The organism is Bacillus sp. FSL L8-0193 (genome assembly GCF_037976065.1).
Lineage (GTDB): Bacteria > Bacillota > Bacilli > Bacillales > Bacillaceae > Bacillus > Bacillus paralicheniformis.
Genome location: NZ_CP150261.1, coordinates 2,772,307 through 2,829,977 on the forward strand (window position 1 = coordinate 2,772,307; position 57,671 = coordinate 2,829,977).

Annotated in this window: 57 protein-coding genes and 8 pseudogenes (2 of these 65 only partly in view); 23 read left to right on the forward strand and 42 right to left on the reverse strand. The window is 42.4% G+C overall.

Features of this window, described 5'->3' with window-relative positions; all coding sequences use genetic code 11:
- On the forward strand, positions 1–47 hold the final stretch of the coding sequence (locus MHH76_RS13845) for an NAD(P)H-dependent oxidoreductase (protein ID WP_025811130.1). It extends 475 nt beyond the left edge of the window; only the last 47 of its 522 coding nucleotides appear in the window; the start codon falls outside the window, past its left edge; it ends in the stop codon at positions 45–47.
- 109 nt (positions 48–156) lie between these two features.
- Here MHH76_RS13845 and holA read toward each other — a convergent pair whose 3' ends face one another.
- The gene (gene holA, locus MHH76_RS13850) at positions 157–1,182 is read right to left on the reverse strand and encodes a DNA polymerase III subunit delta (protein WP_023855252.1); all 1,026 of its coding nucleotides are present in this window, start codon (positions 1,180–1,182) and stop codon (positions 157–159) included.
- A gap of 229 nt (positions 1,183–1,411) precedes the next feature.
- Here holA and MHH76_RS13855 point away from each other — a divergent pair, with 229 nt between their 5' ends.
- Entirely contained in the window at positions 1,412–1,543 is a 132-nt protein-coding gene (locus tag MHH76_RS13855; protein WP_003183686.1) for a YqzM family protein, read from the forward strand.
- A gap of 24 nt (positions 1,544–1,567) precedes the next feature.
- Here the strand turns inward: MHH76_RS13855 and MHH76_RS13860 are convergent, their stop codons facing one another.
- From MHH76_RS13860 to MHH76_RS13875, 4 genes are all read right to left on the reverse strand, one after another.
- A complete protein-coding gene (locus tag MHH76_RS13860; protein ID WP_025811129.1) occupies positions 1,568–3,955 on the reverse strand; it encodes a DNA internalization-related competence protein ComEC/Rec2 in 2,388 nt (795 codons plus the stop codon).
- 4 nt (positions 3,956–3,959) lie between these two features.
- Positions 3,960–4,529 carry a ComE operon protein 2 gene (locus tag MHH76_RS13865; RefSeq protein WP_020452273.1) on the reverse strand — a complete coding sequence of 190 codons (570 nt, stop codon included), beginning with the start codon at positions 4,527–4,529 and terminating at the stop codon, positions 3,960–3,962.
- A 68-nt stretch (positions 4,530–4,597) separates the two neighbouring features.
- On the reverse strand, positions 4,598–4,900 hold the full coding sequence (locus MHH76_RS13870; RefSeq protein WP_339224598.1) for a helix-hairpin-helix domain-containing protein: 303 nt from the start codon (positions 4,898–4,900) through the stop codon (positions 4,598–4,600).
- On the reverse strand, positions 4,854–5,225 hold the full coding sequence (locus MHH76_RS13875; RefSeq protein WP_339223369.1) for an SLBB domain-containing protein: 372 nt from the start codon (positions 5,223–5,225) through the stop codon (positions 4,854–4,856). The genes MHH76_RS13870 and MHH76_RS13875 overlap by 47 nt, the downstream gene beginning before the upstream one ends.
- Positions 5,226–5,307: 82 nt before the next feature.
- Here MHH76_RS13875 and comER point away from each other — a divergent pair, with 82 nt between their 5' ends.
- Positions 5,308–6,129 (forward strand): late competence protein ComER, encoded by an 822-nt coding sequence (gene comER, locus MHH76_RS13880; RefSeq protein ID WP_043054399.1) that lies wholly within the window; start codon positions 5,308–5,310, stop codon positions 6,127–6,129.
- Between the two features lie 70 nt (positions 6,130–6,199).
- Here comER and MHH76_RS13885 read toward each other — a convergent pair whose 3' ends face one another.
- Genes MHH76_RS13885 through MHH76_RS13920 form a run of 8 tightly spaced genes read right to left on the reverse strand, consistent with a single transcriptional unit; the run spans position 6,200 to position 11,225 of the window.
- Entirely contained in the window at positions 6,200–6,955 is a 756-nt protein-coding gene (locus MHH76_RS13885) for a class I SAM-dependent methyltransferase (protein ID WP_023855255.1), read from the reverse strand.
- Positions 6,952–7,308: a ribosome silencing factor gene (rsfS, locus tag MHH76_RS13890; protein ID WP_023855256.1), complete on the reverse strand. Its 357-nt coding sequence runs from the start codon at positions 7,306–7,308 to the stop codon at positions 6,952–6,954. Before rsfS ends, MHH76_RS13885 begins: the two co-directional genes overlap by 4 nt.
- A gap of 13 nt (positions 7,309–7,321) precedes the next feature.
- Positions 7,322–7,885 carry a bis(5'-nucleosyl)-tetraphosphatase (symmetrical) YqeK gene (gene yqeK, locus MHH76_RS13895; protein ID WP_025811126.1) on the reverse strand — a complete coding sequence of 188 codons (564 nt, stop codon included), beginning with the start codon at positions 7,883–7,885 and terminating at the stop codon, positions 7,322–7,324.
- Entirely contained in the window at positions 7,875–8,444 is a 570-nt protein-coding gene (locus MHH76_RS13900; protein WP_025811125.1) for a nicotinate-nucleotide adenylyltransferase, read from the reverse strand. Before MHH76_RS13900 ends, yqeK begins: the two co-directional genes overlap by 11 nt.
- 18 nt (positions 8,445–8,462) lie before the next feature.
- On the reverse strand, positions 8,463–8,753 hold the full coding sequence (gene yhbY / locus MHH76_RS13905; RefSeq protein WP_003183704.1) for a ribosome assembly RNA-binding protein YhbY: 291 nt from the start codon (positions 8,751–8,753) through the stop codon (positions 8,463–8,465).
- The gene (aroE, locus tag MHH76_RS13910) at positions 8,747–9,583 is read right to left on the reverse strand and encodes a shikimate dehydrogenase (RefSeq protein ID WP_020452280.1); all 837 of its coding nucleotides are present in this window, start codon (positions 9,581–9,583) and stop codon (positions 8,747–8,749) included. The genes yhbY and aroE overlap by 7 nt, the downstream gene beginning before the upstream one ends.
- 19 nt (positions 9,584–9,602) lie before the next feature.
- On the reverse strand, positions 9,603–10,703 hold the full coding sequence (yqeH, locus tag MHH76_RS13915) for a ribosome biogenesis GTPase YqeH (protein WP_025811124.1): 1,101 nt from the start codon (positions 10,701–10,703) through the stop codon (positions 9,603–9,605).
- Positions 10,704–10,706: 3 nt separating this feature from the next.
- Positions 10,707–11,225, reverse strand: coding sequence for a YqeG family HAD IIIA-type phosphatase (locus MHH76_RS13920; protein ID WP_020452282.1), 519 nt, complete (start codon positions 11,223–11,225; stop codon positions 10,707–10,709).
- A 368-nt stretch (positions 11,226–11,593) separates the two neighbouring features.
- Here MHH76_RS13920 and MHH76_RS13925 point away from each other — a divergent pair, with 368 nt between their 5' ends.
- Positions 11,594–11,734: a sporulation histidine kinase inhibitor Sda gene (locus MHH76_RS13925; RefSeq protein WP_003183713.1), complete on the forward strand. Its 141-nt coding sequence runs from the start codon at positions 11,594–11,596 to the stop codon at positions 11,732–11,734.
- A gap of 114 nt (positions 11,735–11,848) precedes the next feature.
- Here MHH76_RS13925 and MHH76_RS13930 read toward each other — a convergent pair whose 3' ends face one another.
- From MHH76_RS13930 to MHH76_RS13945, 4 genes are all read right to left on the reverse strand, one after another.
- Positions 11,849–12,004: a hypothetical protein gene (locus MHH76_RS13930; RefSeq protein ID WP_023855260.1), complete on the reverse strand. Its 156-nt coding sequence runs from the start codon at positions 12,002–12,004 to the stop codon at positions 11,849–11,851.
- A gap of 77 nt (positions 12,005–12,081) precedes the next feature.
- The gene (locus MHH76_RS13935) at positions 12,082–12,795 is read right to left on the reverse strand and encodes an SGNH/GDSL hydrolase family protein (protein ID WP_224067377.1); all 714 of its coding nucleotides are present in this window, start codon (positions 12,793–12,795) and stop codon (positions 12,082–12,084) included.
- A 162-nt stretch (positions 12,796–12,957) separates the two neighbouring features.
- Positions 12,958–13,719 carry a GNAT family N-acetyltransferase gene (locus MHH76_RS13940; RefSeq protein WP_043054400.1) on the reverse strand — a complete coding sequence of 254 codons (762 nt, stop codon included), beginning with the start codon at positions 13,717–13,719 and terminating at the stop codon, positions 12,958–12,960.
- Positions 13,720–13,746: 27 nt separating this feature from the next.
- Entirely contained in the window at positions 13,747–14,118 is a 372-nt protein-coding gene (locus MHH76_RS13945; RefSeq protein ID WP_025811122.1) for a DUF2294 domain-containing protein, read from the reverse strand.
- Positions 14,119–14,425: 307 nt separating this feature from the next.
- Between MHH76_RS13945 and fdhF the strand changes: the two genes are divergently transcribed.
- Both fdhF and MHH76_RS13955 read left to right on the forward strand, forming a co-directional pair.
- Positions 14,426–17,365 (forward strand): formate dehydrogenase subunit alpha, encoded by a 2,940-nt coding sequence (gene fdhF / locus MHH76_RS13950; protein ID WP_043054401.1) that lies wholly within the window; start codon positions 14,426–14,428, stop codon positions 17,363–17,365.
- Positions 17,366–17,386: 21 nt separating this feature from the next.
- Complete coding sequence (locus tag MHH76_RS13955; protein WP_025811120.1) at positions 17,387–17,866, forward strand: DUF1641 domain-containing protein; 480 nt, start codon at positions 17,387–17,389, stop codon at positions 17,864–17,866.
- A gap of 76 nt (positions 17,867–17,942) precedes the next feature.
- Here the strand turns inward: MHH76_RS13955 and MHH76_RS13960 are convergent, their stop codons facing one another.
- Complete coding sequence (locus MHH76_RS13960; RefSeq protein WP_023855265.1) at positions 17,943–18,122, reverse strand: hypothetical protein; 180 nt, start codon at positions 18,120–18,122, stop codon at positions 17,943–17,945.
- A gap of 272 nt (positions 18,123–18,394) precedes the next feature.
- Here MHH76_RS13960 and sigK point away from each other — a divergent pair, with 272 nt between their 5' ends.
- From sigK to MHH76_RS13975, 3 genes are all read left to right on the forward strand, one after another.
- Positions 18,395–19,120, forward strand: coding sequence for an RNA polymerase sporulation sigma factor SigK (sigK, locus tag MHH76_RS13965; protein WP_023855266.1), 726 nt, complete (start codon positions 18,395–18,397; stop codon positions 19,118–19,120).
- Positions 19,121–19,793: 673 nt separating this feature from the next.
- Entirely contained in the window at positions 19,794–20,273 is a 480-nt protein-coding gene (locus MHH76_RS13970) for a hypothetical protein (protein ID WP_023855267.1), read from the forward strand.
- A 568-nt stretch (positions 20,274–20,841) separates the two neighbouring features.
- A complete protein-coding gene (locus MHH76_RS13975; protein ID WP_025811118.1) occupies positions 20,842–21,399 on the forward strand; it encodes a hypothetical protein in 558 nt (185 codons plus the stop codon).
- A 332-nt stretch (positions 21,400–21,731) separates the two neighbouring features.
- Here the strand turns inward: MHH76_RS13975 and MHH76_RS13980 are convergent.
- Positions 21,732–21,839 (reverse strand): annotated as a pseudogene (locus MHH76_RS13980) (YolD-like family protein); the annotation flags it as partial.
- A 506-nt stretch (positions 21,840–22,345) separates the two neighbouring features.
- Between MHH76_RS13980 and MHH76_RS13985 the strand changes: the two are divergent.
- Positions 22,346–22,652, forward strand: a pseudogene (locus MHH76_RS13985) (sigma factor-like helix-turn-helix DNA-binding protein); the annotation flags it as partial.
- Positions 22,653–23,520: 868 nt separating this feature from the next.
- Here the strand turns inward: MHH76_RS13985 and psiE are convergent.
- From psiE to yrkP, 3 genes are read right to left on the reverse strand one after another with little or no spacing between them, the layout of a single operon-like run.
- On the reverse strand, positions 23,521–23,937 hold the full coding sequence (gene psiE / locus MHH76_RS13990) for a phosphate-starvation-inducible protein PsiE (RefSeq protein ID WP_023855272.1): 417 nt from the start codon (positions 23,935–23,937) through the stop codon (positions 23,521–23,523).
- A gap of 45 nt (positions 23,938–23,982) precedes the next feature.
- The gene (gene yrkQ, locus MHH76_RS13995) at positions 23,983–25,281 is read right to left on the reverse strand and encodes a two-component system sensor histidine kinase YrkQ (RefSeq protein WP_023855273.1); all 1,299 of its coding nucleotides are present in this window, start codon (positions 25,279–25,281) and stop codon (positions 23,983–23,985) included.
- Positions 25,268–25,963 carry a two-component response regulator YrkP gene (gene yrkP, locus MHH76_RS14000; RefSeq protein ID WP_023855274.1) on the reverse strand — a complete coding sequence of 232 codons (696 nt, stop codon included), beginning with the start codon at positions 25,961–25,963 and terminating at the stop codon, positions 25,268–25,270. The genes yrkQ and yrkP overlap by 14 nt, the downstream gene beginning before the upstream one ends.
- 264 nt (positions 25,964–26,227) lie before the next feature.
- On the opposite strand from yrkP, the gene MHH76_RS14005 reads away from it, so the two are divergent.
- The 5 genes and pseudogenes from MHH76_RS14005 to MHH76_RS14025 form a co-directional block, all read left to right on the forward strand.
- Positions 26,228–27,445: a DUF418 domain-containing protein gene (locus MHH76_RS14005; RefSeq protein ID WP_025811116.1), complete on the forward strand. Its 1,218-nt coding sequence runs from the start codon at positions 26,228–26,230 to the stop codon at positions 27,443–27,445.
- Positions 27,364–27,602: pseudogene (locus tag MHH76_RS14010) on the forward strand (hypothetical protein). The gene MHH76_RS14005 and the pseudogene MHH76_RS14010 overlap by 82 nt, the downstream one beginning before the upstream one ends.
- Positions 27,603–27,946: 344 nt before the next feature.
- A complete protein-coding gene (locus MHH76_RS14015; RefSeq protein ID WP_025811115.1) occupies positions 27,947–28,504 on the forward strand; it encodes a GNAT family N-acetyltransferase in 558 nt (185 codons plus the stop codon).
- A gap of 491 nt (positions 28,505–28,995) precedes the next feature.
- Positions 28,996–29,240: pseudogene (locus MHH76_RS14020) on the forward strand (ImmA/IrrE family metallo-endopeptidase); the annotation flags it as partial.
- Between the two features lie 50 nt (positions 29,241–29,290).
- A pseudogene (locus MHH76_RS14025) lies at positions 29,291–29,664 on the forward strand (sigma factor-like helix-turn-helix DNA-binding protein); the annotation flags it as partial.
- A gap of 80 nt (positions 29,665–29,744) precedes the next feature.
- Here MHH76_RS14025 and MHH76_RS14030 read toward each other — a convergent pair.
- The 7 genes and pseudogenes from MHH76_RS14030 to MHH76_RS14060 form a co-directional block, all read right to left on the reverse strand.
- Positions 29,745–30,986: a serine-tRNA(Ala) deacylase AlaX gene (locus tag MHH76_RS14030; RefSeq protein WP_025811113.1), complete on the reverse strand. Its 1,242-nt coding sequence runs from the start codon at positions 30,984–30,986 to the stop codon at positions 29,745–29,747.
- A gap of 23 nt (positions 30,987–31,009) precedes the next feature.
- Positions 31,010–32,116, reverse strand: coding sequence for a D-TA family PLP-dependent enzyme (locus tag MHH76_RS14035; RefSeq protein ID WP_025811112.1), 1,107 nt, complete (start codon positions 32,114–32,116; stop codon positions 31,010–31,012).
- Positions 32,113–32,502 carry a RidA family protein gene (locus tag MHH76_RS14040; protein WP_025811111.1) on the reverse strand — a complete coding sequence of 130 codons (390 nt, stop codon included), beginning with the start codon at positions 32,500–32,502 and terminating at the stop codon, positions 32,113–32,115. The genes MHH76_RS14035 and MHH76_RS14040 overlap by 4 nt, the downstream gene beginning before the upstream one ends.
- A gap of 24 nt (positions 32,503–32,526) precedes the next feature.
- On the reverse strand, positions 32,527–33,501 hold the full coding sequence (locus tag MHH76_RS14045; RefSeq protein WP_025811110.1) for an asparaginase: 975 nt from the start codon (positions 33,499–33,501) through the stop codon (positions 32,527–32,529).
- Between the two features lie 45 nt (positions 33,502–33,546).
- Positions 33,547–34,650, reverse strand: a pseudogene (locus tag MHH76_RS14050) (threonine synthase).
- 74 nt (positions 34,651–34,724) lie between these two features.
- Positions 34,725–35,099: a RidA family protein gene (locus MHH76_RS14055; RefSeq protein ID WP_025811108.1), complete on the reverse strand. Its 375-nt coding sequence runs from the start codon at positions 35,097–35,099 to the stop codon at positions 34,725–34,727.
- Between the two features lie 5 nt (positions 35,100–35,104).
- Positions 35,105–35,770, reverse strand: coding sequence for a PAS domain-containing protein (locus MHH76_RS14060; RefSeq protein ID WP_025811107.1), 666 nt, complete (start codon positions 35,768–35,770; stop codon positions 35,105–35,107).
- A gap of 280 nt (positions 35,771–36,050) precedes the next feature.
- Between MHH76_RS14060 and MHH76_RS14065 the strand changes: the two are divergent.
- A pseudogene (locus MHH76_RS14065) lies at positions 36,051–36,254 on the forward strand (sigma factor-like helix-turn-helix DNA-binding protein); the annotation flags it as partial.
- Between the two features lie 122 nt (positions 36,255–36,376).
- Here the strand turns inward: MHH76_RS14065 and MHH76_RS14070 are convergent.
- Together MHH76_RS14070 and MHH76_RS14075 are read right to left on the reverse strand one after the other, a co-directional pair.
- The gene (locus MHH76_RS14070; protein ID WP_020452300.1) at positions 36,377–36,946 is read right to left on the reverse strand and encodes a flavin reductase family protein; all 570 of its coding nucleotides are present in this window, start codon (positions 36,944–36,946) and stop codon (positions 36,377–36,379) included.
- Positions 36,947–37,186: 240 nt separating this feature from the next.
- Positions 37,187–38,032, reverse strand: a complete 846-nt coding sequence (locus tag MHH76_RS14075; protein WP_023855285.1) for a MerR family DNA-binding transcriptional regulator — start codon at positions 38,030–38,032, stop codon at positions 37,187–37,189.
- 357 nt (positions 38,033–38,389) lie between these two features.
- On the opposite strand from MHH76_RS14075, the pseudogene MHH76_RS14080 reads away from it, so the two are divergent.
- Positions 38,390–38,572: pseudogene (locus tag MHH76_RS14080) on the forward strand (hypothetical protein); the annotation flags it as partial.
- Positions 38,573–38,688: 116 nt separating this feature from the next.
- On the opposite strand, the gene MHH76_RS14085 reads toward MHH76_RS14080, so the two are convergent.
- Positions 38,689–39,015, reverse strand: coding sequence for a LysR family transcriptional regulator substrate-binding protein (locus tag MHH76_RS14085; RefSeq protein WP_152846873.1), 327 nt, complete (start codon positions 39,013–39,015; stop codon positions 38,689–38,691).
- Positions 38,979–39,551 carry a LysR family transcriptional regulator gene (locus MHH76_RS14090; protein WP_306419667.1) on the reverse strand — a complete coding sequence of 191 codons (573 nt, stop codon included), beginning with the start codon at positions 39,549–39,551 and terminating at the stop codon, positions 38,979–38,981. Before MHH76_RS14090 ends, MHH76_RS14085 begins: the two co-directional genes overlap by 37 nt.
- Positions 39,552–39,679: 128 nt before the next feature.
- On the opposite strand from MHH76_RS14090, the gene MHH76_RS14095 reads away from it, so the two are divergent.
- Complete coding sequence (locus tag MHH76_RS14095) at positions 39,680–40,297, forward strand: RraA family protein (RefSeq protein WP_020452302.1); 618 nt, start codon at positions 39,680–39,682, stop codon at positions 40,295–40,297.
- Positions 40,298–40,346: 49 nt separating this feature from the next.
- Here MHH76_RS14095 and prpF read toward each other — a convergent pair whose 3' ends face one another.
- Positions 40,347–41,501 carry a 2-methylaconitate cis-trans isomerase PrpF gene (prpF, locus tag MHH76_RS14100; RefSeq protein ID WP_043054402.1) on the reverse strand — a complete coding sequence of 385 codons (1,155 nt, stop codon included), beginning with the start codon at positions 41,499–41,501 and terminating at the stop codon, positions 40,347–40,349.
- 384 nt (positions 41,502–41,885) lie between these two features.
- Here prpF and MHH76_RS14105 point away from each other — a divergent pair, with 384 nt between their 5' ends.
- Positions 41,886–42,305, forward strand: coding sequence for a hemerythrin domain-containing protein (locus MHH76_RS14105; RefSeq protein WP_020452304.1), 420 nt, complete (start codon positions 41,886–41,888; stop codon positions 42,303–42,305).
- 85 nt (positions 42,306–42,390) lie between these two features.
- Here MHH76_RS14105 and narI read toward each other — a convergent pair whose 3' ends face one another.
- From narI to MHH76_RS14130, 5 genes are read right to left on the reverse strand one after another with little or no spacing between them, the layout of a single operon-like run.
- The gene (gene narI, locus MHH76_RS14110; protein ID WP_020452305.1) at positions 42,391–43,092 is read right to left on the reverse strand and encodes a respiratory nitrate reductase subunit gamma; all 702 of its coding nucleotides are present in this window, start codon (positions 43,090–43,092) and stop codon (positions 42,391–42,393) included.
- A gap of 20 nt (positions 43,093–43,112) precedes the next feature.
- Complete coding sequence (gene narJ / locus MHH76_RS14115) at positions 43,113–43,676, reverse strand: nitrate reductase molybdenum cofactor assembly chaperone (RefSeq protein WP_020452306.1); 564 nt, start codon at positions 43,674–43,676, stop codon at positions 43,113–43,115.
- The gene (gene narH, locus MHH76_RS14120) at positions 43,648–45,198 is read right to left on the reverse strand and encodes a nitrate reductase subunit beta (protein ID WP_020452307.1); all 1,551 of its coding nucleotides are present in this window, start codon (positions 45,196–45,198) and stop codon (positions 43,648–43,650) included. The genes narJ and narH overlap by 29 nt, the downstream gene beginning before the upstream one ends.
- On the reverse strand, positions 45,188–48,871 hold the full coding sequence (locus tag MHH76_RS14125; protein WP_020452308.1) for a nitrate reductase subunit alpha: 3,684 nt from the start codon (positions 48,869–48,871) through the stop codon (positions 45,188–45,190). The genes narH and MHH76_RS14125 overlap by 11 nt, the downstream gene beginning before the upstream one ends.
- A gap of 52 nt (positions 48,872–48,923) precedes the next feature.
- A complete protein-coding gene (locus tag MHH76_RS14130; protein ID WP_326337395.1) occupies positions 48,924–50,420 on the reverse strand; it encodes an MFS transporter in 1,497 nt (498 codons plus the stop codon).
- 309 nt (positions 50,421–50,729) lie between these two features.
- On the opposite strand from MHH76_RS14130, the gene hmpA reads away from it, so the two are divergent.
- Positions 50,730–51,950: an NO-inducible flavohemoprotein gene (hmpA, locus tag MHH76_RS14135; RefSeq protein WP_020452310.1), complete on the forward strand. Its 1,221-nt coding sequence runs from the start codon at positions 50,730–50,732 to the stop codon at positions 51,948–51,950.
- Between the two features lie 702 nt (positions 51,951–52,652).
- On the opposite strand, the gene MHH76_RS14140 is transcribed toward hmpA, so the two are convergent.
- On the reverse strand, positions 52,653–53,246 hold the full coding sequence (locus MHH76_RS14140) for a TetR/AcrR family transcriptional regulator (RefSeq protein WP_020452312.1): 594 nt from the start codon (positions 53,244–53,246) through the stop codon (positions 52,653–52,655).
- Positions 53,247–53,334: 88 nt separating this feature from the next.
- Between MHH76_RS14140 and MHH76_RS14145 the strand changes: the two genes are divergently transcribed.
- The 3 genes from MHH76_RS14145 to MHH76_RS14155 are packed head-to-tail and all read left to right on the forward strand — an operon-like array spanning position 53,335 to position 55,604.
- The gene (locus tag MHH76_RS14145; protein WP_020452313.1) at positions 53,335–54,045 is read left to right on the forward strand and encodes a GAP family protein; all 711 of its coding nucleotides are present in this window, start codon (positions 53,335–53,337) and stop codon (positions 54,043–54,045) included.
- Between the two features lie 31 nt (positions 54,046–54,076).
- Positions 54,077–54,289 (forward strand): hypothetical protein, encoded by a 213-nt coding sequence (locus MHH76_RS14150; protein WP_040037657.1) that lies wholly within the window; start codon positions 54,077–54,079, stop codon positions 54,287–54,289.
- On the forward strand, positions 54,282–55,604 hold the full coding sequence (locus MHH76_RS14155; RefSeq protein WP_020452314.1) for an ISL3 family transposase: 1,323 nt from the start codon (positions 54,282–54,284) through the stop codon (positions 55,602–55,604). The genes MHH76_RS14150 and MHH76_RS14155 overlap by 8 nt, the downstream gene beginning before the upstream one ends.
- A gap of 72 nt (positions 55,605–55,676) precedes the next feature.
- Here MHH76_RS14155 and MHH76_RS14160 read toward each other — a convergent pair whose 3' ends face one another.
- Both MHH76_RS14160 and MHH76_RS14165 read right to left on the reverse strand, forming a co-directional pair.
- Positions 55,677–56,135: a hypothetical protein gene (locus MHH76_RS14160; protein WP_023855289.1), complete on the reverse strand. Its 459-nt coding sequence runs from the start codon at positions 56,133–56,135 to the stop codon at positions 55,677–55,679.
- Positions 56,136–56,476: 341 nt separating this feature from the next.
- On the reverse strand, positions 56,477–57,671 hold the 3' portion of the coding sequence (locus MHH76_RS14165) for an MBL fold metallo-hydrolase (RefSeq protein ID WP_020452316.1). Its footprint extends 236 nt past the window's final position; 1,195 of the gene's 1,431 nt are visible here — the last part of the coding sequence; the start codon falls outside the window, past its right edge; it ends in the stop codon at positions 56,477–56,479.

The window sequence follows — 57,671 nt, forward strand, 5'->3', positions numbered from 1 at the left end:
AAGCGAAGCGATATGCAAAGCATGTTTTATCACCTAAGGAAGGATGAAGCTTGCCGATTATGAGGGGAAACGGAAAAAGAAATAAGAACAACTGAAAAGGCTGTCGAGAAAATCTCGACAGCCTAACGGCTCTCTTAAAATTAGAGAGCCGTTTTTTCAATCGGACTGCAAAAGCTTGAGCAAAAACAGCTCAAGCAGGAGCTGCTTGTCTTTTTTGCCTGTCTTCATTTCATAATCCATAACGGCGAGATGCTCGATGATGCTTTTCAGCTCTTCTTCAGAAAACAGCCTCGCCTGGTCGATCGCGAGCTTCACCCTGAACGGGTGAACTTTGAGGTTTGAGGCGATTTGCTTTTGCCCGTACCCCTGCTGCGAAAAGTATTTCGTCTGCATCAAAAGCCTGAACTGGTTTGCGATCAGCGCCATCATTTTGATCGGTTCTTCATTTTGCTTTAACAGATCATAGAAAATCTGCAGCGCTTCTGTACGCTTCCGGTTCACAACCTTGTTGATCAATTCAAAAATATTCTGCTCGAGACCTCTGGCAACGAGCTTTTTGACGTCCTCAAGTGTGATCGAATCCCGATCACCAATATATGTACTAAGCTTTTTCACCTCTTGGGCAATGGCCGACAGGCTGGCATTACACAGGATGACAAGCTCCTCCGCCGCTTCTCGTTCTATGAGCTTCCCCTCTGATTTTGCAAGCCCAGTGATAAAATCAGCCGTTTCCCGGCCGTTCAGTTCTTTTGCTTCAACCATATGGGCGTGTTTTTTCAAGAGCTTGGTCAGCTTTTTCCTCTCATCAAGCTTTTCATAAGGAGCGAGCAGCACAAAAACGGAATAAGGCGCCGGCTGCGCAATATAATCCTCCAGGCTCCCGAGGTTATGCTCCGTTTTATCTTTCTTTTTTTCAGCTGTTAAAAAAGACGGGTTTTTCGCAACAACAAGACGCTTATCCCCCATAAACGGAAAAGTTTCAGCATCTTCAACAGCAAGGTCCAATGCCTCTTCTTCCAGATCAAATACGGAAAGGTTGAAATCCTTCGTCTCTTCGTCAACAACGGCTTGTCTGATCCTTTGAACCGTCTCCTGCAGAAGATACGTCTCTTTCCCGTATAAACAATAAACAGGATGAATATCGCCTTTTTTTAAGCTTTTCCAAATATCAAATACCGTCATCTGCACTTTCCCCTCTTTCATCCTTCCTTTCTATCCTAAAGCGTGTTTTGCAATTAGTAAAGAGAGAAGCGGAGTCACCCGCTCTCTCATTTATAATAAACGCCTTCCATAAACCCCCGGGTCAGTTTATAGAAGACGATGTTCATAAATTTTAGAAAACGGTTGCATGAAGCTCCTAGATTTTTGCAAAGAATTGAATTATACTGGATATCAATAGGAGGGGTAAATTGTGAATGAATTTGAAAAAGACGTGCAAAGCAAACGTAACGATCTTGTAGATTCAGGTGTCGGTTTTATCGTGTCTTTTGGCTTTTTCGCTACAATGTTTATTATCGCTACTGTTATACATCTGGCCGCTTAATCAAGCCAAGTCATGGACACCGCTTTACTCTCCGTCAGGAAAGCGGCTTTTTGACGGCTGCTGTTTTTCAGCAGTCTTTTTTTCTTGCGAGGAATGTACTTTATCATATGGGGGATGAAGTAAAAACGTTCCGTTTCCGCCTCGAAATAGGTACTGAATCGAACCGTGCTGATCCGTTCTGAATACTTTCACATGGTGGCGGTTTAAGATATCCAGCACTTCCCCGTGGGGATGGCCGTAGCGGTTGTGCTCTCCCGCCGAAATGATGGCTGCTTTCGGCTCAATTTGCTTAATCAGATCTTCCCCCGTAGAACCTTTGCTTCCATGGTGACCGACTTTCAGAATATCCGCTTTAAGATTCGGATACACTTTCATCATCTCATTTTCACCTTCCTTCTCCAAATCGCCCGTTAACAGCCACGAAAATTCGCCAGCTTTCAGCCACAACACGAGGGAACCGTTGTTTTTGCTGTTTTTGTCCGCCTCTTTCGGTGAAAGAACATAAAATTCAAGATTGCCAATATGAAGGATGTCACCTCTTTTGGCTACATGTACCTTGACGCCTTCTTTCAAGGCAAGGCGAAGCAGCTTTTCATCAGACGGTTCGGCTGCGAAGCCTTTCGGCACGATCAATTGCTTGACTTTATGTTTTTGGATCAGCACTTGAGCTTCACCAATATGATCCTGATCAGCATGAGTCAAAATTAAAGCATCGAGCTTCTTGACTCCTTTGGATGCCAGAAATGGCATTAATACGCTCTCTCCCAGGGAAAAATCCTTTTTCCGCTTTCTCCACTGCTCTTTCCGGAAGGATACGGTTCCTCCCGTATCAATGAAGACGGTGCCATTCTGACCGGGAGCGCTGACATACATGCTGTCACCTTGGCCGATATCAAGCATTGTGACCTCTCCTTCTCCTGCAAACTGAGGAAGACATACGTGAATAGCAAACACAGCGGCAAGGAAGCCGGACGAAATCATGACCGCACGAAACGACATCTCTTTTTCAAGAAACAGCAAAAACAGAAAAATAGCTGCGAAGTAGAAAAACAACAAAATATCCGGCGGTTTAACCGCAGAAAAAACGAAAATATCCGCGGCAGACACCGATTTAACAGCCTGATGGCTCCACACAAGCAGATGGTCCAGCACACAGGCTGCCGCCTCCCCGAGAGGACGAAAACATATGAAAGCCAACAGACTTCCGAAAGACAGCGGCATGATGATAAAAATATAGAGAGGTATGAAAAGCAGATTCATCACTGTGCTGAGAAATGAAAACTCTTGAAAATGGATGAGCAGGATCGGAAGGGAGGCGAGCTGAGCCAAAAATGACCCCAATAGCAGTTGAGAGATTCGGCTTTTCGGCTTGATCAATATTTCTTTTGAAAGAATGAAAACGAAGGATACGGCAAAAGAAAGCTGAAATCCGGCTTGAAATAGCAGATAAGGATGATACAACAGCAGTCCGAGGCATGCGATGCTGATCACATCGGCGCTTTTGAAGTTCTCATTGGACAGTGATGCCAGCAGATAGATTTCAGACATGAGAATCGCCCTCACTACCGACGGGGCGCCTCCGGTCAAAACTGCCGCAACGGGTAGCCCGAAAACGAGCAGCCATTTGGCGCATTCTCTCGTCAAACCGAAGCGAATAAATACGTGGAACAGAGCGGCCGACAACAGACCGACATGAAGCCCGGAAATCGCTAAAAGGTGAATGATCCCGAGACGCTGATAGCCGTCCAGCACATCTTGTTCAATGAGAAACCGGTCCCCGAAAGTAAGCGCTCTTACAATACCGGCAGCCGGATTAGCCATATTTTCTTCTGTAAAATCAAGGCCCGCTTTTCGGATGTTCAATAGAAATGGCATAAGACCGCCGCCCGGCTTGCAGTTTTCAATGGACTGAACCGCAAATATCCAGTGAATCCCTTTTTGATACAAGGATTCTTTTTGATCAAAAGTTCCAGGAACCGTCTCTTTTTTCGGCGCTCTTAATTCACCTTGCATGACACAGAGGCTTCCCGGCTGAAGAGCGGAGAGCGCCCGTTTTTCTTGCGGAGACCGGATCGTATAGCCCGCTTTCAAAGCTTCCCCCTTATCTGTTTCGGCTGTGAATGAAAGCCGGTTTCCGTCTATTATGGGGATATCCCGAACAGAAGCAAACGTGTGAAATTTGCCTTCATGATAAATCGTTGTATTGAAATGGTCAATCATGTAAAAAGAGGTGAAATATAAAATACAAATCGCTGCACATATGATGAAAAGGAGTATTTGTTTCTTGAAGAAACAGAGGATAAAGAACAGAAAAAAACCGACGGCGAGGAAGAGATAAAGAGAAGAGTGAGCGGAGGCGATTCCAACTGCCGCTGAAATCGCTCCGCACGGGAAGATGCGATGTCTGTCCATTGGATTACACGTAGCTTGTAAACAGTTTGTTAGCCTCTGCGTGTATTTTCCTGATTTCCTCTTCCTCAAGGCCTTTATCAGCCAGCTGTTTGATCAGATCGGCCACAAACGATAACTTTTCCTGGTTTTTTAAGTCGATAATCATCTCATCGAGCTCTACCTGCTCCACTTTAACAGAAGCCTGATCGAAAAGTTCAACCGCGTAAGGATGGTTTTTGTAATCCTTCGCATAGTATATCGTTTTAATACCTGCCTGAATGATCGATTTACAGCATTGAATGCACGGAAAATGCGTGACATATATTTCAGCGCCTTCGGTCGGAACGCCGAATTTTGCACACTGAAGAATCGCGTTCATCTCGGCGTGAATCGTTCTGATGCAATGCCCGTCCACCATATAGCAGCCTTCATCCGCACAGTGAACACCTCCGGCGATCGATCCGTTGTAGCCTCCTGCGATAATCCGTTTATCCCTGACAATCGTCGCCCCTACAGCAAGCCTTGTACACGTGCTGCGAAGCGCCAGCAAATGGCTTTGCGCCATAAAATATTGATCCCAAGAAATCCGTTCCACTTGTTTTCCCTCCAAAAATACGATGTCGACTTCCCTAAGTTTACATATGTTTATCCGCAAACGTCAATTTACTTTACCGTGATGGAAGATTTTATTCTTTCAAAAGACTTTTCTCCAATTCCCGAAACGTTTGTTATGTCTTCAATCGTCTGAAACATTCCGTTCTCCTCGCGGTATTCGACTACCGCTTCCGCTTTTGAAGGACCGATCCCGGGAATCGTCTGAAGCTCCGCAGAGGAAGCCGTATTGATATTGACGATATCACTTGAGCTGCCGTCTGCTCTTGAGTCCGCTTCCGAAAGAGAGCCAGCGGCCTCTTCCCCTTCAAGGAATGTAAAGAACCATACCGTCCCGCAAAACGGCTGCCAGATTAATCTGCTTTTGGTCCGCTTTTTTCTCGGTGCCGCCTGCTTTTTTCAATGCATCGTGCACCCTGTCTCCCTCCTTCATTTGATAGACGCCCGGATTTTTCACAGCGCCTTTCAAATCGATGATAACCTCCTCTTCCCCCGCGTTTTTTTTCCGCTTCACCTCCTCTTTCTTGTCAAAAGTCTGTGCAGAAGCCTCTTCAGGAATGGAGAAGCCGGATGAAGTTTCACGCTTTCCGCTTAACAGCATGAAGGCAGCGCTGATGATCAAGACGAGTGCCACACCTCCCGCCGCATGCCATTTATATTGTTTTAGCCAATCTGTCAAACTGCTCACCTGCTTTCATACATATTTTGAATGAAGCCTTCATATCGTTTAAAAGATACAGGTTCAAAGGAGGGGAGAACGATTGAATATCGGCTTTATCGGGACAGGAAATATGGGGACCATTTTAATTGAGGCGTTGATTGAATCCAGAGCGGTCATTCCCTCATCTTTAACAATTACTAACCGAACGATCGACAAAGCGTTAAACATAAAAAAACGATTCCCAGACATTCAGGTTGCAGAACGGCCGGAAGAAGTGATCACGGAAAGTGATGCCGTGTTTATCTGTGTAAAGCCGCTGGATATTTATCCTTTGCTAAAGCGGCTCTCACCCGTCTTCACCCGCGATCAGATTGTGGTCACCATTACGAGTCCGGTGCAGGTCGAACAGCTGGAAGCCATCGTCTCCTGCCAGGCGGCAAGGGTGATCCCGAGCATTACGAACAGAGCGTTGTCTGGCGTGTCATTATTGACTTTCGGAGAAAGCTGCACAGCTGAGGCAAAAAAAAAATTGACGGCTTTAGTGAGCAAGATCTCAATCCCTCTTGAAATCGAAAGCGGGATTACGAGGGTCGCCTCAGACATTGTCAGCTGCGGCCCCGCCTTTGTCAGTTATTTGGTTCAGGAGTTTATTCAGGCCGCTGTAGAAGAAACCTCCGTCTCAAAAGAAGACGCGATTTTAATGACGACAGAAATGCTGGTTGGTTTGGGAAGGCTGCTCGAAACAGGGCATTACACATTGCCCGCCCTGCAGGAAAAGGTGTGCGTTAAAGGCGGTGTAACCGGTGAGGGAATTAAGGCGCTGGAAAGCGGCGTTCAGGATATGTTCCGCCAGATGTTCCGGAACACCCATTTGAAGTATGAAGAAGATATCGCTCTAGTCAAGAAGCAATTTTCCGTTTGATTCATTGTTTCACGAACGCGCTGAGATTTTCAACAAAGGAAAAATACATTATGAAAAACCATCGTTACGATTAAACGATGGTTTTTGTTTTTTTCGCTGTATAAAAATGACGTTCCGACTCTGCGCCAGGCTCCAATTTTGAAAAATCGGCAGTCACGCACTGCACCTCAAATCCGGCTTGCCGCAATAAGCTGATATACTTTTCCGTCTGGAAAGTCCGCTGTTCATGCGATTCATCAAACCTTTCGTATACGCCTCCGCTTTCTACGAAGAAGGTCAAATCGTGAACAGCTGAATGAGGCTCATCCCCCGCATAGCTTTGCCAAATGACGCTGACTTCTTCATCCTGATCGGCATACGTACTTCCCGGAAAAATGACATCCATTTTGTAAATGGAATGAACATCAAACAGAAGAAGCCCGCCTTCTTTTAATAGAGAAAAAACGTTTTTAAAAGTATTGAAAACGTCTTTTTCGCTCTTTAGATAATTCAGCGAGTCACAGCAGATCACAACCGCGTCAAACTCTTGCCCATGCCCGGCAAGCTCGCGCATATCCTGCTGAAAGAACTGAATATCGAGCTGCCGAACGGCTGCTTTGTACTGAGCCTGTGCAAGCATATCTTCGCTAATATCGATTCCTGTGACATCGTAGCCTTTTTCAGCCAAGCGGACCGATATTTCACCCGTTCCGCACGCCAGATCAAGTATCCGTATACGTTCTTTCTGCTGTGCACCGATCGTTTTTTCAATCCAGCTGACCCACTCATCGTAAGGAGCGTGAGACATCAGCTTGTCATAAATACCGGAAAATCCTTTATAAATCATTCATTAACTCCGAATGAAAGGTCTTCAGTCGGCGCGTCTCCCCACAGCTTTTCAAGGTTGTAATAGCCTCGTTCCTCTTTGTGGAAAACGTGGACAACGACATCGCCCAAATCGATCAAAACCCATCTGGCTTCGTCAAAGCCCTCCATTTTCTTCACATTGATTCCATTTTCTTCAGCTTGATCCTTAATTTCCCGGGCAATGGCCTGAACCTGTTTGTCAGAATTCCCGTGGCAAATCAGAAAATAATCAGCCACAAGGGAAATCCCCTGCATATTCAAGGCGATCATATCTTCCGCCCGTTTATCATCGCAGGCCTCTGCGGCAATTTTTAAAATTGAAGCTTGATCCATTCAGTAATTCCTCCTAGTGTCTATCGTTTACTAAAGCATTATATGTGGCGACCGTTTCCGGATAAACGGCCTGATTTTTTGAAATTAAAAATGTCATCGTATTTTTCAACGCCTCGATAAGCGCCAAATCCAAATCTTCTTCAGCGAGAGTCCGAACCTCTTCAACCCCTGGAAAACGGCGGCCCGGCTCGATATAATCCGCTACATAAATCACTTTCTCAAGAAGCGTCATATTCGGCCTCCCAGATGTATGGAATCGAATGGCTGACAGGATGTCTTCATCCGTAATTCCAACCTCTGTTTTGACAAGCGCGGCTCCTGCCGGCGCATGCCAAAGTTCATGATGAAAATCGAGCACTTCAAGCGGCCCGCCCCCGTTGAGGATGATTTGTTTCATTTCCTCTTTCGGGCGAAATTTGGCATAGTCATGAAATATCGCGGCGATTTCGGCTTTTTTCACATCTGCGCCAAACCGTTCGGCAAGTTTGACAGCCGTCTCCATTACGCCGACCGTATGGATGTAGCGCTGTTCTGTCAGCTGTTCTTGCACGCAGGCTAAGGCTTCCTCACGTTTCATATAGATGATTCTCCTTCACATAGACCTTCACTTCGTCAGGGATTAAATAATCTGTCGGCTGCTGATTTTTAATGCGGTCCCTAAGTAAAGATGATGATACTTCAAAAATAGGCACATCGACAAAAACGAGCGGATACGGCGTCTCAATTTGAAAGCCGGGCCGTTTCACCCCGACAAATTGAATCATGTTGACAAGCTTGTCAATGTTTGACCATTTCGGGAGGTATTCCACCATATCCGCGCCGATAATAAAGTAAAACTTATCGTTTGGATATCGGTCTTTCAGCAGGCGAACGGTATCAAATGTATAAGAAGGGCCTTCCCTTTCGAGTTCGATCGTCTCCAATTTAAATTGCTCTTTCCCCGATATGGCGAGCTTCAGCATTTCCGCCCTGTGCATACTTAGCGAAAACGAGTTTTTTTGTTTATGCGGCGGAATTTGGTTGGGCATGAACCAAATTTCATCAAGATCCAGTTTATACAGGACTTCATTTGCCATTAATAAATGCCCGTTGTGCGGAGGATCAAATGTCCCTCCAAAAATCCCGATTTTCCTCATGATTACCACCTTTAAGCGTTAAGGAAGCTCAATTTTTTTATTTTCTTTCGACTCCTTATACAGCACGATAATGTTTCCGATCGTCTGCACCAGTTCGGCGCGTGCTCCGCCCGCCAGCGCTTCGGCTACTTCCTCTTTAGGCTGCTCGCAGTTTTGCAGCACGCTCACCTTGATTAATTCCCTGGCTTCAAGCGCTTCACTGATTTGTTTGACCATGTTTTCGTTGACTCCGCCTTTACCGACTTGAAAAATCGGTGACAGATGATGCGCTTCCCGGCGCAAATAGCGTTTTTGTTTTCCTGTTAGCATGATTTTCCTCCTAGTTGCTGCAACACAATTGATTTCATTTTTTCCATATTAGGCTCATGTCCGGTCCACAGCTCAAAAGCAAGGGCTGCCTGGCCGATGAACATGCCGACTCCGTCCAATGTTTTCAAGCCTTTTGCTTCAGCCTCCTGCAGCAGGGCCGTTTTCAGCGGATTGTAGATAATATCGCATACAAGGCACGTTTCTTTCGCATTCGCCAATGAAAGCGGGGCAGCTTCGATGTTCGGGTGCATCCCGACCGACGTCGTTTGAATCACGATATCATATGCTGACAAGTCTGCTTCTGCTTCCTGCAACGACAAAGCACGTGCCTCTCCTTCAAAACGCTTAGTGAATGCTAGTGCCTTTTCAGGTGTACGATTCGCCACGTCCAGCTGCTTCGGCATCTCAGCTGCCAGAGTGGTAAATATCGCCCTCGCCGCACCGCCTGCCCCAATCAACAGTATCGAGAGCTCAGAAAGCGGACGATCAAGGGATGGCTTCAGCGATTTAAGAAATCCTGCTCCATCTGTATTATATCCGACCAGCCCTTCTTTTTCTCTTCTGACAGTGTTGACCGCCCCGAGAGCTTCGGCGCTTTCATCAATGCGGTCGAGATGCTTCATGATCGATACTTTATGGGGGACCGTCACATTAAACCCTTGAATACCAAGGGCCCGCATACCTTTCACAGCATCTTCAAGATCTTCGTTTTCCACGCGAAAAGCGTGATAATGTCCTTCTAAAGAAAGATCCTCCAAAGCCGCATTATGGATGTCCGGAGACATGGAATGAGCCACCGGATTGCCAATCAGTCCGTACATCGGTTTCATAACTCTCTCCCCTTAGCACTTATATTAGAGATCTGCGTAAAAACACGTGAACGCCTTTAGGCGCGTGGGCAACAATTTTTTGGTTCGCCTCTTGGACAGTTACCCAGCCGAGGCCCGAGAACACAACGTCCGTTTTCGGCTCTTTAATCGTAAACGTATGTTTAACAAGCTCCGGAAACGAGTCAAGATCTTCTTTTGCAGGGGGAGCAAGCATTTCCCCAGCGTGCTTTTCATACAGCTGATCCGCGTTTTCAAGCTTTGTTCTGTGGATGTTGAGTTCATTCGGCATATAGCATACAAACGAAGATCTGCCTCCGCTTGCATAATCAAACCGCGACAATCCGCCGAAAAACAGCGTCTGTTCTTCGTTCAGCTGAAAGGTGCGGGGCTTTAGCTCCTTCTTCGGCGTTAATATTTTCAGATCGCGTTTCGCGACATAGTGCGCCATTTGATGATGGTTGATGATTCCCGGCGTATCATACATCGCCGATCCGTCATCCAGAGGAATTTCAATCGCGTCAAGCGTTGTCCCCGGATATTGAGATGTCGTAATAATGTCGCCCTCTCCGGAAACCTCTTTAATAATCCGATTGATAAACGTTGATTTTCCTACGTTCGTACACCCGACGACATATACGTCTTTGCCCTGTCTGTAATATTCGATCGCGTCGATCGCATCTTTCATCCCCTGCCCTCGCCCGGCGCTGACGAGCAGCACATCAACAGGCCTTAAGCCGAGCTCTTTCGCTTCGCGCTTCATCCAGTTTACAAGGCGCTCGCGCTTGACTGATTTAGGGAGAATGTCTGCTTTGTTTCCTATTAATAAGATCGGATTGCCTCCGACAAAGCGGTTTAAGCCGTTGATCCAGCTTCCGTTGAAATCAAAGATGTCGACGATTTTCACGATAAGCGAATCCGTTTCCCCGATGCCGTGCAGGATTTTCAAAAAGTCATCGTCCGTCAGTGAAACATCCTGAATTTCGTTATAATTTTTCAATCTGAAGCAGCGCTGGCAGATGACATTATCTTTTAACAGCGATGCTTCAGGCGCGTAGCCCAGTTTATTTTTATCTTCGGTTTGAATGGCGACTCCGCATCCGATACAAACTACCTTTTCCATTCTTTAATCCTCCCACTGAATATGGCCTTTCCGTTTTAAAGCGCTGAGAATCCTGCGTTCCACCTGGCGGTTGAAACGCGTAAAAAAGCCGTCGGAAGCAGCCACAGGCACGACAAGAATGGTATGAAACCCATTGCGGTTCCCTCCCAGCACATCTGTCATGAGCTGATCTCCTATGACAACGACGTCTTCTTTTTTAAGACCCATATTTTTGACGGCTTTTCTGAAAGCTCTGCCCATCGGCTTTTTCGCTTTGTAAATAAACGGGATATTAAGCGGTTCAGAAAATATTTTGACGCGTTTTTCATTATTATTTGAGACAATTGTCACTTTAATGCCGTGCTCTTTCATCTCTTCAAACCACTCGATGAGACGCGGTGTAGCACTAGGCCTGTCCCATTCTACAAGCGTGTTGTCCAAATCCGTAATAATCCCTTTTACATTGCGCTCTTTTAGTTTTTCAGGGGTAATATGAAAAATATTTTTTACAAATTCATCCGGCAAAAAGAACTTTTTTAACACAAAGCCGCACCCTTTCCTTTCAATTACTGCTTCTTTTTTCAATGTGTCGAATCAAATCTAAAAGTGTCTTAAAAAATCGGCTGTCCGAAAAGTTTTCGACATATAATAGGATTCTTCAACAGGTGTGGATAAAATTACACACAGTATCCACTCATATTTCATCGACCTTTTATTAAATTATAAACATGATACCCACAAGTTATCCACTTTTTGGTGTGGATAACAGAACGATTGTTCTCGCCCAATATTCATGATAGATTATAGGTACTTCAAACAAAGATCATATAACTTAACATTTTATGCTTATTCCAAACAGGTTATTCCAATTTTTATGAGGAGGTGTCTTCCCCATTAAATGGGTACCGAGTATGAAAAAGCTGTCTGATGAACTTTTAATAGAATCATACATTAAAGCAAATGAGATGAATTTGAACCGCGAATTCATCGAGCTGATTGAAACCGAAATCAAAAGAAGGTCGCTCGGTCATCTGCTTTCCGTCTCTTCATAGCTCAAGCACTCCCGAGCGCTCTTGCCGCTTTTTTTCACTTAGGTTGATATTATATCACTTGAATAATACGCTTACTACTGTTTTTCATGAAAAAACACCTCTCTAAAAGAGGTGCTATTTGAAGAATCCGTGAGGACTAAGCCAGTAGAACCCGCCGATGACGAGCAGGACGACTAAAAGGACGACAACGAACGCATATCCGTATGCGGCGCCTGCATATCCGGGATAAGCCGGGTAAGAACACGGACCAGCGGGAAAAGGATATCCCATCGCATCATTCCTCCTTTAGACTGTTATAGTAACAGCCTATGAAGAAAAAGGAGAAATGGCTAGGCCTTTTACTTAAATCAAGAAGTTTTTATAACTTTACTTTCATTAATTCCTTCAAAAATAATTCGCGCGCCTTTTGGGGTTAAGTGATTTCCCGATGGGTCGATAAACCCCGAATGGATCAGCTTCTCATCTGTAGCTCCGCCTGCTTTTTTCACGATGTTTTTCCAGTTGTCGATCAGCGGCACATCAAGTTCACGCGCCGTTTCCCTTGTGACATCATTATAGGAATCGTGCCATTTGCGCGCTCCTCCGTATTTTTCAAACGAAGCAGCCCGGTATCTTGCATAATAAAAGATGTTGTCCCCGCTTCCTTCGACGATCGGCAGGCACGTCATTAATATCGGCTCTATTCCGCGGCGGCGGCTTTCTTTAACAAAATAATAGAGGTTTTCTTTAAACCTTTTTTTGGATACGCGCGGCAGCCCTTTCGCAAGAATTGCTGCATCATTTGTTCCGAACATGATAAAAAGATATGCCGGCTGCTCATCCAGCACATCCTTCCTGAACCGAAGCCTGGCGTCTTCTGTCGTTTCTCCGCCTATTCCCGCATTATTTATTTTGTACTGCCCTTGAAGGGAAGTCTGAAGTAAATTGACCCATTTTTCCGCTTTTGGATAATCGCGAAATTGCCAATTTGAGCCGCGTGTATTGCTGTCTCCAAATGCTACGACTTTTCTGGGATCGTCCTCTCCGCAGCCTGCAAGCAGAAGCAGAAAGATGAGGACCATCACCAAGCTTTTTTTCATTCGTTCCACCTCCAAAAGCCAATACTACGATCATATAGGAGAGAAGCTGCACTTTCAATGGGAGAAATCTCTGCCATCCTGCAAGCGTATAGTCCTTACTATGCATTTAACCTGTCCCCCCTGTTTAAAAACATTCGTATTGGTTCACGGTTTTCCGACAAACAATGTATATGTTTTGACAGGTCGAAAGCCTAATTTTTCAGCGAGGCGAATCGATGCAACGTTTTGCCGGTCGCAATCCCAGCGCGGTTTCAAGCGGTTCTCTATTGCATACGCGATAAAAGCGCCGGCGCAGCGGGCTGCAAACCCACGTCCCCTGTAATCCAGGTGTGTTACGATATCAACTTCGGCAAAGCGTTCCGAACAAAAAATGGTGACACATTCACTGGCGATCACACCTTCATGCGACACTTTAAATCCGAAACCGTTCTTCAAAAAACGGCCTGGCCCTCCCCAATACTCAATCGCGTATTTTCCCGTGAAATTCGCGCTTTTTTGAAAGTCATCTTCAGAAAATCTTTCAACACCGGCAAATGCGGCACTGCGAACATATTCCTCTTTTCCAAGGAAAAATGACACGCGCTCCATTTGCTGCAGAGGATCGCCAAGCCCCCCAATTAAAAAGGCGTCCCACTCCTCAGAAGCCGAAAACACGGTAAAGCGCGCTCCGTTCCTCTGTTCATTCAAATAGTGAAGCCATTCGCTCCTTCCGCTGTCGGGGATATCTCCAGCGACATAATAAATCCCGGCAGCTGTTCGAAAAAGAACAGTGGCCGGTGTGAAGAAATCATCGACATAAACGTTTCCTTCGATAAGTCCTTCGGCTATCGCATGCGCGAATGTCGGACTTTCGTCTGTTAACAAAACCTTTGCTTTTCGTTTTTCACTCGATTTCAGTTCAATCATCATAACTCCTCCTCGAACTTGAGACCGTCAAGCCCCGCTGGCTGATTCGGTGCCGTATTCAATATTGCGGTCAAAGATAAAAACAGACACCGCAATATCCTCCTGAATTTTGATGTCTGTAAAAAGGTGCTCGAGCTTCGCTCCGATGAGCTGCTCCATTCCTTCCGGCACGTGATTGGAGTAGTGTTTCTGAATCAGGGTCGTCCTTGCGGCATGGACCATTTCCCTTCCCTCCGACGTGCTTGCGATAAATTGCTCGCTCGCCGTCAAATTGCCGTAAAGCGTCGAAACTGCCATATTGTCGACAAAGACCGTGTGAATCCGTTCAGGCCCCTTGCCAAACAGCTCTTTTCGAAGCTTGCGGATCATATCGTTGAATTCGTGGATTTTTTTAGACATCATGCTTACCCCTTCCGTTTAAACCTTCCATCTGTCTCGATGTCCCCTTAGACATTTCACTTGGTTAAAATTTTCCTATTCTATTGAATTATAATCAATATCACTTTATAATAAAAGCCGGGCTGATGGATTTGTAATACCGTCGTGTTATGAATCTATCGAATTCTGACAATATAGGATTGGTCTGTTAGTAAGCTTTGCTAGTAAACTATTCCGCCATGTATGTTTATACCGCTTTCCACGCCAGGATTCGGTATATATGTACATGGCTTTTTTGATTTTGAAAAGATGATGGAGGGGAATAAAGATGGACGGAAAGCCAATCAGTGTCCGGATAGACGGCAAAGAAATTAAAGCAGCGGCCGGGGCAACCGTTTTAGACATATTGAACAAAAACGGGTTTGAACACCCGCAAATATGCCATGTTCCAGAGACGGATCCTATTCAAACGTGTGATACCTGTATTGTGGAAGCAGACGGAAAATTAAAGCGGGCATGCTCCCTGCGGGCAGAAGACGGAATGACGGTCAGCCTGTCTGGAGAACGGGTCAAAGCAGCACAAAAAGAAGCAATGGACCGCCTGCTCGAAAACCATTTGCTTTATTGTACGGTATGCGACAACAACAACGGCAACTGTACGCTACATAATACGGCAGAAATGATGGGAATCGAAGAGCAGAAATACCCTTACACGCCAAAAGAAGACCCGTCTTGCGCAGTCGATATGTCGCATCCCTTTTACCGCTATGATCCGAATCAGTGCATCGCATGCGGACAATGTGTTGAAGTCTGCCAAAACCTGCAGGTCAATGAGACGCTCTCAATTGACTGGGAGCGTGACCGTCCGCGGGTGATCTGGGATGAAGGCGTTTCAATCAACGAGTCATCATGCGTCAGCTGCGGGCAGTGTGTCACGGTTTGTCCGTGCAATGCGTTAATGGAAAAATCGATGCTTGGAAAAGCCGGGTTCATGACAGGCATCAAACCGGATGTCATGGAGCCGATGATCGACCTTGTCAAAGATGTAGAGCCGGGATACAGCAGCATCTTTGCCGTTTCAGAAGTCGAGGCGGCGATGCGTTCACAGCGGATCAAAAAGACAAAGACCGTCTGTACATTTTGCGGTGTCGGCTGTTCATATGAAGTATGGACAAAAGGCCGTGACATCTTAAAAATTCAGCCGGTGTCAGAAGCTCCCGTCAACGCCATTTCGACGTGTGTGAAAGGGAAATTCGGATGGGATTTCGTAAATGCGGAAGAGCGTTTGACCAAACCGCTGATCCGCAAAAATGACGAATTTGTCGAATCAACTTGGGAAGAAGCGCTTGACTACGTCGCCCGCAAATTAGGCTCAATTCGGGAGCAGAGCGGAAAAGACGCCGTCGGGTTTATTTCGTCTTCAAAAATTACGAATGAAGAAAACTACTTGATGCAAAAGCTGGCGCGGCAAGTATTTGGCACGAACAATGTCGACAACTGCTCGCGGTACTGCCAGTCTCCGGCAACGGACGGATTGTTCCGCACAGTCGGCATGGGCGGCGATGCTGGCACCATTCAAGACATCGCGAAAGCAGGCCTCGTCATCATCGTCGGCGCCAACCCGGCCGAAGGCCACCCGGTACTGGCAACCCGTGTGAAGCGCGCCCATAAGCTTCACGGACAAAAGCTGATCGTCGCTGACCTTCGCAAAAACGAAATGGCCGAACGCTCGGATCTGTTTATCAGACCGCGGCAAGGAACTGATCAAGTATGGCTGATGGCCGTGACCAAGTATATGATTGACCAAGGCTGGCACGATCAAGCGTTTATCAATGAAAACGTCAATTTCTTTGAAGAATATAAGCAATCGCTTGAGACATACACCCTTGAATATGCAGAAAAAATCACAGGCATCAATCAACAGACGCTGATCCAAATCGCTGAGATGATCCGCGACGCCGACGGTACGTGCGTCCTCTGGGGAATGGGAGTCACCCAAAACACAGGCGGTTCCGACACGTCCGCCGCGATTTCAAACCTGCTTTTAGCTACCGGTAATTACCGCCGCCCGGGCGCTGGGGCGTACCCGCTCCGCGGCCATAACAATGTCCAGGGCGCATGCGACATGGGGACGCTTCCCGGCTGGCTTCCGGGATATCAGCACATTACAGATGACAAAGCGCGGAAAAAGTTCGAAAAAGCTTACGGCACAACAATCAACGAGAAACCCGGACTTGACAACATCGAAATGCTTCACGCCGTTGAAGAAGGCAAAATGAAAGCTATGTATATCGTCGGAGAAGATATGGCTTTAGTCGATTCAAACGCAAACCGGGTCCATGACATTTTATCAAGCCTTGATTTCCTTGTGGTTCAGGATATGTTCCTTTCGAAAACAGCCCAATACGCCGACGTTGTTCTCCCTGCGTCAGCTTCGCTTGAAAAAGAAGGAACTTTTACAAACACGGAAAGACGCGTACAGCGATTGTATCAGGCCCTTTCGCCGCTCGGAGACGCAAAGCCGGACTGGGTCATCATTCAAGACATCGCAAACCGGCTTGGAGTTGACTGGCATTACAGCCACCCGGGAGATATTTTTTCAGAAATGGCAAGCCTGTCACCGCTGTTCGCAAAGGCCGATTATGACGCAATTGAAGGATGGAACAGCTTCCTGTGGGGCAGCCTGACCGGAGAAAGCACGCCTCTTTTATATGAAGACGGCTTTAACTTCCCTGACCGGAAAGCGCGCTTTGCCCTCGCAGACTGGACAGAGCCGGCCGAATTCCCTGAAGAATACGACCTTCACATTAACAACGGCCGAATGCTGGAGCATTTTCACGAAGGAAATATGACGAACAAATCGGCAGGCATCCAGGCGAAAGTGCCGGACGTCTTTGTTGAAGTCTCGCCTGAGCTTGCCAAAGATAGGGGCATCTGCGACGGATCGCAGGTCAGACTGATCTCGCCGTTTGGCGCCGTAAAATTAACCGCGCTTGTGACAGACCGGGTTAGAGCGAACGAGTTGTATTTGCCGATGAACTCGACAGATAAAGAATCTGCAATCAATTTCTTGACCGGCCCCGCAGTAGATGCGCGTACCAATACACCTGCTTACAAGCAGACAAAGGTGCGTATGGAAGTGCTCGGCGGATGCGCAGAACCGCCGCTTCCGAAAACAAATCCGCGCAATAAGAAACGCCATCCGCAAAACGGAGCTGAAGTCGAGCGGAAATGGAAGCGACCGGGATACGTTCATTTAACAGACTAAATCAAAAGGAGGTCATCACACATGGCAGCTCCCATCACCGCCATCCGCAAAGAAGACAAATCTGAGGAGCAAATGAAGCTTGAAAAATTAGAAGAACTCAAAACCCTTTTGGCTGAACAGGAAGCCGCCGTTTCAAAAACGATGAAGCTTCTCGGCGAACTGAACGGCCTCGGGGTCCTTGATGCCGCAGACAGCATGATCGGCGCAAAGGAAGATATCGCCAAAATCGTCCTCGGCCAGCTGTCTAAAGAGCCGGCCAAAAACCTGATGAATACAGCCATTGCGGCAGGCGGCGCTCTCTCCAAAGCCGAACCGGAAGTCATGGGGAAACTGGTAGAAAGCATCGTCGCCGGCACAAAACAAGGAGAAGACTTTTTAAAAAGCGATAAAAAAACCGGGGTCCTCGATCTGCTGAAAGCCATGAACGACCCTGACATCAACCGAGCCGTCGGCTTCGGTCTGCAATTTTTAAAAGGCATGGGAAAAGCATTGAAAGACTGACAAATAAGAAAACCGGCTCACCACTTTGAGTCGGTTTTTCCTATTGGCGATAGAAGCACCGTCGCTTTCTACCGCCTCATTTGCTGTGTGTTTCATCTTTTTTATTCAGCGATTCTTTTAAAATATTAAAAACTGCCACTGCAATAACGACAGTCATTAACCCTGTCGTCAGCAGATTTGGGAAGGTTTCCTGAACCCCGATCATGACCACGCTCAGCACAATCAACGAAAGTATGAACAGACGTTTGTTTTTCATCTGCTGCACCGGACTAACTGATTGATAGCGTTTACCCTATGGTGAACCGTCCGGCACCCTCACCTCCTTGCCTTTATTATCCCGCTATTGTTAACTTTTGTAAACGATTAAAAAATGGAAGCGGTTGCGAAAACAAGCGGCTGCATGCCGAACAGAACGCCGAAATATTTGGCAGTCCGGCAATTTTGCCGCGTACAGACACAGACATCCCCCCTCCCACATACATTTACATATAGGCTTCTGCCTACATACATTATGTGGAGGTGCCGATAATGACAGGTGTTTTTGCAGCGCTCGGTTATGTCATCAAGGAACTCGTTTTTTTAGTATCATATGTGAAAAACAATGCCTTTCCACAGCCGCTGTCAAGCAGTGACGAAAAAAAGTACTTGGAGCTGATGGCCCAGGGGGATGAACACGCGAGAAACATGCTGATCGAGCATAACCTCCGGCTGGTCGCCCACATCGTCAAAAAATTCGAAAACACAGGCGAAGATGCAGAAGACCTGATTTCCATTGGAACGATCGGGCTGATCAAAGCGATCGAAAGCTATTCAGCCGGAAAAGGAACAAAGCTCGCCACTTATGCGGCACGGTGTATAGAAAACGAGATTCTCATGCATTTGCGCGCATTGAAAAAAACGAAAAAAGACGTCTCCCTCCATGACCCGATCGGCCAGGACAAAGAAGGCAACGAAATCAGCCTCATCGATGTCCTCAAATCGGAAAACGAAGACGTCATCGACACCATCCAGCTCAACATGGAGCTTGAAAAAGTCAAAAAATACATCGACATTCTGGACGGACGGGAAAAGGAAGTCATCGTCGGCAGATTTGGCCTTGATTTGAAGAAAGAAAAAACGCAGCGCGAAATCGCGAAGGAGCTTGGGATTTCGCGGAGCTATGTGTCGCGGATTGAAAAGCGCGCGCTGATGAAGATGTTTCATGAGTTTTATCGGGCGGAGAAGGAGAAGCGGAAGCGTGCGAAGGGAAAATAAAATATAAGAAGGCCAGGAAGTAGATAACCCTGGTCTTTTTTTGCTTATTTAAATCGCAAACTACTTTGAAAGGGCAGAATCTGTACCAATTGCTAGTTACCTACAACACTAGAAGTATAAATCTATAGCTACAGCCTCCACTGTGTCGAATATAGGGGGAACTTAATAAGGTTCCTCCTCCTTTTTTAAGAGTAAAAGTATTATAGCACCTCTCTCCCAAAATAATAGGCTTTAACATTGCTAAAGGTCAATTGAGTTTGGTTTTAGAAAACTTATTTGGCCTTTATGAAATTAGTCATCACTAAGCCTTTAACCTGCACTGATTGAGTCCTGGTAAAGTTCATTAGAAAGTCTTATTTTGATTAAAAATAGATTATTAAACAAAAGGCGAAAGGGAAGGTAGAGATGGAAGGGGATAATATTTATTAGTACATTATTCTCCTCTTATAAAGAGTCTCATATGACAGATAAGCTATACACAATTATATTTTTTGAACTTTTTAATAATGTAAATTATGTAAATAAATATTATTCCTTTTTCCTATTTACCCATATTTTTACTACTGATAGAATAATCACAAGGAGGTGGGAATTCATACCAAAGCAAACAATTACAGGTTGTAACCTAAATACATAGTCACTGGTTTGCTACTAATTATATGTAGAGGAGGAAATGATTATCAATAGACTAGCTAAAGGATTCATAGTAATAGCTTCTTTAGCCCTTGGCTCTACTTCCTTTGTCCAGTCATCTCAAGCTAAGGAAAATGATGAGATTGATACTAATGCCACTGGAACATCCGTACCCATTGTTTATACTGTAGATAGTCTGTTCACACCAAAGGTTGAATTACAAAATAAAAACTCTGCTACAAAGCCTGTTAAAGATGCTATCCGGGCAGTTCTAAAGAATAAAGCAAAGCTTTTTCAACTTGTAGAAAGGCTTGCAGGAAAGAAAGTAAGAAATGAACTTGAAGAAAGGTTTACAAAGTATATAGAACCCGTACTAAAAGACCTTTTAGATGAGTATTATGCCTTTGGGTGGTCTGATGTCCAAAATAAGCTATATAATTCGCTTAAAAAATCAGGACTTTCTAACATAAATGCCAAAGTTTTAGCATATTGGACAACCATTGCAATTAAATCGTTTTAAAATTATTCATAATATAATAGGAGATAAATATATAGGAAAAATAAAAAGAGAATAGCTTCAGTGGTTCTAAGCGCCACGCTTCTTACATCTTTCTTAGGCACATCAGGTGCATTAGCATCTGAAAAAACAGCGTCAGCTACTCCTGTTGCTATGAAAGTGACTGTTCATAAAGGGGTACAAAACGCTATCAAGTCACAGAATGTACCTGTTAAAACAGTAGCTACTGCTAATGGGAATTTTCAAACTCAAGGCGTAGTGTCATGGTCTTAAAAAGCCTTTAAATTAGCTCTCCGCTTAGGAGGTTGGGTTTTATCGCAAATGCTTAGACCTTTGTCTCCAAAGACCGCCGCATGGGTTAGAAAAAACTCTGCTAAAGTAGCTAAGTTGATGGATAAAGGCGAAAAATGGACAGAGAATCAGTTTTATAATGGACTGAGAGGTATTGGCTGTCCGCCTGATGTGGCAAGAGCATTGGCAAAATTCATTATTACGCTGATTTAACGAATAAAAAATTTAAGAAAGTGCTGTTAGTTCCCCACTAATGGCACTTTTCTAATGGAGGTCAAAGATGACAATCTTTACAGCAATAACTCTAGCTATACTTTCATGTTTGGTTATTTCCTGTGTTTTGTTTTTACTTTTGATTAGAAAGGGGGTTATAGATAATCCCCCAAACACCTTGGCGTTCCTATCTTTTATCCTCCTCATAGGCTTTTGTTTATTCTTTGCCATGGCAGTTCCTAGCCTAATTATTTATTTTGTTTCTTTAGGTGTTAATCATTTCTTAGGCGACTATGTAAATTATAGCTCTAGGTCTGATTTATACATATTTTCTTTATTAGTAAGCTCATTAGCACTTGTTTACATGCTTATACTTATGGCAGTTATAAAAGGACTCTCAATATTTGTTAGAATTCCTAAGTGGGTAACTTATATATTTGAGTTTGCTGTTGCGTGGATAGCCGTTTATTTCTCCATAGAGTATGTTACAAATAGCCATCTAAGTAATGTATCCATATTTCAAGGTGGAGAGTTACTTTTATCCTTTTTTATTACATTTCTGTTCTTAGGGTGTGACATTCTTTTTTCTAACCTAGATGAGATATCAAGGGAAAAGTTAGGATAGGCACAGTAAAAAATACTGTGTCTATATAAATATTTAGAGAAGGAGAGATCAGAATTTTTCAGTGGGGAGAAGAAAATGGGATAAGTAGTGCATTGCATGTGGGGCTACGTGTAGACACTTCCCCTCTTGCACAAGGAAAGGCTGCAGGTGTGTAGAAAAAGCTCTTTGGTGCATCATCTACAACATCAAAAGAGCTGGGAGCAATTTAGATAGAGTAATGGACATTATCATTCAGCAGAAGAATGTAAGTGGATATAGACGAAGGAGTATCAGTGACCGTATAAACTACACGACTCCATTTTAGAAAGGTCATTAAAAATGATATGACAACCAACCAGCTTTTTCACTTTATCAAGACTTTCATGATATTCTTTGAGCAATTCAACGTGTTCCGGTAACATCATTGACACCCATTTGATACTTCCTCTGTCCCGCAGCATACACAATTTTCCTTTCTAACTTTAATCTCAATCTTGCGGTTCCGGCGTTTGTATAAAAAACTTCGTGTAGAAGTGCTGACGAGCCGTACCGTTCTCTGAAACCGTCCATAACGTACCCAAGTATTCGCTTTTTTCTTGATCAGGGCGAAATAGATTGAGCTTGATTAAATTGTCTCCTGAATATTGGAAAGAGAAACTGAAATTTCTTTGTTTTCACATCTCGGCATGCCCAAAAACTCGTGTCAAGACAGAGTTTTGCCAGCAGCGTATTCGGTTCAATTCCAACAGTTCATGGCAAACCAAATTATCTTTTCATGTCATCTTTAATTTTCATTGCAATTGTTTGTGCGTCTCCCCACATATTTTCAAGACCGTTACTTTCATACGTGTGAATAGCATCATGGGGGACATACCAAATACGTATGTATGTTTCTTTTTTAAATAACGTTAAACTTAAAAATTCTTTATTACTTTAATACAACAAAAACGGATAACCTCTAGGAGTCAACGAAATCAGCCTCATCAATGTCCTCAAATCGGAAAACGAAGACGTCATCGACACCATCCAGCTCAGGCACAGAGTTTGAAAAAGTCAAAAAATACATCGACATTCTGAACGGACAGGAAAAGGAAGTCATCGTCGGCCGCTTCGGTCTTGATTTGAAGAAGGAAAAAACGCAGCGCGAGATCGCGAAGGAGCTTGGGATCTCGCGGAGCTATGTGTCCCGGATTGAGAAGCGCGCGCTGATGAAGATGTTTCATGAGTTTTATTGGGCGGAGAAGGAGAAGCGGAAGAAAGCGAAGGGGAAATAATTTAGCAAAGGCCGGATTGGACATTCCGGCTTTTCTCTATTTTCACTAAAGTTTCTTTTAAAAGAAATAGATGAAAGAGTTATGAAAATCGTTTTTGCACATTAATAAGCTCTATGAGAAAGACAATCTGGATCATAGCAGATAACTTGATTATGAGTTCTTTAATCGCATCGTCCCTGCTTTCTTTATACAGGCCTCGATCTGGGTGTGGTTGCTCGATCCATACCCTTATATACATTGCCATCACTCTGGATCTACTTCCTGTCAAGTTTTATTAAATAATGAGAGGAATCGTTCATGCATTTGTCAGCTTGCGGCCCCTCGATGAGCATCACCTTCATAAATGCATCACACCTTGGGTAATGCTATGTAATAACTGTTTGTCCTAATGGGTGATTTTCAGTATGAAAACAAATAAAAAACCGATGGCTTGAACCATCGATCTGTATTCTATATTACTGGGCCCTCAATATAGTAAATCTATCTCATTGGTTATGAAAGTTTATTTTCATTACATTTCTATACGTTTATATCAATTATGGTTAAAAAATGGCGAGAAAAAACAATAAACGTCCATCCTAACTTTTTCATCTTATTTATTAAGAATTTTAACCTCTTCCTTTTAAAATAAAGAAGCGATTTTCAGTTCTTAATGCTATGTCATCGGGACATGTCTGTTAAAGTAGCCAAAAAATACATTCAGATATCCACTCACAACCACAATCCACTTTGATCCACTACAGATTTCTGAACTGACATTAAACAGCTAGACTTATAAATACCGATTATCAATTTTTTTATTCTGTTCCAGTTCCCATTCACAATTAGGACATTTCGGCGGCGTATCGGCATAAAGTGAACTAATTTATTAATGTTCAACAACAGAATTTCGTCTATTGGCAATAAAGAATCCACAGATCATTGCAAGAATGGCCATCGCCCACCAGAACGTTGAGATCGCCTGATCATGATCGATGATAATCAAACGAATGACAGCTGTGATGCCAATATAAATGAAGTAGCGAAGCGGGAAATGAAAGTCTGATTTGAAGTATTTGATAATCAAAGCAATGAACTCAAAGTACATGAAGAATATAAGCAGTTCTCCAAGCATCTCATAATAGCTGTCCACTTTGTTGAACAGTGACTTGTATACGAATTGCACAATGTACCATGTCTCGCTGATCAGAAGTGCGCTTAAGGCTATCGCCAGGAAGAACAGACAGACATTGAGAAGCGCTTGTAACAGGTAAGGCACCTTTTTGAATTTGTTGGAAAATCTCATCATGTTGTCTCCTATTTCAATATATTCGTGGTTTTTATTCTCAGCCTACATCTTGGTGTTCCAAAATCGTAGCACAATGTAGTACTTAGAATTCTTTTGTATACTGTGAAACTGTCCCTGCATGCGGGACATCATTCGCGCAATGCTCCTTTCACCGAGTCCGTTGCTTTCCGGTGTTATATCCGCAAGTTTAATCGTATTGCTAACATGGATCTCAAATATCTCTTGATCCGATACAAACGTGATGCTGATTTCTTCTTCCGGATCTGCGTATTTAAATAAGTTTGACATCACATTATCAAATACACGACCAAGCTCCTCCAAATTCACGTTAATATAGGTTTCCGGCAGCTCGCCTGAAATATGGACCCGGAAATGCTTCTGATGAAGGATAGCAATCTGATCTGATATTAGATCGTAGATCACTTCTTTTACTGCAACGGTCTCCAGATCGGCCTCATATTCCTTGTCCAGCAGGAAATACGCAAACAGATTGTCAGACAAGCTTTTTAATTGCAGTGCTTTACCATAAGCATTGGCTACATACCGATCTTTGCTGGTACCCGCTTCGCCTCCCGCTTTTTTGGCAAACTCCAGATTCATGATCAGCGACGTCAGCGGTGTGCGCATATCGTGCGACATTTCGGTAACCAGGCTGCGGCTCTCAGCTTGCAATTCCTCGATAGCTTTAAGTTTGTCCAGGAAAGCTTTCCGCAGATCCTCAATGCTCTTTGCAATCATCGCTAATTCATCATGCCCTTTTATCGTCATCTCGTAGTCCAGTTCGCCCCCTTCAAGAATATGAATCTCTTGGTGAATCGTTTTAAGGTAGCGAAGACTTTGGCGAATGCCAAAGAGAACAATGATTAAAAAGATGAGGGTTGCCCCGAGCAAATCCAATGTAAAGGCCAGACTATAATATCGGGAAGAGTAGAAACCGTCGATAATGACTCTTCCTTCACCATCGCTAAACTTGACAGGATGTGAATGATTTTGAGCGTACTGAGTCAGCTTCTCCTTTCCATAATCCGATTCGGAATAAATGGAATCATATTGCAGCTCCTGATCCTTGAATATGGTGAGGTTAATGTAATTTTCTTTTTTGACCCACTCACCAAACGCTTTTCTATCTGATGTAGACAACTCATTTTCTGAAACGTACTTGCTGAATTTTTGAATGTATCTTGCTGACTCCTCGTGATAATACTCATCCGAACTCAGATATCCCTCGATCAGATCATCTGTGATCTTTTGCAACGTCAGAAAGATCACACCACTCACAAACGCAGCAACCATGATCAGCAAAGCCAGTTTTTTGGTTAGCGTAAATTTACGATGCGCCAAATCGATATCCTCTTCCCCATTCAGTTCTTATATAAACCGGACATGCCGGATCATCCTCAATTTTGGAGCGCAGCTTCCGAATATGCACCATCACCGTATTGTTGGAACAGTAAAAGTAAGGCTGTCCCCACACACTCTCATATATATTTTGGGCAGAAAATATTTTGTTGCGTTTGCTCATCAGAAGTTTCAGGATACGATATTCCAGATCTGACAACTTGATTTGCTGCTCCTCTTTCCAGACCTCATTAAATTCTTCGCTCACTCTTAGTTTGCCCCCGATAAGAAATGTTTCTTCCTGTTCCTTCTTTTCCTGATAGATAGTATATCTGCGTAATTGAGCAATCACTCTAGCATGAAGTTCCTCTTCCGAGAATGGTTTAGTCATATAATCATCGCCGCCGGCGAGTAACCCCTCAGTTTTATCGAGTGTACTCGATCTGGCCGTCAGAAACAGAATCGGGACGTTAGAGGATTTCCTGATGTGCTGACATGTTTCAATTCCCGAAATGCCTGGCATCATAATATCCAAAATAACCAAATCAAGCGAGTCATCCACAAGTTGCAATGCTCGCTTTCCATCCTTGGCTCTTAGCACCTCGTAGCCTGCACGCGTAAGGGATTCCTCCAAAAGATCACCAATATCCTGATCATCCTCTACGACTAATATTCGATGGGTCATGTCTCTATCACCTCATGATTCTTGATGTTATTTCTCGTGTGTCCTTACTATATATCGTTCATCGTTAAGTACGTTATAAGATACTACGTAAATCTTAACAATTTATGAAAGCTGATGCCCGCCACAAATTTGTCACATTTTCTAAAAAAACGATGACTCTTCATAAATTGTTAAGATTCGGTCTTTATATTTATCCATTGTAAGGCTCAGGTTTTTCAGATCCGAACCACACATTGCGATGATAAATGGAAAAGGAGCATTGATATGACTGTACAAAAAGAAGGACACGGGCAACCGGTGAGTCTGCGGGAACGGGTTCATTTTCTGGACATCGTACGCGGATTTGCCTTGCTGGGCATTATTATTGTCAATTATTTCCTGATCGTAGATTCAGTAAAGGGATTCGAAATGACCTCCGATGACGTACTGCACAATCTGGTTTCCTGGTTTGCCGAAGGGAAATTCGTTACGTTATTCTCCTTCCTGTTCGGGGTTGGGTTTATGATCTTTATGGATCGAGCCGCGCAGAAGGTAGATAGTCCCAACAAGCTGTTTGCCCGTAGGTTATCTATCCTGTTGGGATTTGGCATTTTGCACATCACATTTGTTTGGGTCGGTGACATATTAGCCTTTTACGCCGTAAGCGGCTTCCTGTTACTCGCCTTCTATAAACGCACGGCCAAAACGGTGCTTAGATGGATTATCGCACTTATCGTGTTTCAATTCCTGACTCCTGTTTTCACAATGTTGTACAATGTCATCAATACTGCAGGGCCAAAAAACCCGAATTTTTCAGAGTTTACTTTGTTTAGCCACAGCAGCCTTACCTACGTGGAATCCATCAGCACTCGGTGGACAGATATGGTCACGATGGCTGCTGGCTCTTTCTCTATGATCTATTCCATGTTTCTCATGTTTCTGCTGGGCGTGTACTTTGTTAAGATGGAATTTTTCAAAGACATGGAAGCGAAAAAGCCTATATGGAAGCGTATCTGGATCATTAGCACAATCGCTTTTCTAATAACACAAAGCAGTATATTACTAGACATGTTTAATCTTTCTGAGAATATGCTGTGGAAGGACATTTCCTCTGTCTTGAGTCAAAATGGCGGCTTAACCGGAAGTATGTTTTATATGAGCACTTTTGCAATGCTGTTTCTATACGTTCCTCAGCTGCGAGGCCCTATGATGATATTCACCAAAGTCGGACGGATGTCATTGACCTGTTATCTGCTTCACTCTATCATTGGAACAGTTCTGTTCCTCAGGTACGGATTCGGGCTTGCGGATCATATTCAATCCGCCGGCACGTTCATGTTCAGCCTGGCCGTGTATTTCGTGCTTATGATCTTTAGTACATTGTGGTTGAGACGATTTAAGTACGGTCCGATGGAATTAATATGGCGCAAGCTGACGTATGGCAAATTAAACGGGAGTCCCAAAGCAACTCCGCTGCATTCGGAAAAATCTATTCAGAAATAACCCCCTTGCACAGATTGCATGACTTCAAATTAGTGTTGTTGAATGAAGCGGGCATTAAACGGACAGATTTGATATATGGACTATATCATTTAGGCTTCTTTGGGCTAATAAATCCACCAGAGTTTACTCAATGTGCATTGCTCATGATCGAATCTAAATTGAATCTTTTACGCATGTTCATAGTCAAAGGCGCCTCATTCGACTATTTTTGTAACTTTTCGCAGGAAAAATTCGAGAATGATGACAAATCCCGCATAAACACTTAATACGGTAGTGAACGATAGTAAATAAGGGTTACATGCAGCTTGTTTTCCAATAAAACAAAGAAAAAGAAATCATACAAAAAGACAGGAGAAAGCTTTTGAAGTATTTTAACGCCAAATTTACCGCGGAAGAAAAAGCGACGGAATCACTTTTTGTGATAAGGGCTCGTAGAACAGCTGGAATGTTTCTACTGAACGACTGAACTCGATATTTCAGCAACTGAGGGAGTGAACAATCATGAAAACAAAAAAGGAACCAAAAGTTATTCTGGAACTAGCAAAGGAATCTGATCTGCCAGAATTCCAAAAAAAATTACAAGAAGCCTTTGCGATCGCCGTGATTGAAACGTTCGGTGATTGCGAAGATGGACCGATTCCATCGGACAATGATGTTCAGGAGTCTTTCAATGCTCCCGGAGCGGTGGTATATCATATTCTTCAGGATGGTAAGAATGTCGGTGGTGCAGTAGTACGTATCAACAGCCAAACAAATCATAATTCGCTAGATTTATTCTATGTATCTCCAGAATATCACAGCCAAGGGATTGGTCTTTCTGCTTGGAAAGCCATTGAAGCACAGTATCCGGATACTGTGCTTTGGGAAACCGTGACACCTTATTTCGAAAAGCGAAATATCAACTTCTATGTGAATAAGTGTGGATTCCATATCGTAGAGTTCTACAATGAACATCACTCTGATCCGCATATACATCGCAATGGACGCGAAGATGACAAGCCCCTGCCGGATGATGATGACTTTTTCAGATTTGTAAAGATTATGAAAAAAAAGGACTAAACAATTGAACACGGCGAGATGCCGCAGAGAGTTGCTGGTAACTTTTTTAAAGATGTTTGTTTAGATTGAAAAAATCCTAAAAATATATTAGTGTCAATAATTATTTTCACAGACATAAATACGCTCCTAACAATGCTCATTTTAAACAATTAATGCAGATTACCCATGTTTATACAATCTATTTTTCATTATGAGAGAAATGTATTAATGCTGTCTAACAATAAAAAAAGCTTTATCCTAGAAATAGGATAGAGCTTTTTCACCTTTTGACTCAATTGTAAATTTTAAACCAATCCAATACATAAATAAAAAACCTCTATTAAGAGGGTTTATTCAGTTTTCATGTTTGATTTCGGTCAGAAATTTGATGATATGCTTCACTTTGCTCTACAGCCTGTTTGTTGCATAAGGCATTTACTATTTTTTTACATAAACCCCCAAATACCTTTGCTTTTCTAGAGAAATCCAGATGTGTGTTTAAAGCATAATACCTAGATATCAGGCTTTCGTTTAAACCTGTTACAAGCTTCGCACTTAAATACAGCGGAATTTATAATATATGCTTGGACAGCCGAAAAAGCCGAACTTTACATGGTATGCACTTTTGCATTCGAACTTTCATGTTACGTCATATTAACCTTTCGTACATATAATCACACGCAATTGAAAATGCAGCTTGGCTATTTAAAGTATCTCCTTCATTCGCTAGTATTACAGGAGGCTGACTCAACATTGATTTAATCAATCAGTGATAGGAAATCTGTGCACCCCCCTTTTGTAATGAATAATGAAATCCTCATGCATTTGCACGCCTTGAAAAGAACGAAAAAAGGCGTCTCTCTCCATGACCCGATCGGCCAGGACAAAGAAGGCAACGAAATCAGCCTCATCGATGTCCTCAGGATCGGAAAACGAAGACGTCATCGACACCATCCAGCTCAGGCACAGAGTTTGAAAAAGTCAAAAAATACATCGACATTATGGACGGACGGGAAAAGGAAGTCATCGTCGGCCGCTTCGGTCTTAATTTGAAGAAAGAAAAAACGCAGCGCGAAATCGCGAAGGAGCTCGAGATCTCTCGGAGCTATGTGTCGCGGATTGAGAAGCGGGCGCTGATGAAGATGTTTCATGAGTTTTATCGGGCGGAGAAGGAGAAGTGATATCGCAGAAGCCGGTCTAATAATCCGGCTTCTATTTCTTTCCTCTATGCCCTCAATAAAAGTGAGAGCTTGTTATCCACTTACAGAGGTCTGTTGAATTCTGATTTTATTTGTGTTGCTATAATGTTCATAACATTTTTCATAAATTCCTCTATTGTTAATGAAGCAGTCCCTCCACCTTGAGCGAACATATTATTTCCTCCACCTTTTCCATCAATAAGGGAAAGGCTTTCTTGCATTAGGGTTCTCATATCCATTTTATTTGCTTCTCCTCGTCCGCAAACCAATTGGAAGCGATGATCGTTCTCTGATAAGAAAAAAATAAGGGCCCGTTTTTCTCGATCAGCGATCATTTTTGCTAGCTTTTGAAGTTCTTGAATCGATCGATCTGAAAACGTTTCGATCACCATGACAGTATCATTTTGAATGGTGTTTTTGGCTAATAATTCATTGGCTTCATACTGAAGGTTTTTTTCATTAGATTCTAGAAGCGCTTTGTCTAGCTTTTTTATATTTTCAAGCAACCGTTTGACAGCTTCGCTTAATTCCCCTTCAGGACGATTAAGTAATCCAGTCAATTCAACGATTGCTTTTTGTTTTTGATCGAAATGCGTTATAACCCGATTTCCGCATACAAAATACAAACGAATTTTTTTCCTCTGTCTTTCCCAATTCAATACTTTAATTGCTCCGACTTCTCCTGTAGCGCTAGGGTGTGTTCCGCCGCATCCGTTGTAATCAAATTCATCAATCATGACAAGACGAATATTTTCTTTTACAGATGGGAGTTTACGAATCGGATAATTTACTAAGTCATCATATTCTACCCATTTCGCTACTATGGACCTATTTTCCGTTATGATCTCGTTTGCAAGCTTCTCTGCTTTGCCTGCCATTTCCTCTGTTAATTCTGATACATCAAGGTCAATGGTAACCGTATCATTTCCAAGATGGAATCCAACTGTATGAATATCGTATAACTGCGCGAATGCCGCCGACAAAATATGCTGCCCGGTGTGCTGTTGCATGTGATCAAAACGCCGTTCCCAATCAATAACCCCAACAACCTGATCATCTAAATTCGGTAAAGTCCTTTCTACATAATGACGAATTTCTCCATCGACCTCTTCAACGTTTAAAACCTTGACACCGTTCAATGTTCCTATATCATGGGGCTGGCCCCCGCCTGTTGGATAAAAGGCTGTTTCCTCTAGGGTAATATAAAAATCACCTTTTTTGTCCTGTTGCTGTTTCAAGATTTTCGTTTCGAACGTTTTAAGATAGGGATCTTTGTAAAAAAGTTTGTGATGATTCGGACTCATGCCATCTCCCCTTATTTTTTAAATTATTGAAGTCTTCCTCTAGCTTCAATATTTAATTCATCTACAACCTCTCCATTATCGACTAGATAGGCTTTATCGTGCAAGTTGCATACTGGGCAGATATGATTTGGAATAATTCGCACCTTATCTCCAATGCTTACTTTTTTGTTGAATTCTTCATGATAAATAATAGCATGTTCGTCGAATACGCCATGAATATAAACGTCCTCGTATTCTTTGATACGGCCAAGCCCTTTGGTTGCAGTAAGCCCTTCGCTTCGTGTTTGGGCGGTAATTCCCTTGGCCCCTACGTCTGTAATGACTCGTTCTTTTGTTGGTTTACTAATCACGGTTGTGAGTACAGAAGCAGCACAGCGATCATACGTACCAATTACATTTGCTTGTGAGGCGTCCATAAAAATGTAAGTGCCAGGTCTAATTTCTGTCACCCCTTCTGGAATATCAAACTTAAACATGAAGGGAGGAGTAGAGCCAATACTAACCACTTTCGGCTTTAGATCCATTTCTTCCGCAATTCGGGCAAAATGTAATGTTCGTTCTACACTTTCTTTATAGAGTTCTTTACAATGTGCTACACTTTTCGCTTTATAAGAATGTCCGTCATGTGAGAAGATTCCTTTTAGCTCGACATTTTGACACGTTTTGATTAATTCTAATAAAGTACGAAAATCATCTTCTTCAATAATTCCGGAGCGTTGTTCTCCTACTTCAATTTCCACTAACACTTGGGCTTTCTTTGAAGCTCCTTCAAATACTTCTTCAATTTCACGTACTTGATACGCACTATCGATTCCAAAAGAGATATCAATCGTTTCAGATAGTTTTCTAATACGTTCAAGCTTTGATTTCCCAACAATTTCATTTGCGATAAAGATATCTTTTAAGCCATTTCTCGCCATCACTTCAGCTTCTCCTACTTTCGCTACAGCGATTCCTGTAGCTCCCATTTCTTCTTGTAGCTTAGCTAATTTAGGCATTTTATGTGTTTTTGTATGAGGTCGTAAGTTTACTTTCTGTTCATTAGCGTAATTTTGCATATCCTTCATATTGCTTAACATCACGTCTTTATCGATTAAAAGAGCTGGTGTATCTAATTGTAAATCATTCATTGTACCTCCTCCTTTATCGCTGCAATGGCTTCAACTTCAACAAGACATCCGGCATATAAATGATTTGATGGAACAACTACTCTTGCCGGTTTATGATTGCCGAAGAAATGAGCATAAACCTCATTGATATCCGGCCAATACTTTACATCTGGGGTATAAAGTCTGCATAATATCACATCTTCCTTGGCTAATCCCCGTTCCTTGAGGACAAGCTCCATATTTGCCAATGCCTGTTTTGCTTCTTCTTTTATGCCCCCAGCTGGAATTTTCCCCGTTTCCGGATTCATCGACAACTGCCCTGAAATATAGATAACACCATTATGTTCCATGGCTGGCACGTAATGGCCCCCATCACGTGTTGAATATTTCGTGTGTACAGGCTTCAATAAAATCGCCTCCTATTATCCCTTTTAGTATTTAAAGCTAGCCTCATCAATCTTCTGGTCAGCAGCCAGCAAAACAGCCAATTTGATCCTTGCTTTCTTACTGTCATAGCTACCGCCTAATATGATTCCGGCATCTGCATATGTTGAAGCACTTCCTTTGAATCCATATACTCCCTTGACTTCACCTTCGTCAGCACTTGTTGTCAGAACGACAGGAATCCCTTTCGCTACGGCTTTCTTTGCACTTTCTAATATTGCTGGAGCCGTATGCCCTCTTCCCGGCGCCTCAATAATGATTCCTGCACTTCCGCACTCGGCCGCATAATCTATAAACTTTCCGTCTGATCCAAGTGAACACTTAATAAGTTCTACATTTGGCAATGGTTGAATCAGCTGATACGCCTCATGCTTGATTAATCTTTGATGAATTGCGATCTCATCTTGATCGGCCGTTCCCAAATAACCGAATCCCGGTGAGAAAAAACCATCAATATTTGACGCATGCTGTTTTTTCACATATCGAGCAGCAAAGACCCTCTCATTAAACAACACTGTTACCCCTAATCCTCTCGCATCAGGATGTGCCGCTAATAAGAAAGCTTGTCTTAGGTTCACAAATGCATCTGTACCGTCAAGTGTCGGTCCTCTTTGTGACCCCGTTAACACGACCGGCCGATCATCAGAAATAACCAGATCAAGAAAATACGAAGTCTCTTCAAGGGTATCTGTTCCATGCGATATCACAATTCCGGCAACATCCTCATTCCGGAAGAAACTCTCTATATTTTGCTTCAGAATGTCAAGATGATGAAAAGTCATATGACTGCTTGACATTTGAAAGACTGACTTGATTTCAATCTCTATATGAGAAGGCAGTCGACACATTTCAGAAAGCTCTTCACCTGTCATAGCACCTGCTTCTAATAGACCTGTTTCAGGATCAGGCTTACTTGCAATTGTACCGCCGGTACTCAGTAAAATGATTTTCTTGTTTTCCATGATAACTCCCCCATTTTCATATTAAAGGTTTCTCTCTCTTCGTTCCTAATTAGATTTAATCCCAGCCCCGCATAATGGAATCACGATTTTTTCATCAGAAGAATGATCGTATTTTAAATATCCTGCATAGTTAGCTGCTGTTGTTGGCTCAACATAAAAGCCTTTACTTGCTAATGCTGTACGAGCTTTTAGAATCTCTTCCTCATTGGTTGTAATGATTTGACCTTTTGTGGCACGGATGGCTTCTAATATTTAAGCTGATCTTGCCGGTTTGGCAATCGAGATGCCCTCTGCAAGTGTTCCCCTGTTTTCGACGGGTTGAGCAACTTGTTGATTGTTGATAAATGCCTTTGCTAACGGCGCACAATTCTCTGCCTGTATCGCAACCAGTCTTGGCATTTTGTCTATACATTTGTTCTCTAGTAATTCTTTAAATCCATAGTAAACCCCAAGTAATAACGTACCATTGCCAACTGGAATAATAAGCGTATCCGGCGCTCCATTCATTTGTTCCCAAATCTCAAAGGCATACGTTTTTGTTCCTTCATAGAAATATGGATTAAAAACGTGACTTGCATAGAATTTTTTCTCTATATTCACAGCCTTTTGCGCTGCTTCGGCCACATCTTCTCTTGTGCCTTCAATTTCGCGAACGTTGGCCCCATGCGCTTTCACCTGCGCGATTTTCTTAGGTGATGTACCCTTCCGAAGAAAGATGTCACATGCGATGTTAGCCCGCTTGGCGTAAGCTGCAATAGATGTCCCTGCATTTCCACTGCTGTCAGCTATCACATGCTTCACTCCCAGCTCCTTTGCCTTAGCTATTAATACAGCAGCACCGCGATCTTTAAAAGACAAAGTAGGCATCATATAGTCCACTTTCACAAGAGTGTTCGGCTCCCCGCTGTCTAAAACGATTAAAGGTGTGTATCCCTCCCCCATCGTGATGCCGCTCCATATGGCGGAGTCGCGATCAAATGGCATAGCATCAATATATCTCCACATAGAAGGAATATCTTTGAGCACTTTTGAATCGGACCATTCTACTTTTTCTTTTACAAGGTCTAACACTCCGCCACACTGGCATTTCCACACCTGTTCAGATACATTGTATTTCGTACGGCAGGAATGACATTGATACTGTTCCATTATTTTTAGACCTCCTATTATATATTTTTTTATATGTTATATATTTTTTTATATGATTTAGGCAAAAAAATATATTACAGACTGGCGATTGCTTCAATTTCAACCTGAAAACCGTAATGCAGCTCGTTCGTCGAAACAACTGACCGTGCTGGGCGATAATCGTGAAAAAAAACCTGACAGACATTGTCGACACGGTCTAACAAATTGATATCGTGAAGATATAAGGTTATCTTTAAAATTTTTCCTTTATGACTGCCGGCTTTTTTTAAGATATACTCTATATTTGACAATGCCTGTAAAGTCTCTTCTTCAATGGTACCAAATTTCTTTTCCTGCGTGATTGGGTCAATGGCAAATTGCCCTGATACATAGACCGTGTTTTGATGAATTACAGCTAATGCATAATGACCGTTCGATTTTAAATTCCCTGCTTCAAAAATACTCTCCACTCCGCTCACTCCGATTGTCTTTTTTTCACTTCATCCAAATAGCTATAGACGGTTACCTTTGAAATGCCTAGTTGTTCTGCTACTTTATCAATGGCACCTTTCATGAGGAATATTCCCTTTTCATCCATAAATCTGATCAGCTCGATTTTTTCCCGGCGTTTCATCAGGGAATGTTTGCGATTCGCCACAATTTGTTCAATTAACTGGTTCGTGATCTCTTCTACATTCTGAATCGAAGCTTCCTGCTCCGCCGTATTCGAAGTTTGTATTTGATTTTTCTTTTCAACACCGGGCATAAATGCATCTAACATTTCTTTCATTTGAATCATTACATTCATGTCGTAATTGATGCAAAATGCCCCAATCACCTGCTGCTGGCCATCTCTAATGAGGGTAGTCGATGATTTTATTGTTCTCCCATCATCTGTTTGAATTTCATATCCAGCTAAGTAATCCTCTTTAAATTCATTGGATAAAAGAACCTTTTTCACCAAGTGGTCAAAGGATTGGCCAACCTCTCTTCCCGTCACATGGTTGTTCATTGTAAAAATGACGGAAGACTGGGGGGTTGTCAAATCATGAATGACGACCTCACAATATGGACCAAACATTTCCCCTATCGTTTTTGCAAATGGTATATAACTTTTTAAAATCTGTTTTGCTTCAGTCAAAACCTGAACACCTAACTTTCATTTACCTGCATTCATCTACAAGTGATTTCATTCTTGACTTCATTATATAATTTTTTATACAAAAATGAAACAAAAATATATTTTTTTATACGCAGGATTGATCATTCATTACCTTCAGTTTGCATCTTTTTATTTTGTCATCAAACAGGAACTATTTAGATATAGTTCGATATCTTTTTAGTTCAGTCCCTCAACCTGGTAAAAGTAATTGCCCTATACGGATAACCTGTGAGTGGCATTTAAATCAGCCTCATCGAGAAAAAAAGTCATCGCCGGCCGCTTCAGCCTTGATTTGAAGAAAGAAAAAACGCAGCGGGAAATTGCGAAGGAGCTCGGGATTTCGCGGAGCTATGTGTCGCGGATAGAGAAGCGGGCGCTGATGAAGGTGTTTCACGAGTTTTACCGGGAGGAGAAGGAGCTTTTTCCTAATTTGGAATATAAAAAGACCGCAAAGCCTTCTTAAAGAGAAGCGTTGCAGTCTTTGGGTCTCTTTTTTGCTTCGTATAAGTCAATGGAGTTCCAGCGGAGTCCGCTGCAGATACATTCATTGATTGGATCTACTCTATGCGGAGGAACCTGAATGTTTCAATCAGTTTTGGGATAAAAAACGTGTTGACGCTCCTCTGCTTGACTATTTAATATTCGATAGCTGGACCCTCCAATATGAAGCGGAACATCCAATTTTTCTAAATTCGGCATACCATTTTTTAAGAAAAGCTCTTTATCTTGATATCTCTGTAAAACTTCTCCCGCAATCCACTCTTGATCGCCCAAAGTGGAAATACTGTGTACTTTACACTCATAAGCAAAATACGCATCAGTTAAAATCGGTATCTCAGCTTTTCGTCCTTCTTCGTATTGAATATGAAATGCTTCAAACTTATTTAAATCTCTGCCGCTATGGGTGCCTAATGCTTGAATGAGTTCCGAACATCTTCCCGGAAGAAAATTCACACCGAAAACGCCGCTTTTCTCAATCAATTTGTAAGTATATGTCTCTTTATTTATCGATATTCCATACATCCCGGGAGAAGATCCAATATACGTATGCCACCCGGAAGCCATGGCGTTTTTTTCACCTTCATATTGAGCCGTAACGACAGCTACCATTCCAGGGTAGGCGTACCAAATGGGTTCATCTATCGGTGCTCTCATCTTCATCGCTCCTTTTGTTTTAGATTCATTAAATTTGAGAGGCACACATCTAAATCGTCAGGTACTTCTTCACATGAACCATTCGTTTAGAATTTAATAAATGGGCTTCCAGCAGGCTTTGCGCCATGAGTAACCGAAGCGTCTTATTTTCTGCCATCTTATACATCCTTCCTTTCAAATATTCATCAGAACGATGCATAAATCATAAACCCTATAGCAACTATAGGGTCAAGGGGTTCGTTATTTTTTCCGCACTCTAAATTCTGTGAGGAAGTCTTCTTCTTTTAATGAGTTATAGCTGTTTGGAAAAGAAACTTGATATACTTTTCCATCCGTTTGAATGCCATGTGATTCAATAAAATCGTACAGTTTTTGATAGTATGAAAAATAATTTGTTGCCGTGCAATCAAATGAAATACATACATATTCGCCGGATGGGATTATATCTATATTCATGTTTTGTTCCCCTGTATCTATCTTTACTCCATCATAAATCGTAGTATAAACGCTGTTGCAATAAATGTCACCGGAATCTTTATAAGGCTTTAAATCATAAATCAATCCATAATAGTTATCAACGATTTCTCCTCTTTCTTCAAGAACTTCAGCCAATTTTCGGTAATACAAATCTGATTGGTCATGAGGATTCACTTGAGGTGTCACTGCTTTTAAAATGGTTTGGCCTCCTATATGTCGAACATAAACTAGACCTTCTTCTTTTTTAGTGCGTATCTCCAATTGTTCATTAAGCTGGTGCTTTCTTCTTTGAAGCAATTGCCTGGCACGTTCGAGTCTTTCCATCTCACGCTCAATCACGCTTTCTTGCTCCTCAAGAAAGGCTTGCATCCGTTCGGGGGTAGATGTATGCGAAATCATTCGCTTAATTTCTCCCAACGGCGTTTTAATAGATTTGAGATATTTTATAATATCTAAATAAAAGAACTGTTTAACATGGTAATATCGATAGCCATTATCCCGGTCTGTGCATTGAGGCTTAAAAATTCCGATCTTATCATAATAGCGCAATGTTTGAATGGAAATGTTATTAAGACGGGCTGTTTCCCCGATTGAAAAATATTCCTTCAACAATCTCATCCTTTCTTCTTAGTTTCTAATTCTTTATGTATTTCACGATAGGTTCATGGTTCTTCTGATTATCGAAACGCGAATAGAAATTAACCACATTATAGCAATTTCACGGTCGATGGAGCATATATAATGTCTTGAATAGCGGTATTCCCAGGGATTGTGCTGAAAAAAACAACAGAATATGCGACATACTAAGCATCTTCAAGTTCAATGTTTAATCCGCCACCTGATCTTGTATGCAGATCATGACCATAAACTCTCCCTGAACGTGGCAACGAAATCACCCTTACGATGTCCTCAAGGTCGAAAAAACGAAAGCTTCATCGTCACCATCAAGCTCATGTATAAAGCTTGAAAAGTGAATCATTCATCGACATCCTTAAGGAGAGAGAAAAAGAAGTCATCGTCGGCCGCTTCAGCTTGATTTGAAGAAAGAAAAGACGGAGCGTGAAATCGCGAAGCTGCGTGTCTGGGCCTGGGAAGCACGCTTTGATGAAGATATCTCATGAGTTTTGCCGTGCTGAAAAGGAGAAGTGACGTCAACCAAAAGCAAGCTAATAAGTCGTGCCATTTATACATTATTTTAGAATTGATCATCTTTTTATTAATTCCCCCCCCAATATTAAAACCGCGTGATTGCTTACCACGCGGTTCTAATCAAATCTATAATTCTCAACAAAATAGACAAATTCTTTTGCCGTTTTCAATTTGATGGTTTCGTTATGATAGATCATCCAAGTTTTTCGAATCAGCGGTTCATCATGTGCATCTTTTATCGTAAAACATTTTATATCTTTATCTTCTTTTAAAAGGACGCTTGGGAGGAGGCCATATCCCAGTCCATTTCTCACCATTTCTTTACATGTATCGGTACTATCCACTTCGATCTCTATGCGCGGGGATGGCGAAAATTTTCCTCTCCACCAATCATCGATTAACCTCTTTAGGTTCGCATCCGTTTTATATTCAATCCTCGGCAATTCGGGAAGCTGTTCGAGATCGATTTTTTCCTTGGAAGCAATACAAATATTTTCTTCAAAGAGGAAACATTTCGATTCCGCCCATGCGAATCTCCACGTACAAATCCAAAATAAACTTTTTTATTATAGACAAGATTATACACTTCGCTGCTCAACCCGGTGATAACCTCATAGTCTACTCTCGGATAGCGGTTTTTAAAAAGTCTCAGTATGTTTGGAAGCATATTTTTCGCAAAAATATTAGACACGCCTAACCGGATGGTTCCAACTACCTCTTGATTCATATTCCAAATGGTTTCTTTCATTTGACGCATTCTTTCAATCATTTCACCAGCACATTTGGCGAGGTACTCACCTTCTGCGGTAAATCGAATCCCTCTTGTTCCACGTTCTATGATCGGTACTTGAAACTCTTTCTCGATGTGCTTAATGCGCTTTGTTAAAGCAGGTTGGGATATGTATAAAATCTGAGCAGTTTTAGAAATGTTGTTATGAAAATACAGATTTTCAAGCATTACCCAATCACGATCATCCATCCTGGCCACTCCATCATTACAAATAGTTTTCGTTATAGCTAAGTATAACATTTTTGAATACTGATACAGCTCATTTTTTCGGTATAGTATGGTTATGAAAAAATTCAAACAAAGAGGTGCTTGAATTCATGGATCAAATAATTGATCAGTTTCACTCCATTCCTACTACCTGCATTTCTGATGCTCTGGACGGTTTGAATAACTTACACCCGAGTATTAAGCCGCTAAAGGAAGACTTCGTCCTTAGCGGAAGAGCTTTTACGGTAAAAATGCCCGTAGGTGATAATTTAGCCGTACTTAAAGCCATTCGAACAGCCAAACCTGGAGATATTCTTGTCATTGATGCGAAAGGCGATGAATATAGAGCGATTGCGGGAGATTTTGTCGTCGGAATGGCCAAAACACTGGAATTAGGCGGAATTGTTGTGGATGGAGTCATCCGGGATTCGACGGGAATAAAGGAACTGGATTTTCCTGTTTTTTGTAAAGGGACAACCGTTGCTGCAAGCGGTAAAGCGGGTGTCGGCGAATTAAACGTTCCAATTTCTTGCGGGGGTGTTTCAATTAAACCCGGTGACATTATTGTTGGAGATGCAGACGGCGTTGTGGTGGTCCCGAAGGAATTAGAAGAAGCAACACTAAAAAAAGCCAAGGAAAAGCTGCTCAAAGATCACCAACGAGAATCCTCGATTTCTGGTGACAAAGAAGCGACGATCAAATACTTAGATTCAATGATTTCCAAATAACTGAGTGTAAACAAAAGGGCTGGCATCCATGCAGCCCTTTTATGATCTGTTATTCTTGATCCGGTATCAGAACCAAGCCCTCCATTAATCTTCGAGCACTTCGGCTCATGGTTACTTTCTTCACTTCCCATCCTGCTTGATCATGAGCAGCTTCTGCACCCACTTTCAAAGTACCGGATGGATGACCGAAACGGAGCTCCGGCCTCGCATCCCCTATAATCCTGCTGACAATCGTTCCCGGTATTGCGGCCGCGGCAGCAATAGCTACAGCGCCTGTACCGGTCATGGCATGATGAAGCTTACCCATGGAAAGAATGCGTGCCAGAATATCGATATCTTCTCCATGTACTTCTTTTCCGTCAGATGTTGTGTAGCTCGCAGAGGTTTCAAAAAATGCGATTTTAGGTGTGTGCTGACGATTGGTCATTGCGTACTCCACGCTTTCCGCTAGACCCATCATCACCGCTCCATGGGCCCGAATCGCTTCAAAACGGGTCAATAGATCCGCATCGCCGTTGATATCTCCTTGCAGTTCAGTTCCCGATAATCCCATTGAAGACGCAGAAACAAAGACAGCAGGGTTTCCAGCGTTTATTAAAGTAGCCTCGACTTCTCCTACGCCTGGCACATGAATGATATCGATCGGATTCCCGGTCGGAAACATGTTTCCCCCATCGGCACCCGGATCAAGGAATTCAAGCTTTATTTCCGGTGCAGGGAAAGTGACTCCGTCCAGCGCGAAATCTCCAAGCTCTTGCACCTCCCCATCCTTCATCGGGACATGCGCCACGATCTTCTTCCCGATATTCTCCTGCCAGATATTGACCTCAGCCACGCCATCCAGCGGGGCATCTACCAGACCTCGAAATATCGAAGGACCTACAGCTGAAGTAAGATTCCCGCAATTTCCACTCCAATCAACCAATGGCTGTCCGATGACCACCTGTCCGAATAGGTAGTCTACATCACATCCAGGACGATTGCTTTTACTAACAATAACCACCTTGCTCGTACTCGATGTGGCACCACACAAACCATCGATCTGCTGGCCGTAAGGATCTGGACTGCCTATTGGACGCAGTAAAACTTTATCACGTTTAGATGGATCGGTTGGCAAATCTTCTTTAAGAAAAAAGACACCCTTGCTTGTCCCGCCTCGCATATACATTGCTGGAATTTTGATTTGTTTTCCCCATTTATTCATCACTGTCGTTCCCTCCATGTTCTTTTCATAAAAAGAATGGATAGGCTCTTGTTAAAAGCACGCTCTAGCATCCTCATCATAAATATTTTATCTCAGTGTTTGAAATAAAAAAAATAACTATATTTGATACCCAGCTATTAAATAAGTGAATAACAGCGATCCTCCGTAAGAAAAAGCTCTGGCTGGCGACAGAATGGATATTAGTGATACATAAGGAGATTACCCAGCGCTTGAAACGCGATCGTTAACAGCGCCGACAGCTCCTAAAAACAGCGATTCTATGGATAAATCACTATGCAGAACTTGTTTGAAAATTATAATATTTGTTCATAATGGATATGAACATCCTTAGCGTATTTCGGGTAAAAAGGAGGGTTACTTTAATTGTCAGGTCCATCTTTGAATAAATTAGGTTCTCATAGATCCATCCACGATGGAGCAGTAACAGAAGGAAGGGATTTGATGGAGGTATTAGAACAGGTTTATGGCGAAAAACATAAAAAGCATGCTATGATTGCAGCAAGGGCTCTTCTCGAACATTGGGAAACCCGTACAATTGCACATGCGGATTCAGAAGAAGAGGGTTTATACAAAAGAAAGCTTGAAGAAAACCCGGATATCTCTCATACACTAAGCATGCTTAAGCGTGATCATGATTTACTTAGGATACTGGTAAGCGATATAAAAGAAGAACTGGATAAACAAGGGGTAAACGATGATGTAATCGACCGTTTTAAAGCGATATATGTTCTGGTTCAAATACATAATCGCGATGAGGAAAGCTATTTGCTGGACGGTCATTAAAAAACGCGCTTTTTATTCAATGATCATGAAATGAGCCACTCTTGAGTACTGAAGTGGCTTTTTGTGTTTGGGCAGGTTCATTTTTCTATTTAAGCGCTTTTTTCGGATTCATTTTTCTGAATACAATATACTTTCTAGATAAGTATTCTAAAGGCAGACTCCACACATGGACCAGTCTCGTGTAAGGCCATACGGCAAATAAAACAAATGCCGCCAAAATATGAAGTTGAAACCCGAGCGGTGCGTTCATCACTAAATACGGAGAAGGCTGAAAGCTTAAAATTCCCCTGAACCACGGACCTATTGTTGCCCGATAATCAAACTCTCCTCCTGTCGCTGTATAAGCGACTGTATTTGTAAAACCAACAACGGTCACTACTCCGATTAAAAGCAATACATAAAGGTCTTTCTTTGAGCTGTTTCTCCTTACCCTTTTACTTCTAAGCCGACGTACTGTCAATAAGGCTCCTCCGACAACCATCATCACCCCGGCGGCTCCCCCGAACCATACAGCGCCAAAATGATACATATGTTCAGTTATTCCGACTGCATCATAAAACGCTTTAGGAATCAGCACTCCTGCCACATGTCCGAAGAAAACAAAAATGACACCATAGTGAAACAGCGTACTCCCCCACTTCAATAATTGATCTTTTTGGATAAATTCACTTGATTGTGCCGACCAACCGAATTGATCTGTATTATAGCGATGAACATGTCCGACAACAAAAATGGTTAACGATAAATAGGGAATGATCACCCATAAGAAATAATCTAGTTCTGTCATAACAATCCCTCCAATTTGAGTCATCCCGCATGGTGATCCGCGTCTTTTTCACTAGGTGGCAAATGTGTTGCAATGGCTGCTAAACAAGCTTTTAATAAAAAGCCATACGGATTATCCTCTTTTTCAAGCTCTGTCAGCAATAGGTCAATTGCTTTTTTGTGGATTAAAAACACCTTTTGAACAAAGTCTTTTTCCGCAATTGAGGCAAATTCTAATATAAGCGGTAAATAGTCGGGCAATTCATCATTTTTAATATAAAACCCGGCTTTTGCAAACTCCATTTTTAATTTTACAAAAGCTAGGCCGCGCTCTCTATTCTCTCCAAATCTTCCATGGGTTAAATAAAGCGTTTTAGGTTCGCTAAAATCAAACCACCGCACATAATTCTCGCACATCTCTTTAAAGGAGGTTTCATTTACATAGGTCAGAAACCGCCGAAGGCAGTACTTCATTCCTTTATCATTTATTTCATCAACAATTTGACTTGCTTCTTCCGATTCTGTCCATTCTTTATCCGGATATCTCAAGAATAATGAACAAAGCTTAAACACTAATCTATCTTCTTCCATCCATTGTGTTCCCATTTAGATCACTCCAATATTCTTCACTGAAGGCGTATAAATCTTCGTATTTTTCAGTGCCTAAACTGCAACCTGAGCAGCCCTCCATAAACTCGTACCCCGCTGAACCTTGTCCTGAATACATATTGCCTGCCTCTTCCCTGTGAGATTTTGGAATGACATAACGATCATTGTATTTCGCTATCGCGGATAATTCATACAATTCGACAGCGGTTTCTTCAGTTAACCCGGCGTCTTCAAGGATGGCTTGATCAAACGATTGCTTCAAGTTAACACTTCTCATATAACTCCTCATGGCAACCATTTTCTTTAATACGCGTTCAATAACTTTTGTATCCCCCGCTGACATTAAATTCGCAAGGTATTGGATGGGGATTCTGAACTGCTTGATCGTCGGAAAAATAATTCCGGGATCCAACATATCAATTTGACCGCCGAACGTATTGGTAATCGGACTTAAAGGCGGAATGTACCACACCATTGGCAAAGTTCTGTATTCCGGGTGCAAAGGCAGCGCCACCTTATGTTCCACAGCAAGCTTATATACAGGTGATGCTTGAGCCGCCTCAATCCAATCCTCCGGAATTCCGTCCTTCTTTGCTTGTTTGACGATTTCCGGATCATTTGGGTCCAAAAATAGGTTTAAGTGGGACTCATATAAATCCTTTGGGTCGGCAGCAGATGCCGCTTCTTCTATCTTGTCCGCGTCATATAAGACGATGCCGATGTAACGCAGGCGGCCGACGCAAGTCTCAGAACAAACTGTTGGCTGGCCGTTTTCAATACGCGGAAAACAAAACGTACACTTTTCGGCTTTATTCGTCTTCCAGTTAAAATAAACTTTTTTATACGGACAGCCCGACATGCAAAAACGCCAGCTGCGGCATGCATCCTCATCAACAAGAACGATGCCGTCTTCATCACGTTTGTAAATGGCCCCGGACGGACAGGAAGAAAGGCATGACGGATTGATACAGTGTTCACAAATTCTTGGCAAATACATCATAAAAGCTTGTTCATATTCTTGAATCACCTGTTCATCAACATTGTGCATGTTCGGATCCTTTTTGCCTGTATCATAAACACCCGCAAGATCGTCTTCCCAGTTCGGCCCCCACTTCAAATCGATGTATTCACCGGTAAGCTGAGAGATAGGCCTTGCAACTGGCTGATGCTTTTTCTGAGGACTTTTGATTAAATTTTCGTAATCATAGGTCCATGGCTCATAATAATCATCGATTCGGGTCAAATCGGGGTTGTAAAAGATATTCAGCAGCTTTTTGGCACGGCCGCCGGCTTTCAATTCAATCTTTCCGTTCTTCAACTCCCAGCCTCCGCGGTGGGTTTCTTGGTTTTCCCATTCCCTCGGGTAACCGACGCCCGGTTTTGTTTCAACATTGTTCCACCACATATATTCGGCGCCGCTACGATTCGTCCATGTATTATTGCATGTCACACTGCATGTGTGGCAGCCGATACATTTATCGAGGTTCATCACCATTCCAAATTGCGCTTTAATCTTCAAGCCAATCCACCTCGTTTCGCTCTAATTTACGAATAACGACTTGTTCATCCCTCTGGTTTCCGGTCGGCCCATAATAATTAAATCCGTAGCTTAGTTGAGCGTATCCCCCTATCATTTGTGTCGGCTTAACATGAATCCTAGTGGGACTGTTAAAAGTTCCCCCACGTTCTTTTGTTATTTTTGAACCGGGAACATTAATTGTTCTGTCCTGCACATGATACATAAACGCCACGCCTCTCGGTAACCGATGGCTGACGACGGCCCTTGCGACGACAACCCCGTTGCGATTGTACATTTCAAGCCAGTCATTATCACGGATACCAACAGTCTCGGCATCTTTATTATTCATCCATACATGCGGTCCGCCCCGGAACAGCGTAAGCATCGGCAATGTATCGTAGTATGTGCTGTGGTAAGACCACTTAAAATGCGGTGTTAAATAGCGCAGTTTTATTTCTTTGGTTGTTGATGCCGGACGTCCATCTTTATTATAGAAAGCAGCTTTTCTTAAAGGCGCTTTAAAGGTCGGCAGATCCTCCCCAAATTCACGCATGATTTCATGGTCTAAGAAGAAATGCTGCCTGCCGGTCAAGGTTCGGAATGGAATCAGCCGTTCTATATTGGTTGTAAAAGGCGAGTAACGGCGATTGCCTGTCTCTGTCCCGCTATAGACCGGAGATGATAAAACCTTTCTTGGCTGGGCTGTAATCTCGTCAAATGAAATGTGCTCTTCAGCCCGTTCTATGGCTAGGTCTTTTAATTTTTGCCCGGTTTTCTTTTCTAAAGTATCCCATGCTTTCATTGCGAGCGAACCGTTCGTCGTGCTGGATAATGTCAGGATAGCTTCAGCAGCGTTTCGATCTGCAGAGATATCGGGGCAATCTTTATATTCTTTTGTCGTTTTAGCTGTGCCTAAAATATCTTTCAATTCGTCATATTCCTCTTTAGCATCCCAGCTTAGTCCCTTGGCGCCGATTTTTTCCCGTATATTCGGCCCGAGCGCAATGAATTTATCGTATACTTTGGTATACTCCCTTTCGACGACGTGAATGCGCGGGAAATTCTCTCCAGGAACCGGTTCAACCCCATTATTTTTCCAGTCGGGGATTAATCCTAACGCCTGCGATGTCTCGTCTGAAGTATCATGGAGGAGCGGTGTAGCGACAATGTCCTTTACCGTCTCCGGCAGATATTTCTCGGCTAAAGATTGAAATGTTTTCGCCAGCTTTTTAAAAGTATCCCAATCAGATCGGCTCTCCCACGGCGGTGTAATCGCTGGATTGAAAGGATGAATAAAAGGGTGCATATCGGTAGAGCTGATATCATACTTTTCATACCAGGTTGCAGCCGGCAAGACAATATCCGAATACAACCCCGTACCTGACATTCGAAAATCCATATTGATAAGCAAATCAAGTTTTCCTTCTTGTGCAACAGATGCTGAATCTACCTCTTCTGTATGCAGGGATTGATCTTGTTCGCCTAAAATGCTTGAATGTGTACCGAGCAGGTGCTTCAGAAAATATTCATGCCCCTTTGCAGAACTTCCAATTAAATTCGCCCTCCATACAAATAACGTTTTCGGAAAATTAACAGGATTGCCCGGCTCTTCAATTGCGAATTTCATTTGACCATTTTTCATTTGATCAACGACATACTTCACAGCTTCATCATTATTAGCTGCCTTTGCCTCTTCGTACAACGTAATCGAGTTTTTATTAAATTGCGGATAGGAAGGCAGCCACCCTAATCGTGCAGCGAGTACATTATAATCTCCCAGATGATGATATCTGGGCTTCTCGACTAACGGTGAAATTAAATCTGAGGATTTTTGATCCTCATAACGCCATTGCTCTGTCACGAAATAAAAGAAAGATGTTCCATTTTGTAAACGCGGCGGACCTCCCCAGTCACGTGCCATCGCCACAGTTTGCCATCCTTCAAGGGGGCGTACTTTTTCCTGACCGACGTAATGCGCCCATCCTCCTCCGTTTACTCCCTGGGAGCCTGTTAACAAAACTAGATTGAGAATCGCCCTGTAAATGGTATCAGAATGATACCAATGGTTAATGCCTGATCCCATGATAATCATCGACCGTCCCTTGCTATCAACCGCATTTTGGGCGAATTCTCTTGCAATTTGAGCGGCTAGTTTGCGGTCAATACCGGTTATTTGTTCTTGCCATGCCGGTGTGTATGGCTTTGGATCGTCATAGTCTTTTGGATAATCACCGGGTAATCCGCGATTTACGCCAGTTTGCGCGAGCATGAGGTCGAAAACGGTTGTGACGTAAACAGACTCTCCGTTTTGTTGAATTTCCTTGACTGGCACTCCTCTTGCGATAATTTGCTTTTGTTCTTGACCAAAGTAAGGAAACTGCAGCAATACAGTTTTGTCTTCTATCCCTAACAAGGAGAGTGCAGGCTCAAGATCTCCGAGCTGATTTTCAGTATCTTTCAGGTGTAAATTCCACTCCCCTCCTTCCGACCAGCGATGGCCGACGGTTCCATTAGGTGCAGCACATTGATTGGAGTTTTTATCAAATACAATCGTTTTCCATTCAGCCTTGTTTACATTCATCCCCAGGTCGCTTGCACGCAAAAACCGGTCTGTTTTATAGTGATTGCCATGCTTTTTTAATGTAATAAGAAAAGGCAAATCAGTATATTTCTTGACGTAATCTTCGAAATAGGGCGTTTTTTGATCGACATAAAATTCTTTGAGAATAACATGGGTCATCGCCATCGCCAACGCTGAATCCATACCTGGACTAACGTTTAACCAATGATCGGCAAATTTAACAAACTCAGCATAATCCGGGCTAATAGAAACTACTTTAGTGCCGTTATACCTTGCTTCAACATAGAAATGGGCATCAGGCGTTCTCGTTTGCGGCAAATTAGAACCCCATACCAGTAAGTAGCTGGAGTTATACCAATCAGAGCTTTCAGGAACATCCGTCTGTTCGCCCCAAACTTGCGGCGATGCAGGCGGGAGATCGGCATACCAGTCGTAAAAGCTGAGCAGCGGCGCGCCGATTAAATTCAAAAACCTCGCCCCGCCCGCATAACTGACCATGGACATTGCCGGGATCGGCGAAAAACCTACAATGCGGTCGGGGCCGTATTTTTTGATCGTAAAAATTAATTGAGCGGCAATCATCATATTTACTTCATCCCAGTTTGCCCGGACGAATCCGCCTTTACCGCGCGCTTGTTTATAAGCTTTTTGCATGCCGGGATTCTCAGAAATCACTTCCCATGCCTCGACCGGATCGTTCGTTTTTTGCATGGCTTCTTTCCACACTTTTAACAAAGCGCTTCTCACATATGGAAAACGAACTCGTATCGGGCTGTATGTATACCATGAGAAACTCGCACCGCGCGGGCATCCTCTCGGCTCATATTCAGGCATGTTCGGACCGGTAGTCGGATAGTCTGTTTGTTGTGTTTCCCACGTGATGATTCCGTCTTTCACATGAACTTTCCAGCTGCAGGAACCGGTGCAATTCACGCCATGAGTGGTGCGAACCACCTTGTCATGCTGCCACCTTCTGCGATAGTATTTTTCAGACTCGCGGTCTGCACTGGATAACGTACTATGATTGTTTAAATCAGCGGTGCGTCCAAAAAAAGTCATCTTTTTGAGCAATGGGGAAATTTTCTTCTTCATGACAACACTCCCTTTCGATCGTTTTATGAAGTCCATTACAAAACGACTTCTTTTATGTTTTTTGAGAAATATCACTAAAGATTGCTACAAAATACATGACTTCGCCGGCATCATTTTTAACGGCACTGATTGTCAACCATTCGAGATATTCTTCTCCATTTTTACGCTTATTCCAAATCTCGCCCTGCCAATACCCGTTTTCCTTGAGTTTCTTCCACATCTCTTCATAAAAATCTCGATCATGTCTTCCAGACCTTAAAAGCCGCGGGGTTTGGCCGACAGCTTCTTCTTTTTGATATCCGGTTACAGCACTAAATGCGGGATTTACTTTTTGAATAACGCCTTTAGTGTTGGTGACCATTACACCCTGTCCAGTACTTTCAACAATGTTGTCCGCAAGCCTAAGCTTGTCAGAATAAAACATCCAAACAACTATAATTAAGCTTGCCAAGGCAAACTCTGATAACGCCATGAAACCAATGGCATAATTCCCTGTCATCTGATTGACTGCGGTTAAAATGAGAGGCGGAAAAAATCCCCCAAGTCCTCCCATGGCGGAAACAATTCCATTCACAATGCCGCCTTGTTTTGAAAAATAGAGTGGCACTAGTTTAAACGTGGTTCCATTTCCGATTCCCGAACAAACCGCCACTGTTAAAACTCCAACGGTATATAATGTCATCGTTGGAGAAAAAGAGAGTAGCACACCAGAAATCGTCAATCCTGAAAATACGATGATAAGAACCTTAAATGGATTGAATTTATCCCCCAGCCATCCTCCAAGCGGGCGAAACAACGTACAAATCGTGATAAATCCTGCGGTACGAAATCCTGCATCAACTTCGCTAAGATTAAATTGAGAAACTAAAAAATTGGGAAGATATACGGTAAATGCAACAAATGAGCCAAATGTTATAAAGTAAAAAAGGCTGAGAAACCATAGTTTTTCATCCCGATAAACATTGAGGATTTGCTCCTTTAAAGCTGTTTTAACTTTTGGTTCATGTTTATCGCCCAATAAGAAATTGAGAGCAGCCAATATGATCAGCGGAATGAGAAAAAGCCTGACAGTAACTTCCCATCCCAATTGGTTTGCAAGGATCGGCGCACCAAATGAAGTAAACGCTGTTCCGATGTTTCCGACTCCGTATATCCCATTGACAAATCCATGCCGATCTTTTGAATAGTACTTTGTCAAAGAAGTAACTCCGACAGAGAATATTGCTCCGCCAATACCTAAAAAAAGACCGGCTATTAATAAGTCGTTAAAAGAATCAGCGAGGCTTAAATAATAGACCGGCAGGATTAAAAATAAGAGGCTTACAAGAAAAACCCGCCTCGCGCCAAACCGATTCGTCCAATAGCCTATCGGAACCCGAAGAACAGATCCCAATATTACCGGAATTGCTGTCACCCATGATAATTGCACTGATGAAAGTGCGATATCCTTTTTGATATATGTCATTAATGATGAAATAATGACCCATACCATAAACCCCACAATCAAGCTGAATGTTTGAAGAGGCAGCTGTATGTTTGTTTGCTTCATTTCAGATGACCTTTCTTATAATTTCACGTTATTTCCATAATTCCCAAACAGGTACTATTTATGCATTCCTCAATGAATCCGTTTTTTGGTGTTTTAGGATTCTTAAATAGCCTCCCGGAACACAGTTTCTGTGAAAGAAATTGATAATTCGAGAGCAGTATTGTTGAAAAAGATGTCCTTCACTTAAGAAAAGAATGAAGTTGACAAAAGAACCTGCAACATCCTATGACTGGATATCACATGTTTATTTTGCTTGTTTTGTATATTTCGTATTTAAGAAATCAAACTAAATAAAAAGGAGGGAATATAGTGCTTGATGAGAAAACAATCAAAATTGTGAAGTCAACTGCCCCAGTCTTAAAGGAGCATAGCCATGAAATCGGCAAACGTTTTTATGAATTATTATTTTCAAAAGTGCCTGAGTTACACAATTTGTTTAATCAAACAAATCAAAAGCGCGGTATTCAACAAGAGGCTTTGGCGTATTCTGTGTATGCCGCTGGCGAAAATATCGATCATTTAGAAGCGATAGATCCCGTTATCAAAAGAATTACTGAAAAGCACCGAGCAATCGGCATAAAACCTGAACAATATCCAATTGTGGGCGCAACTCTGCTCAATGCTGTGAAAGATGTGCTGGGCGATGCGGCAACAGAAGAAGTGCTTGGAGCCTGGAAAAAAGCTTACGATGAAATCGCAAAAGCTTTTATCGATATAGAACAAAAGCTTTATGAAGAAACTGAACATCTGCCTGGCGGCTGGAGTGGCTATCGTGATTTTCGCGTTGATCAAAAAGTGGAGGAAAGCAGGCTGATTACATCATTTTATTTAAAGCCGGAGGATGGTAAACCAATCGCTTCTTATAAAGCCGGCCAATATTTAACTTTACAAGCAGAGATTCCAGGTGAAACGTATACCCACATCCGCCATTACAGCCTTTCCGACGCTCCCGGCAAAGATTATTACAGAATCTCCGTCAAACGTGAGGAAGGACGCGGAGGCGCACCGGCTGGCATCGTCTCAACGTACTTGCATCAGCAAGTGCAAACAGGCGATATTCTCAAATTTTCCGCTCCGGCGGGCGATTTCGTCATTAGCAGCAAAGATTTGCCGCTTGTTTTGATCAGCGGAGGCGTCGGCATCACACCATTATTAAGCATGTTAAATACGGTGGCTGAACAACATCCCAACAGACATGTAACATTTATTCATTCAGCAAAAAACAGTGAGTTTCACGCTTTTAAAGAACATGTTGAAAAATTAGCTGAAAAGCATGAGAATATCCGGTCATTTGTGTGCTACGAAGCACCTGCCTCCATGGACCGTTCTCTACTAAACTTTGATAAGGAAGGTTATGTTGACCTGGAGTGGCTTCAGTCCATCCTGCCGGGAAAGGATGCCGATTTTTATTTTTGCGGCCCTCTTCCCTTTATGAAAGCCATTAACGCTGCCCTCAAAAAATGGAACGTATCAAAAAACAACATTCATTATGAAGTGTTTAACCCTGTCGCGATTTTAGAGGAAGAATAAAAAGGAGAGAATTTAGGACGTTGTAAACTATAAAAGGCCTCCCATGAAAAAAGAATACCCTTAAGATTTTTTGCACATTCTTAGGTTCCCCTGACATGCTAAAGGACTGAATACTTCTTCAATTCAGCCCTTTAGCTTAATGACTTAAGCTTTTGTCTTATCATAACGATAAAGTACAGGTTGCAAAATAAATAAACAAAACACAATCCAAATAAAAAGAGAAAGCCACTTTAATAGTGAATCCCATCCGCTCCAAAAAGACATAAAATAAAGGATTGGCAAAATAAAAATCAAACTAAAAAGCAATTTTGAAGCTGTTGTTTCCTTTAGCGGACTTTTACATCTGGGACAAGTTGGCCTCTTTGTTCTAATCAGTTTAGAATTTTCTCTAAAAGTAAACGGTTTCCTGCATACTGGACATTTACTCATTTTCCCGCTCCTTAACAGGGCTTACTTTGTAAAAACAAGCTTGAGCTTTGTTGTTTGCTTTGTTTTTTCTTATAATGCCATGTGGACTTATGCTTATATTTATATTGTTTGTAACACATGCTTCCATCTTTGACAGGCTTCGAAGTTCTGTATTGCTTGATTTTCACCTTTATTAATTTAGGCTCTTCGGATTTTATGGTGGGATTCTACTTCTTTTCACTGTCGAGTCATTCCACAGGGGTTATTTAGAAAACAAGTGTTTAACTTATTATATTATTGATTGCAAAGTTCATTTAAGTGGTGTGTAATAATTTGTTCTGCTTTTTCAATTGTGAATATATCCGGTCTTAAAAGAGCATGAATGGATATGCCTTCAATGATGACAGCAAGTCTTAATTTTTCGATTTCAATATTTATGGTTTTATTTATACAACCTGCTTTTATTAATATTTCAAGCAGTGCTTCCATTAAAATATATTCTCCTTCAGTTAGTTCATCTTTTTTTGCGTTCAAAGCTGCACTAGTAAGTGAGCGGATGGCAAAAACTAGCCAAACACCCGTTTCAGTTTGTTTATCCTGACTCACCGGAACTAATTCTAACAACGTTTCACGTACCGCATTAAGAGGGTTTGTTGACCAGGATATATTCTCCGACCTTTCTCTCCCGCGAGCAAGAAAATATTCCATGATAAATAATAGTAATTCATCTTGGTTTGAGAAATAATGTCTTAGTGCTCCGGTAGACATTCCAGCCTCAGATGCGATTCTGCGGATAGATGCTCTTTCAATGCCTTCCGTTTTGATAATTTTCCAAGCCGTTTCAGCGATGATCTTCCTTTTATGATCATGATCAACGATTTTTGGCACTTAAATCACCTCTTGCTTTTATTTCGCACACTGTGTTATTATCATTTTATCACAGTGTGTGAAATAAATAAATAAGGAGGATATTTAGGTGCTTGAAATCATTGAATCATTAATTCCTACCAACATAGATTTCACAACAGCACTCCTCATTATTGTGCTCTGTGCTTTCATTGACATTTTAAGCCCCGGGGTATTGGCCATCACAGCTTATATCCTTCTAATACAAAGAGAAAAATTGGCATCGCGTTTGATGGTTTTTTTAATATCCACACAAATTTGCTATTTTATGGTGGGTATCTTGGTTTACCTGGGAGTTGGGCAGATAATTGGTTTTATAGAAAGCGTGACTAACAATCAAATTTCAAGTTGGTTTTATACGATACTTGGAGTTGTCCTTGTACTCATTAGTTTTTATAAGCCTAAAAAAGGAATGGAATCCCGGTTTTTAGAGTGGTTACCTAAAGAATTATCAATAAGTGCGATGATTATACTCGGTATTATTGTATTTGCGATCGAGTTTACCACAGCCTTACCGTATTTTTACTCGATATTATTAATGGATGGTTTAGCGTTCAATACCGGCTTGTCCATAAGTATTTTACTTGGCTATAACGTGCTTATGGTACTTCCTTCAATCATATTATTGTTCATTTATATTCTATTTAGAGGTTGGATACAGAATAAGCTTGAAAAACTAAAAACAAAATTATTAAAAGCTCCATTGTCTTCTTTATTAGTGGGAGTGGCAGTTATTGGAGCTGTTTTATTCAATATCGGCATTAGGGGAATTCTATCGTGATATTAGTTATTTGGAAAGGGGATGTAGTGTTATGAAAGAGATTGCAAGCGGTGTAAGTCTACTTCTATTAATCCAAGGAGTTGGAGGTATCATAAACCGATTAGCAGGTGGGGGACCAAGTTGGTTTCTCGTAAATTACATCGAGGCTTTGCAAGGGTATGAAATTATAGCCAGTATGGTGTTAGTTATACTGGGAGCAATTATTGGTGTAGGTTCTCTCAAAATAAAAGGTAAAGATGACTAACCTATTATCTCTTCAAGACCTCATAGTTATTGAACCACCACAAGAAAATGAAAGCGATATGTTGTTTAAAGTGGAAGCAATCAACCCACCAGAACGTTGTCCTGAATGTGGTTTTGACAAGTTATATAAGCACAGTTCACGAAAGCAATTGATTATGGATTTGCCCATTCGTTTAAAGCGAGTGGGCTTACAATTGAACCGTAGACGTTATAAGTGTTGTGAATGTGATTCTACCTTCTGGGAACGCCTTATATCCATTGACGAAAAGCGTAGTATGACCAAAAGGCTTGTAAAAGCTATCGAAGAACAATCCATGTCAAAAACCTTTGTAGAAGTTGCAGAAAACGTTGGTGTTGACGAGAAGACCGTCAGGAACGTTTTTAAGGACTACGTATCATTCAAAGAGCGAGAATACCAGTTTGAGACTCCTAGATGGCTTGGGATAGATGAAATACACATTATCCGTAAACCTCGCCTTGTATTGACTAACGTTGAACGTAGGACTATCTATGACATCAAGACCAACCGTAACAAGGAAACAGTCATTCAACGCCTTTCAGAAATCAGTGACAGGACCTATATTGAATACGTCACAATGGATATGTGGAAGCCTTACAAAGATGCTGTTAATACCGTCTTACCACACGCGAAAGTGGTTGTAGATAAGTTCCACGTTGTCCGAATGGCTAACCAAGCCTTAGACGGTGTTAGAAAGGCTATCAAAGCTAAAATGACAGCTTTGGAAAGGCGTACCCTTATGCGTGAGAGGTTTATCCTTCTAAAGCGTAAACACGATTTAAATGAGCGTGAAGCATTTCTCTTAGATACTTGGTTAGGTAGTCTGCCTGATCTAAAAGAAGCCCATGAACTCAAAGAAGAATTTTACTGGATATGGGATACCGATGATCCTGAAGAAGGCAGAGACCGTTACAGACTGTGGAGAATACATTGTATGTCCAGTAACTCCAAAGACGCTTATAAAGATCTTGTGAGAGCTGTAGACAACTGGCAAGACGAAATATTCAACTACTTCGATAAAAAACTTACAAACGCTTATACAGAATCTATAAACAGTATTATTAGGCAAGTTGAACGAATGGGTAGAGGTTACTCATTTGAAGCGTTACGAGCCAAAATACTGTTTAATGAGAACCTCCATAAGAAACGTAAGCCACGATTTAATTCAAGTGCTTTCAGCAAGGCTATATTATACGACACTTTCAATTGGCATGAAGTAACAGACCACGTCATAACAGGCAACTATGGTGTTGATTTTTCCACACTTATTAAGAAATTGGAAAAGGGTGAATTATAAGCCCTTTTCCACCAAATAATCCGAATACCCTTAATTTATCAAGTGTCTTTCCTACAGCCAATGAAGTTAGGGTTAAAACGTTTGTTTTACTCTGCTCGCAGGAACCCTGGTCCATATACTTGTCAAAGAAATTGCCGCTCCAACCAAAGTGCCTGCCGGAACATTATTTGTTACAGTCCCCATGTATACTTCTTTGTACGCTGACAAACCCATTTCAAATTCTTTCTTTGTTTCTAATGCTACACCATTTAATAAGGTCATGCCCGTTGCAGGGTTATATTGAATATAAGTCGTATGTTTATTTTCCGTAACGATGGCTTCAACGATTCCATTTTCATGGTATGTTGTTTCCAGCGTAAAATGCACCTGCCCATCTTTTACAATTTCCCTTGTCTTTTTCCCTGAGCAATATAGATCGTCAATGGCAGTTTTATGGTCTACAAATCCTTCAGCCGAGACAAAGTCATATGGAGTCACAAAAGAACCACCTGCAAAAAGCAGTACTATTAAAAAATACATTTTCTTTTTCACACTCCCCCCCTGAATATCCAAATAATTACTTTACATTTTATAAAAAGGGGTCATTTTGCACAATACTTTTGTCAACGTAAATTTCCTAAAGTCAACAAATCGCTTTTTGTATGCCACAGGAATGTATCGACATCTTGGACGGAAAAAAGTCATCGTCGGCCGTTTCGGCCTTGATTCGAAAGAAGAGAAAACGCGAAAAAGCGGGCACTAAGGAAGATGTTTCAGAAGTTTGATCGGACGGAGAAGGAAAAGCGGAAATAATATCAGTCAGAGGCCGGGAGGAAGACAAAATCGGCCTCTTGACTCTTTATTCCATGCGCTTGAGCAGACATTTTCTTTCATTACAATCCGCTGCAAGAAGTTGTCATGGCAAGACCGTCTTTCTGCCATTGGACAATGCCGCCGCTCAAACTCAATACTTGTTTGAAACCGCCGTTAGCTTGAAGAATGCTGGCTCCGATGGCAGATCGGGCTCCGGAATGGCATTGCACAAGAATCGGACAGTCTCTTCTAATTTCATCGAGCCGTTCTGGGAGCGTTCCCAGCATGATGTGTTGCGAATTTGGAATATGACCTTCCTGCCATTCAGTCAGATTGCGAACATCAAGCACGTGCACGAATCCGTCATCCACTAATTTTGCGATCTCAGGTGGCGTGATCTCCGCGTACGATTCAAGTGAAAAAGCACCGCTTGCCAGGATTTTGTCCCGATCCATAAACCCTGCCGCATTGTCAATGCCCACAGAGCGCAGCGCTTCCAGGAGTTCGTTCACTTCTGCCGGATTCGTTATGAAGTACACAGGACGAGTGTAGTCGATGAGCCAGCCTGCCCAGTTCGTAAACGCCTTGTTGAATGGAATGTTGATTGTGCCTTTGATATGCCCTTCAGCAAATTCTCGGGAAGTGCGGGTATCCACAATTTGCTCTTTTCCCTGCAAATCTTTCACTTGTTCAATCGATGTAATCTCTGGAACAGCAGAAAGATCTTTAAGCAATGCAGGGCCTTCTTTATTTACTCGTTTCATCACAGCGAAATACTTTGGCGGTTCTGGTTGCCCGTCAAGCAAGGCTTTAACGAATGTTTCTTCATCGGTGTATGCCATTGCCCAGTTAAACATCTTTTCGTAACCGACAGTCGTAGTTGGAATGGCTCCCAATGCCTTGCCGCAAGCGCTGCCTGCGCCATGAGCCGGCCAAACCTGCAAGTAATCCGGGAGTTGTTTAAACTTTCCAAGGGACTTGAACATCTCTCTTGCCCCCGATTGTGACGTTCCTTTGATCCCCGCCGCTTTTTCGAGCAAATCGGGTCTGCCAATGTCGCCCACAAAGACGAAATCTCCTGTAAAGATGCCGATTGGACGATCCGCATTTCCTCCGCCGTCCGTCAACAGAAAGGAAATGCTTTCCGGGGTATGGCCGGGAGTATGCATAACCTCAAACATCAGGTTTCCGATGGAAAAGCGATCGCCGTCTTTCACAAGTTGATGTTTCAATTCATCGACATATTGGTATTTCCAATCTGCGTCCCCTTCATCG

Bases quoted from the DNA above. Each gene is read 5' to 3' on its own strand.
- MHH76_RS14035 (WP_025811112.1), bottom strand. From the start codon at position 32,116: ATGAATGATTTACAATTAGATACACCAGCTCTTTTAATCGATAAAGAC.
- yrkP (WP_023855274.1), bottom strand. From the start codon at position 25,963: ATGACCCATCGAATATTAGTCGTAGAGGATGATCAGGATATTGGTGAT.
- MHH76_RS14005 (WP_025811116.1), top strand. From the start codon at position 26,228: ATGACTGTACAAAAAGAAGGACACGGGCAACCGGTGAGTCTGCGGGAA.
- prpF (WP_043054402.1), bottom strand. From the start codon at position 41,501: ATGAATAAATGGGGAAAACAAATCAAAATTCCAGCAATGTATATGCGA.
- MHH76_RS14090 (WP_306419667.1), bottom strand. From the start codon at position 39,551: ATGGATGATCGTGATTGGGTAATGCTTGAAAATCTGTATTTTCATAAC.
- yhbY (WP_003183704.1), bottom strand. From the start codon at position 8,753: ATGCTAACAGGAAAACAAAAACGCTATTTGCGCCGGGAAGCGCATCAT.
- holA (WP_023855252.1), bottom strand. From the start codon at position 1,182: ATGACGGTATTTGATATTTGGAAAAGCTTAAAAAAAGGCGATATTCAT.
- MHH76_RS13955 (WP_025811120.1), top strand. From the start codon at position 17,387: ATGGCAGCTCCCATCACCGCCATCCGCAAAGAAGACAAATCTGAGGAG.
- MHH76_RS14095 (WP_020452302.1), top strand. From the start codon at position 39,680: ATGGATCAAATAATTGATCAGTTTCACTCCATTCCTACTACCTGCATT.
- MHH76_RS13860 (WP_025811129.1), bottom strand. From the start codon at position 3,955: ATGGACAGACATCGCATCTTCCCGTGCGGAGCGATTTCAGCGGCAGTT.
- narI (WP_020452305.1), bottom strand. From the start codon at position 43,092: ATGACAGAACTAGATTATTTCTTATGGGTGATCATTCCCTATTTATCG.
- MHH76_RS14045 (WP_025811110.1), bottom strand. From the start codon at position 33,501: ATGGAAAACAAGAAAATCATTTTACTGAGTACCGGCGGTACAATTGCA.
- MHH76_RS14030 (WP_025811113.1), bottom strand. From the start codon at position 30,986: ATGAGTCCGAATCATCACAAACTTTTTTACAAAGATCCCTATCTTAAA.
- MHH76_RS14155 (WP_020452314.1), top strand. From the start codon at position 54,282: ATGACTAACCTATTATCTCTTCAAGACCTCATAGTTATTGAACCACCA.
- MHH76_RS13885 (WP_023855255.1), bottom strand. From the start codon at position 6,955: ATGATTTATAAAGGATTTTCCGGTATTTATGACAAGCTGATGTCTCAC.
- MHH76_RS13960 (WP_023855265.1), bottom strand. From the start codon at position 18,122: ATGAAAAACAAACGTCTGTTCATACTTTCGTTGATTGTGCTGAGCGTG.
- MHH76_RS13935 (WP_224067377.1), bottom strand. From the start codon at position 12,795: ATGGTCCTCATCTTTCTGCTTCTGCTTGCAGGCTGCGGAGAGGACGAT.
- narJ (WP_020452306.1), bottom strand. From the start codon at position 43,676: ATGGGAACACAATGGATGGAAGAAGATAGATTAGTGTTTAAGCTTTGT.
- rsfS (WP_023855256.1), bottom strand. From the start codon at position 7,308: ATGGATCAAGCTTCAATTTTAAAAATTGCCGCAGAGGCCTGCGATGAT.
- MHH76_RS13945 (WP_025811122.1), bottom strand. From the start codon at position 14,118: ATGTCTAAAAAAATCCACGAATTCAACGATATGATCCGCAAGCTTCGA.
- MHH76_RS14130 (WP_326337395.1), bottom strand. From the start codon at position 50,420: ATGAAGCAAACAAACATACAGCTGCCTCTTCAAACATTCAGCTTGATT.
- MHH76_RS13900 (WP_025811125.1), bottom strand. From the start codon at position 8,444: ATGAGGAAAATCGGGATTTTTGGAGGGACATTTGATCCTCCGCACAAC.
- aroE (WP_020452280.1), bottom strand. From the start codon at position 9,583: ATGAAACCGATGTACGGACTGATTGGCAATCCGGTGGCTCATTCCATG.
- yqeK (WP_025811126.1), bottom strand. From the start codon at position 7,885: ATGAAACGTGAGGAAGCCTTAGCCTGCGTGCAAGAACAGCTGACAGAA.
- MHH76_RS14015 (WP_025811115.1), top strand. From the start codon at position 27,947: ATGAAAACAAAAAAGGAACCAAAAGTTATTCTGGAACTAGCAAAGGAA.
- fdhF (WP_043054401.1), top strand. From the start codon at position 14,426: ATGGACGGAAAGCCAATCAGTGTCCGGATAGACGGCAAAGAAATTAAA.
- MHH76_RS13930 (WP_023855260.1), bottom strand. From the start codon at position 12,004: ATGGGATATCCTTTTCCCGCTGGTCCGTGTTCTTACCCGGCTTATCCC.
- psiE (WP_023855272.1), bottom strand. From the start codon at position 23,937: ATGAGATTTTCCAACAAATTCAAAAAGGTGCCTTACCTGTTACAAGCG.
- sigK (WP_023855266.1), top strand. From the start codon at position 18,395: ATGACAGGTGTTTTTGCAGCGCTCGGTTATGTCATCAAGGAACTCGTT.
- MHH76_RS14070 (WP_020452300.1), bottom strand. From the start codon at position 36,946: ATGAGAGCACCGATAGATGAACCCATTTGGTACGCCTACCCTGGAATG.
- MHH76_RS13925 (WP_003183713.1), top strand. From the start codon at position 11,594: ATGAAAAAGCTGTCTGATGAACTTTTAATAGAATCATACATTAAAGCA.
- MHH76_RS13970 (WP_023855267.1), top strand. From the start codon at position 19,794: ATGATTATCAATAGACTAGCTAAAGGATTCATAGTAATAGCTTCTTTA.
- MHH76_RS13975 (WP_025811118.1), top strand. From the start codon at position 20,842: ATGACAATCTTTACAGCAATAACTCTAGCTATACTTTCATGTTTGGTT.
- yqeH (WP_025811124.1), bottom strand. From the start codon at position 10,703: ATGGAAAAGGTAGTTTGTATCGGATGCGGAGTCGCCATTCAAACCGAA.
- MHH76_RS14150 (WP_040037657.1), top strand. From the start codon at position 54,077: ATGAAAGAGATTGCAAGCGGTGTAAGTCTACTTCTATTAATCCAAGGA.
- MHH76_RS13940 (WP_043054400.1), bottom strand. From the start codon at position 13,719: ATGATTGAACTGAAATCGAGTGAAAAACGAAAAGCAAAGGTTTTGTTA.
- MHH76_RS14125 (WP_020452308.1), bottom strand. From the start codon at position 48,871: ATGAAGAAGAAAATTTCCCCATTGCTCAAAAAGATGACTTTTTTTGGA.